This is a genomic window from Ruminococcus sp. AM26-12LB, from assembly GCF_003480785.1.
Taxonomy (GTDB): domain Bacteria; phylum Bacillota; class Clostridia; order Lachnospirales; family Lachnospiraceae; genus Blautia_A; species Blautia_A fusiformis.
This window is the reverse complement of sequence record NZ_QUJX01000020.1, coordinates 1-57671: the sequence shown is the minus strand read 5'-3', so window position 1 is coordinate 57671 and position 57671 is coordinate 1. Positions and strand designations below refer to the sequence as shown.

53 protein-coding genes and 1 pseudogene (1 of these 54 running past the window's edge) are annotated in these 57671 nt (G+C 45.0%); 6 read left to right on the top strand and 48 right to left on the bottom strand.

Annotation, left to right across the window (positions count from 1 at the left end):
• The 3 genes in view from pyk to DW694_RS14475 are tightly spaced (at most 30 nt apart) and all read right to left on the bottom strand, a layout consistent with a single transcriptional unit that may run on beyond the window.
• A protein-coding gene (pyk, locus tag DW694_RS14485; protein WP_114002556.1) for a pyruvate kinase crosses the window boundary here: on the bottom strand, positions 1-873 show its 5' portion. The gene continues 564 nt to the left of window position 1, outside the view; only the first 873 of its 1437 coding nucleotides appear in the window; its start codon is at positions 871-873; its stop codon lies beyond the left edge, outside the window.
• 27 nt (positions 874-900) lie between these two features.
• Positions 901-1791, bottom strand: coding sequence for a hypothetical protein (locus DW694_RS14480; RefSeq protein WP_059085913.1), 891 nt, complete (start codon positions 1789-1791; stop codon positions 901-903).
• A gap of 30 nt (positions 1792-1821) precedes the next feature.
• A complete protein-coding gene (locus DW694_RS14475; protein WP_022426904.1) occupies positions 1822-2763 on the bottom strand; it encodes a magnesium transporter CorA family protein in 942 nt (313 codons plus the stop codon).
• Between the two features lie 226 nt (positions 2764-2989).
• Here DW694_RS14475 and aroC point away from each other — a divergent pair, with 226 nt between their 5' ends.
• Positions 2990-4084 carry a chorismate synthase gene (gene aroC / locus DW694_RS14470; RefSeq protein WP_118753235.1) on the top strand — a complete coding sequence of 365 codons (1095 nt, stop codon included), beginning with the start codon at positions 2990-2992 and terminating at the stop codon, positions 4082-4084.
• A 128-nt stretch (positions 4085-4212) separates the two neighbouring features.
• Here the strand turns inward: aroC and DW694_RS14465 are convergent, their stop codons facing one another.
• The 7 genes from DW694_RS14465 to hemA form a co-directional block, all read right to left on the bottom strand.
• Positions 4213-5295 carry a lactonase family protein gene (locus tag DW694_RS14465; protein ID WP_022426906.1) on the bottom strand — a complete coding sequence of 361 codons (1083 nt, stop codon included), beginning with the start codon at positions 5293-5295 and terminating at the stop codon, positions 4213-4215.
• Between the two features lie 188 nt (positions 5296-5483).
• Complete coding sequence (gene hemL, locus DW694_RS14460; protein WP_015525262.1) at positions 5484-6764, bottom strand: glutamate-1-semialdehyde 2,1-aminomutase; 1281 nt, start codon at positions 6762-6764, stop codon at positions 5484-5486.
• Positions 6764-7747 carry a porphobilinogen synthase gene (hemB, locus tag DW694_RS14455; RefSeq protein ID WP_022426908.1) on the bottom strand — a complete coding sequence of 328 codons (984 nt, stop codon included), beginning with the start codon at positions 7745-7747 and terminating at the stop codon, positions 6764-6766. The genes hemL and hemB overlap by 1 nt, the downstream gene beginning before the upstream one ends.
• A gap of 2 nt (positions 7748-7749) precedes the next feature.
• Positions 7750-9255 carry a uroporphyrinogen-III C-methyltransferase gene (gene cobA, locus DW694_RS14450; RefSeq protein ID WP_118753234.1) on the bottom strand — a complete coding sequence of 502 codons (1506 nt, stop codon included), beginning with the start codon at positions 9253-9255 and terminating at the stop codon, positions 7750-7752.
• A complete protein-coding gene (gene hemC, locus DW694_RS14445; protein ID WP_022426910.1) occupies positions 9252-10145 on the bottom strand; it encodes a hydroxymethylbilane synthase in 894 nt (297 codons plus the stop codon). Before hemC ends, cobA begins: the two co-directional genes overlap by 4 nt.
• The gene (locus tag DW694_RS14440) at positions 10132-10623 is read right to left on the bottom strand and encodes a bifunctional precorrin-2 dehydrogenase/sirohydrochlorin ferrochelatase (RefSeq protein WP_015525267.1); all 492 of its coding nucleotides are present in this window, start codon (positions 10621-10623) and stop codon (positions 10132-10134) included. The genes hemC and DW694_RS14440 overlap by 14 nt, the downstream gene beginning before the upstream one ends.
• On the bottom strand, positions 10613-11842 hold the full coding sequence (hemA, locus tag DW694_RS14435; protein WP_021653027.1) for a glutamyl-tRNA reductase: 1230 nt from the start codon (positions 11840-11842) through the stop codon (positions 10613-10615). Before hemA ends, DW694_RS14440 begins: the two co-directional genes overlap by 11 nt.
• Positions 11843-12043: 201 nt before the next feature.
• On the opposite strand from hemA, the gene DW694_RS14430 reads away from it, so the two are divergent.
• A complete protein-coding gene (locus tag DW694_RS14430; RefSeq protein ID WP_118753233.1) occupies positions 12044-12841 on the top strand; it encodes a sirohydrochlorin cobaltochelatase in 798 nt (265 codons plus the stop codon).
• A gap of 122 nt (positions 12842-12963) precedes the next feature.
• On the opposite strand, the gene DW694_RS14425 is transcribed toward DW694_RS14430, so the two are convergent.
• The 4 genes from DW694_RS14425 to DW694_RS14410 all read right to left on the bottom strand — a co-directional run bounded on the left by DW694_RS14425 (position 12964) and on the right by DW694_RS14410 (position 16208).
• On the bottom strand, positions 12964-14175 hold the full coding sequence (locus tag DW694_RS14425) for an NADP-dependent isocitrate dehydrogenase (RefSeq protein ID WP_118753232.1): 1212 nt from the start codon (positions 14173-14175) through the stop codon (positions 12964-12966).
• Between the two features lie 163 nt (positions 14176-14338).
• Positions 14339-15163 carry a S8 family peptidase gene (locus DW694_RS14420; RefSeq protein ID WP_015525272.1) on the bottom strand — a complete coding sequence of 275 codons (825 nt, stop codon included), beginning with the start codon at positions 15161-15163 and terminating at the stop codon, positions 14339-14341.
• 84 nt (positions 15164-15247) lie between these two features.
• A complete protein-coding gene (locus DW694_RS14415) occupies positions 15248-15439 on the bottom strand; it encodes a hypothetical protein (RefSeq protein ID WP_118753231.1) in 192 nt (63 codons plus the stop codon).
• A 112-nt stretch (positions 15440-15551) separates the two neighbouring features.
• The gene (locus tag DW694_RS14410) at positions 15552-16208 is read right to left on the bottom strand and encodes a hypothetical protein (protein WP_092072007.1); all 657 of its coding nucleotides are present in this window, start codon (positions 16206-16208) and stop codon (positions 15552-15554) included.
• A 128-nt stretch (positions 16209-16336) separates the two neighbouring features.
• Between DW694_RS14410 and DW694_RS17005 the strand changes: the two genes are divergently transcribed.
• On the top strand, positions 16337-16498 hold the full coding sequence (locus tag DW694_RS17005) for a hypothetical protein (RefSeq protein WP_173741167.1): 162 nt from the start codon (positions 16337-16339) through the stop codon (positions 16496-16498).
• Between the two features lie 101 nt (positions 16499-16599).
• Here the strand turns inward: DW694_RS17005 and spoIVA are convergent, their stop codons facing one another.
• The 4 genes from spoIVA to DW694_RS14390 all read right to left on the bottom strand — a co-directional run bounded on the left by spoIVA (position 16600) and on the right by DW694_RS14390 (position 22275).
• On the bottom strand, positions 16600-18069 hold the full coding sequence (gene spoIVA, locus DW694_RS14405) for a stage IV sporulation protein A (protein ID WP_118753230.1): 1470 nt from the start codon (positions 18067-18069) through the stop codon (positions 16600-16602).
• A 145-nt stretch (positions 18070-18214) separates the two neighbouring features.
• Complete coding sequence (locus tag DW694_RS14400; protein ID WP_015525283.1) at positions 18215-19912, bottom strand: [FeFe] hydrogenase, group A; 1698 nt, start codon at positions 19910-19912, stop codon at positions 18215-18217.
• Between the two features lie 15 nt (positions 19913-19927).
• Positions 19928-21799 carry an NADH-quinone oxidoreductase subunit NuoF gene (locus DW694_RS14395; protein ID WP_059085925.1) on the bottom strand — a complete coding sequence of 624 codons (1872 nt, stop codon included), beginning with the start codon at positions 21797-21799 and terminating at the stop codon, positions 19928-19930.
• Positions 21796-22275, bottom strand: coding sequence for an NAD(P)H-dependent oxidoreductase subunit E (locus DW694_RS14390; RefSeq protein ID WP_015525285.1), 480 nt, complete (start codon positions 22273-22275; stop codon positions 21796-21798). The genes DW694_RS14395 and DW694_RS14390 overlap by 4 nt, the downstream gene beginning before the upstream one ends.
• Before the next feature lie 400 nt (positions 22276-22675).
• On the opposite strand from DW694_RS14390, the gene DW694_RS14385 reads away from it, so the two are divergent.
• Entirely contained in the window at positions 22676-24184 is a 1509-nt protein-coding gene (locus DW694_RS14385) for a 4Fe-4S dicluster domain-containing protein (RefSeq protein ID WP_118753229.1), read from the top strand.
• Between the two features lie 437 nt (positions 24185-24621).
• Here DW694_RS14385 and DW694_RS14380 read toward each other — a convergent pair whose 3' ends face one another.
• The 16 genes from DW694_RS14380 to DW694_RS14305 all read right to left on the bottom strand — a co-directional run bounded on the left by DW694_RS14380 (position 24622) and on the right by DW694_RS14305 (position 42414).
• Positions 24622-25383 (bottom strand): glucosaminidase domain-containing protein, encoded by a 762-nt coding sequence (locus tag DW694_RS14380; protein WP_353615831.1) that lies wholly within the window; start codon positions 25381-25383, stop codon positions 24622-24624.
• A 30-nt stretch (positions 25384-25413) separates the two neighbouring features.
• A complete protein-coding gene (locus DW694_RS14375; RefSeq protein ID WP_015525289.1) occupies positions 25414-26265 on the bottom strand; it encodes a bifunctional 5,10-methylenetetrahydrofolate dehydrogenase/5,10-methenyltetrahydrofolate cyclohydrolase in 852 nt (283 codons plus the stop codon).
• A gap of 14 nt (positions 26266-26279) precedes the next feature.
• Complete coding sequence (locus tag DW694_RS14370) at positions 26280-26909, bottom strand: cyclodeaminase/cyclohydrolase family protein (RefSeq protein ID WP_021651423.1); 630 nt, start codon at positions 26907-26909, stop codon at positions 26280-26282.
• Positions 26910-27007: 98 nt separating this feature from the next.
• Positions 27008-28693 carry a formate--tetrahydrofolate ligase gene (locus DW694_RS14365; protein WP_015525292.1) on the bottom strand — a complete coding sequence of 562 codons (1686 nt, stop codon included), beginning with the start codon at positions 28691-28693 and terminating at the stop codon, positions 27008-27010.
• Positions 28694-28791: 98 nt separating this feature from the next.
• Entirely contained in the window at positions 28792-29454 is a 663-nt protein-coding gene (locus tag DW694_RS14360; protein WP_022427073.1) for a DUF3786 domain-containing protein, read from the bottom strand.
• A gap of 27 nt (positions 29455-29481) precedes the next feature.
• A complete protein-coding gene (acsV, locus tag DW694_RS14355; RefSeq protein ID WP_092072018.1) occupies positions 29482-31422 on the bottom strand; it encodes a corrinoid activation/regeneration protein AcsV in 1941 nt (646 codons plus the stop codon).
• Positions 31423-31570: 148 nt separating this feature from the next.
• Positions 31571-32356 (bottom strand): carbon monoxide dehydrogenase/acetyl-CoA synthase methytransferase subunit, encoded by a 786-nt coding sequence (acsE, locus tag DW694_RS14350; RefSeq protein ID WP_015525295.1) that lies wholly within the window; start codon positions 32354-32356, stop codon positions 31571-31573.
• Positions 32357-32466: 110 nt separating this feature from the next.
• Positions 32467-33813 carry an acetyl-CoA decarbonylase/synthase complex subunit gamma gene (gene acsC / locus DW694_RS14345; RefSeq protein ID WP_118753227.1) on the bottom strand — a complete coding sequence of 449 codons (1347 nt, stop codon included), beginning with the start codon at positions 33811-33813 and terminating at the stop codon, positions 32467-32469.
• A 21-nt stretch (positions 33814-33834) separates the two neighbouring features.
• On the bottom strand, positions 33835-34776 hold the full coding sequence (gene acsD / locus DW694_RS14340) for an acetyl-CoA decarbonylase/synthase complex subunit delta (RefSeq protein ID WP_015525297.1): 942 nt from the start codon (positions 34774-34776) through the stop codon (positions 33835-33837).
• 173 nt (positions 34777-34949) lie between these two features.
• Positions 34950-37079: an acetyl-CoA decarbonylase/synthase complex subunit alpha/beta gene (gene acsB, locus DW694_RS14335; protein WP_092072021.1), complete on the bottom strand. Its 2130-nt coding sequence runs from the start codon at positions 37077-37079 to the stop codon at positions 34950-34952.
• Positions 37080-37096: 17 nt separating this feature from the next.
• Positions 37097-37870 carry a carbon monoxide dehydrogenase accessory protein CooC gene (locus tag DW694_RS14330; protein ID WP_015525298.1) on the bottom strand — a complete coding sequence of 258 codons (774 nt, stop codon included), beginning with the start codon at positions 37868-37870 and terminating at the stop codon, positions 37097-37099.
• A gap of 44 nt (positions 37871-37914) precedes the next feature.
• Positions 37915-39807, bottom strand: a complete 1893-nt coding sequence (gene cooS, locus DW694_RS14325) for an anaerobic carbon-monoxide dehydrogenase catalytic subunit (protein ID WP_021975846.1) — start codon at positions 39805-39807, stop codon at positions 37915-37917.
• A 117-nt stretch (positions 39808-39924) separates the two neighbouring features.
• Positions 39925-40695, bottom strand: a complete 771-nt coding sequence (locus tag DW694_RS14320) for an AAA family ATPase (protein WP_021975845.1) — start codon at positions 40693-40695, stop codon at positions 39925-39927.
• A 112-nt stretch (positions 40696-40807) separates the two neighbouring features.
• Entirely contained in the window at positions 40808-41740 is a 933-nt protein-coding gene (locus DW694_RS14315) for a methylenetetrahydrofolate reductase (RefSeq protein ID WP_118753226.1), read from the bottom strand.
• Positions 41741-41774: 34 nt separating this feature from the next.
• Positions 41775-41957 (bottom strand): CooT family nickel-binding protein, encoded by a 183-nt coding sequence (locus DW694_RS14310; RefSeq protein ID WP_015525304.1) that lies wholly within the window; start codon positions 41955-41957, stop codon positions 41775-41777.
• 64 nt (positions 41958-42021) lie between these two features.
• On the bottom strand, positions 42022-42414 hold the full coding sequence (locus DW694_RS14305) for a hypothetical protein (protein WP_015525305.1): 393 nt from the start codon (positions 42412-42414) through the stop codon (positions 42022-42024).
• A gap of 346 nt (positions 42415-42760) precedes the next feature.
• On the opposite strand from DW694_RS14305, the gene DW694_RS14300 reads away from it, so the two are divergent.
• The gene (locus DW694_RS14300; RefSeq protein WP_022426672.1) at positions 42761-43588 is read left to right on the top strand and encodes an aldo/keto reductase; all 828 of its coding nucleotides are present in this window, start codon (positions 42761-42763) and stop codon (positions 43586-43588) included.
• A 154-nt stretch (positions 43589-43742) separates the two neighbouring features.
• Here the strand turns inward: DW694_RS14300 and DW694_RS14295 are convergent, their stop codons facing one another.
• Genes DW694_RS14295 through DW694_RS14280 form a run of 4 tightly spaced genes read right to left on the bottom strand, consistent with a single transcriptional unit; the run spans position 43743 to position 48097 of the window.
• Positions 43743-44759 (bottom strand): NAD(P)H-dependent glycerol-3-phosphate dehydrogenase, encoded by a 1017-nt coding sequence (locus tag DW694_RS14295; RefSeq protein WP_059085933.1) that lies wholly within the window; start codon positions 44757-44759, stop codon positions 43743-43745.
• 12 nt (positions 44760-44771) lie between these two features.
• Positions 44772-45419, bottom strand: coding sequence for a glycerol-3-phosphate 1-O-acyltransferase PlsY (gene plsY, locus DW694_RS14290; protein ID WP_118753225.1), 648 nt, complete (start codon positions 45417-45419; stop codon positions 44772-44774).
• A gap of 4 nt (positions 45420-45423) precedes the next feature.
• Positions 45424-46749 carry a ribosome biogenesis GTPase Der gene (der, locus tag DW694_RS14285; RefSeq protein ID WP_015525309.1) on the bottom strand — a complete coding sequence of 442 codons (1326 nt, stop codon included), beginning with the start codon at positions 46747-46749 and terminating at the stop codon, positions 45424-45426.
• Positions 46712-48097, bottom strand: a complete 1386-nt coding sequence (locus DW694_RS14280; RefSeq protein WP_118753224.1) for a DUF512 domain-containing protein — start codon at positions 48095-48097, stop codon at positions 46712-46714. Before DW694_RS14280 ends, der begins: the two co-directional genes overlap by 38 nt.
• Positions 48098-48241: 144 nt before the next feature.
• Here DW694_RS14280 and DW694_RS14275 point away from each other — a divergent pair, with 144 nt between their 5' ends.
• A complete protein-coding gene (locus DW694_RS14275; protein ID WP_015525311.1) occupies positions 48242-49414 on the top strand; it encodes a ribose-phosphate pyrophosphokinase in 1173 nt (390 codons plus the stop codon).
• Here DW694_RS14275 and pgeF read toward each other — a convergent pair.
• The 10 genes and pseudogenes from pgeF to DW694_RS14225 form a co-directional block, all read right to left on the bottom strand.
• The gene (gene pgeF, locus DW694_RS14270) at positions 49401-50213 is read right to left on the bottom strand and encodes a peptidoglycan editing factor PgeF (protein WP_330383064.1); all 813 of its coding nucleotides are present in this window, start codon (positions 50211-50213) and stop codon (positions 49401-49403) included. The two genes, DW694_RS14275 and pgeF, sit on opposite strands and share 14 nt — an antisense overlap.
• Positions 50214-50264: 51 nt before the next feature.
• Positions 50265-50624 (bottom strand): YraN family protein, encoded by a 360-nt coding sequence (locus DW694_RS14265; protein ID WP_044960433.1) that lies wholly within the window; start codon positions 50622-50624, stop codon positions 50265-50267.
• 45 nt (positions 50625-50669) lie between these two features.
• Positions 50670-51425 carry a ribonuclease HII gene (locus DW694_RS14260; protein ID WP_118753223.1) on the bottom strand — a complete coding sequence of 252 codons (756 nt, stop codon included), beginning with the start codon at positions 51423-51425 and terminating at the stop codon, positions 50670-50672.
• Positions 51425-52282 carry a ribosome biogenesis GTPase YlqF gene (gene ylqF, locus DW694_RS14255; RefSeq protein WP_015525314.1) on the bottom strand — a complete coding sequence of 286 codons (858 nt, stop codon included), beginning with the start codon at positions 52280-52282 and terminating at the stop codon, positions 51425-51427. The genes DW694_RS14260 and ylqF overlap by 1 nt, the downstream gene beginning before the upstream one ends.
• Before the next feature lie 42 nt (positions 52283-52324).
• Positions 52325-52933, bottom strand: coding sequence for a signal peptidase I (lepB, locus tag DW694_RS14250; RefSeq protein ID WP_015525315.1), 609 nt, complete (start codon positions 52931-52933; stop codon positions 52325-52327).
• 96 nt (positions 52934-53029) lie between these two features.
• On the bottom strand, positions 53030-53377 hold the full coding sequence (gene rplS / locus DW694_RS14245) for a 50S ribosomal protein L19 (protein WP_015525316.1): 348 nt from the start codon (positions 53375-53377) through the stop codon (positions 53030-53032).
• A 138-nt stretch (positions 53378-53515) separates the two neighbouring features.
• On the bottom strand, positions 53516-54391 hold the full coding sequence (locus tag DW694_RS14240; RefSeq protein WP_118753222.1) for a methionyl aminopeptidase: 876 nt from the start codon (positions 54389-54391) through the stop codon (positions 53516-53518).
• Positions 54392-54587: 196 nt separating this feature from the next.
• Positions 54588-55742 carry a transposase gene (locus DW694_RS14235; RefSeq protein WP_353615830.1) on the bottom strand — a complete coding sequence of 385 codons (1155 nt, stop codon included), beginning with the start codon at positions 55740-55742 and terminating at the stop codon, positions 54588-54590.
• Positions 55681-56213, bottom strand: a pseudogene (locus DW694_RS14230) (IS607 family transposase). Before DW694_RS14230 ends, DW694_RS14235 begins: the two are co-directional and overlap by 62 nt.
• 404 nt (positions 56214-56617) lie before the next feature.
• Positions 56618-57316, bottom strand: a complete 699-nt coding sequence (locus DW694_RS14225) for an energy-coupled thiamine transporter ThiT (RefSeq protein ID WP_022427325.1) — start codon at positions 57314-57316, stop codon at positions 56618-56620.
• Positions 57317-57671 lie beyond the last annotated feature (355 nt).

Genomic DNA, 57671 nt, shown 5'->3' with positions numbered 1-57671 from the left:
ACGTGTAGGACGCGGATTACGGATCATGGAATCAAGCATCTGTGTTGCTGTAATAACCGGTGTATAATGTTCGTTACACTTACGGATGATCTCCTTCTGGATGTGAGGTACCTGGCTTGCAGGAATCTCCACACCAAGATCTCCTCTGGCAACCATGATACCGTCAGATGCTTCAATGATGGAATCAATATTCTCAACACCCTCTGCATTCTCGATCTTCGCGATAATACCGATATCCTTTCCACCATTATCATTCAGAAGCTTACGGATCTCACGGATCACCTCTGCGGAACGGACAAAAGATGCCGCGATGAAATCAAATTTCTGCTCGATACCAAAGATAATGTCCTTCTTATCCTGCTCTGTGATTCCCGGAAGATTTACTTTTACATAGGGAACATTTACACCCTTCTTCTCTCCCAGCTCACCACCGTTTAAGATATCACAGACAATATCGGTTTCCTTGATCGCCTTAACCTCCAACTCGATCAGACCATCATCAATGAGGATCCTGTTTCCCGGTTTTACATCCTTGTAAAGTGTCTCATATGTGATAGCAACCTTTGTGCTGTCGCCTTCAAAATCGCCAATTCCAAGTACAAACTGTTTTCCCGCTTCCAGCTTAACCTTCTGTCCGTCCTTTAAAAGTCTGGTACGGATCTCCGGTCCCTTTGTGTCAAGAAGCATGGCAATAGGCATATCAAGCTCCTCACGAAGCTCCTTGATCATATCCACACGGCCCTTCTGCTCCTCGTGGTCTCCGTGAGAAAAGTTGAATCTGGCAATATCCATTCCATTCTCCATAAGAGCCTTCAGAGTTTCCCTGTTATTACTGGCAGGTCCAAGTGTACAGATAATCTTAGTTTTTTTCATAATAATGTTCTCCTTCGTTTGTGCGTTTTACTGTACGTGTTTATGTGTAAATAAATGATCCTGACAATATTCATAATTTCCGTTGCACTTTGAGCAGAAACGAAACTCCAGGTTTGGGTCATCCTTTTCGGTACGTCCGCAGATCGCACATTTATGCTTGGCGATCCCATTCGGACCGGACCCTGTTCTGGAAGGAGCCACAGCCTTCTTAAACTGCTGCCTCCTGTGGATCTCCTTCGGATTGTATCGGTTCATATCACGGGTACTGAAATAAAAGATCACAAAGTTTAAAAGTGATGCTACGATCGGTACTACACCTACCCAAAGCCCGACTCGAAGATAAGATACGATATCCCACGCAATGAACAGTCCGTATACAAAGGCCATCCATTTCATCCTGATCGGGATCACAAACATAAGAAGCAGCTGAAGATCCGGATATGTGACTGCATAGGCAAGGAAAATAGAAAGACTGATATAATATGTGGTAAAAATATTTCCGCCAAGAGAATAGGCGATCCCGTTCATCACCACATAACCACCTGTAAATACATGTAAAAGCACTGCTGCGATCACAGTAAACAAAACACCTGAAAAAATATACAATGTGTACCGGAAAGTTCCCCAGGTACGTTCCAGTGAAGTACCAATCGGATAATAGAAAAAAAAGATTGCGAGAAGGAACATCACAAGATTGCCGGTTCCTCCCACACTGGACGGCGGATAGATCACCCATGTCACCAGTCTCCAGATCTGTCCCTTCATGACCATGGACATATCAAGACTCAGCATGTTCAAAACTCCCGGAGCAAACATAGCCAGAAAATACCCCAACACATAACATCCGATGATGTAAACAGTCAGATTCGGAACCCCGAATCTTCCGAATTTACGTTCCAGTTTGTCGATAAATTTCATTAAAATCTCCTTTCAGAAAACTTTTGAAAATCAGAAAAATCGCTTCTTGGAAAGAATGATCGCTGCCACAACACTGATTGCCACAGAAATCAGGATAATGATCAGAAATCCCAATGGGCTCCTTGATAAGGGCATACCGGAACCAGCCACATTCATTCCGTAAGCACTGAACACAATAGTCGGAATACTCATGACAATGGTAATGATCGCCAGTACCTTCATAACGATATTCATATTATTGGAGATGATCGATGCAAAAGCATCCATAGTTCCGTTCAGGATACCGCTGTACACATTGGCCATTTCGATTGCCTGCTTATTCTCAGTGATGACATCCTCCAGAAGATCGGTGTCCTCCGGATATTTCTTGATGCTGTCTATCTTCAGAAGCTTCTCCAGCACAACCTCATTGGACCGGAGTGACGTAATAAAATAAGTCAGGGATTTCTGCAGCTCCAGAAGCTCGATCAGCTCCTCATTTCTTGTGGAAAGATGCAGTTTTTCTTCCACCTGCTCACTTTTTTTGTCAATGATACGCAGATAACGCAGGTACATGCTCGCATTTCTATAAAGGATCTGAAAGATAAAACGGGTCTTCATATAGGTAAAAAAGCTCCGGACTCTTCCCTCCATAAATCTGGTAAGAACCGGTGTGTCCTCCAGACAGATGGTAAAGATCATAGACCCCGTCACAATGATGCCAAGCGGTATTGTCCCATACCAGTCCTTGTCATTACGTTCCTCGATCATAGGAACATCAACCAGGATCAGTGTATAATTATCCTCAACTTCGATACGTGACCGTTCTTCCTCATCCAAAGGGGATCGTAAATCGTCAACCTCTATATCAAACTTCTCGGAAAATTCAAAAATCTCTGTTGCCGTCGGATTCGTCAGCGCAATCCAGCAGCCTTCCTCCGGTTCCTGTATCTGGTGGATGGCTCCGTCTATTGTCTTGTAAATCCTTACCACGATTCCCACTTCCCTTCTCTTGCTTTTCTTTTGCCAGGGCAAAATTCTTTTTTATTATAAATAGTCAAAATAGCTTTGTCAATTCATACCTTTTCTTTTTAAAAGAGCTTTTAAATAATTTCACATGATCTTTACATAAAAATTCATTCTGCCTTCCACGTTCTTTACATTTTTTCCGGCTTCCTATATAATGATTCCAGAATTCCAACGAAAGGAAGTTATACAAATGAGTCAGTCATCATTCGGAAAAAAATTCGTGGTTACCACCTGGGGAGAATCTCACGGCAAGGCTATCGGTGCCGTTCTCGACGGCTGTCCCGCAGGTCTTTCTCTCTGCGAAGAAGATATCCAGGTTTTTCTTGACCGGAGAAAGCCCGGTCAGAGCCGTTATACAACTGCCCGTAAGGAAGGAGATCTGGTGGAAATCCTTTCCGGAGTTTTTGAAGGAAAGACTACCGGTACTCCAATTTCTCTTCTGATCCGCAATACAGATCAGCGTTCCAGAGATTACGGAAATATCGCATACTCCTATCGTCCCGGTCACGCAGACTTTACCTTTGACCAGAAATACGGATTCCGTGATTACCGTGGAGGTGGACGCTCCTCCGGAAGAGAAACCGCCGGACGTGTGGCAGCCGGTGCCATTGCCATCAAGCTGTTAAACGAACTTGGCATTACATTTACTACCTACGCAAGATCCATCGGTCCTGTAGAGATCTGGTCCTTCTCAGAAGAAGAGATCCGAAATAATGCACTCTGCATGCCAGATGCCGACGCAGCCGCAAAGGCATCTGCCTATCTCGAACAATGTCTGAACAGTCAGGACAGTGCCGGCGGTGTGATCGAATGCCGCATCAAAAACGTTCCTGCCGGTCTGGGCGATACGGTTTTTGACAAGCTGGATGCTACCCTCGCTCATGCGATCATGTCCATCGGTGCTGTAAAAGCTGTTGAGATCGGTGACGGCATCAATGTGACACGTCTTACCGGTTCCGAAGACAACGACGGTTTTGTACAGAAAGACGGCATTATTTCCAAAACCTCCAACCACGCAGGTGGTATTATGGGTGGTATGAGTGATGGCAGCGATATCATTCTCCGTGCACATATCAAACCAACTCCTTCCATCAGTCAGTCTCAGTCTACTGTGACTAACACCGGAGAAAACCTGGAGCTTGAGATCAAAGGCCGGCATGATCCGGTGATCGTACCGCGTGCAGTAGTCGTTGTGGAAGCTATGGCAGCACTTACCATTACAGATGCACTTTTTAACAATATGAGTGCACGGATGGATCGTATCCACGAATTTTATCAGCGGTAATTTCACATTTTGACCTGTCAGATAAAAAATTATAAATGCGCAAAAAAACAGACTCAGGGAAAGTTCCTACTCGTCCCTGAGTCTGTTTTTGTCTGTCTGTGCAAGACTTACTTTGATCAATCCTGTTCTTAATCTAACTGCTCCCATGTATCCGGTACCGGCCAGATATGGATACAGTTCGGTGTCTCGATCTTTCTTGGTTTTTCGTTCATCATGATGATATTCTTTTCATAATCCACAGTGAAAACGGTAATACTGTTGCTGGCATGATTGGCAACAGCAATATGCTTGTTATCCGGGAAGATCATAAGATCCTTCGGGTAATCACCACTGATCGGAAGTGTAAATTTCTTGGTCAGAAGGCCTGTTTCCTGGTCTACTGCATACATAGTCACAGTATTTTCCCCTGCTGTTGTACAGAAAAGATATTTACCGTCCGCAGAAAGAGACATACCGGAAGCTGCGTTATGGAGCGCATCATTGGAATCCTCTTTTCCAAGAGTGGTAATGCTCTGAAGCAGCTGGAACTCCGGGTTCTTACCGCTTCCGTCATAGCTGTATACCTTCACCTCATTGCTGAGCTCAAAAAGAAGATATGCAAATCTTCCGTCATCACTGAAGCGGATGATACGAGGGCCGCTCTCTCTCGGGCAGCGAAGAATGTCAACCAGCTCCAGTTTGTCTTTCTTCTTATTGATACGATAGATCTTAACCTGATCGATACCATTATCTACCGCACAGAGATACTTATTATCCGGTGTCGGACGTACACAATTAACATGCGGACGGAAGTTACGCTCTGCCACGCTTCCAAGTCCCTTGTGGAAAACGCCGTCCATAACACTTCCCAGACGGCCGTCTTTATGTGTATGTACAACCGTTACCTTACCATCATGGTACCCTGCCACATAAAGATATCTTCCGTCCACATCTGTTGCAAGATAGCAGCCTCGCATTCCGTTGATATCCACACTGTTGAGGCGGGTAAGATCACCGTTCTTGTCTCTTTCAAATACAGCTACACCCTCATCCTCAATGGAATACAGATATTTACCGTTTTTTGATACTGCCAGATGAGAAGCATTGCTAACTTCCACTTCGCTTCGTTCTGTGAGTGTTCCTTTTTCTACATCTACATCGTATACCTGAATTCCCTTACTGGTTCCATGGGTATATGTTCCCACGTAAGCCACGTACTTCTTTTTTCCCATAAGTTCTGGCCTCCTGCTTTTTACATTGGTTACGTATTTTTGTGTTTATTTTATCACAAAGCTTCTGCAAGAACAAGTTACCATCCTGTTATCTTTTGTGCAATTTTTTATGCAAAGCTACCGTTCACTATGGCGTTCACACATAATCCACGCAAATGGATCGGCTCCTGCGCATCCATTACGCCTCTTTACAGATCTCCCAAAGCGCCTCTCATTGCTTCCAGAGTTTCATCAATTACTTCATCTGTATGCGCTGTGGAAAGGAACATCGCCTCAAACTGGGAAGGTGCAAGATGAATGCCTCGTTTCAGCATTCCCTTGAAATATTTTGCAAAAAGCTCCAGGTTGGATGTTTTTGCAGAAACATAGTCTTTTACCTCCTGGTCTGTAAAGAAAATACTTGCCAGAGAAGAATCATAGTTTACCTGATATGGAAGACCTTTTTCCTCCACGATCTTCTTCAAGCCGCCGTAAAGCTTCTCACCTTTGGCAGCCAGATCTTTGTAGATTTCCTGATGCTCATAGAGATATTTCAGCTGTGTGAAACCTGCAGCCATGGCAACCGGGTTTCCGCTTAAGGTACCTGCCTGGTATACAGGACCACACGGTGAGATCAGATCCATGATCTCCTTACGTCCGCCATAAGCGCCTACCGGCATTCCTGCGCCGATTATTTTCCCGTAAGTGACAAGATCCGGACGGATACCAAAATACTCTGCTGCTCCGCCAAAGGCAAGTCGGAAGCCTGTGATCACTTCATCAAAGATCAGCAGACAATTGTGCTCATCGCAAAGCTCACGAAGCCGCTTTAAGAAGCCTGGTTTCGGAGGAACCACACCCATGTTTGCTCCTACTGCCTCCACGATCACGGCTGCCACATTTCCCTCTTCCTGTTTGAGAAGTGCTTCCACACTGGCGGCATCATTGTAGGTAGCCGTCATGGTATCCTGTGTACAGCCCTTCGGAACACCGGCGCTATCCGGAATACCACTTGCCATGACACCGGAACCGGCACTTACCAGAAGGCAGTCACTGTGTCCGTGATAGCAACCTGCAAATTTGATGATCTTGTCTTTTCCGGTAAAACCTCTTGCTGCACGGATGGCACTCATAACAGCTTCTGTTCCTGAGTTTACCATACGGATCATATCTACATGTGGAATATGTTCACAGATAAATTCTGCGATCTCTACTTCGATTCCTGTAGCACAGCCAAAGCTCAGGCCATTTTCGCAGGCCTTGATCACACTCTCGCGGATCTCCGGGAAATTATGTCCCAGGATCATCGGGCCCCAGGAATCAATGTAATCCACATAACGGTTTCCATCTACATCATAGATGTAGCATTTATCTGCTTTTTCAATAAAACGAGGTGCCTCACCGATGGCTCCGTAAGATCTTACCGGGCTGTTTACGCCTCCCGGGATTCTTTTTACCGCACGCTCAAATAACTGTTCTGATCTTGTCATCAGCCGATCCTCCCTTCATCCATAAGTCTTGCCAGAAGCTCCGCATAATAGGTAAGATAGATCTGCGCACCGGAACGGAATGCTCCTGTAGCCATCTCACCCACGATCCTTTCTTCGTCGATCCAGCCGTTTGCAGCTGCTGCTTTTACCATTGCATACTCACCACTGACACTGTATGCGGCAACCGGAACGTTTGTGATCTCCTTTACCTGCCAGATCATGTCCTGGTATGCAAGAGCCGGTTTTACCATGATGATATCTGCACCCTCTTCCACATCTGCAAGTGCCTCTTTCAGCCCTTCTCTGCTGTTGTGAGGATCCATCTGGTAGCTTTTTCTGTCCCCAAAAGACGGAGCAGAATCTGCTGCCTCACGGAACGGGCCATAAAATGCAGAAGCATATTTTACTGCATAGGACATGATCGGTGTTGTATAATGTCCGGCCTTGTCCAGACACTGACGGATCGCTGCAACACGACCATCCATCATATCAGACGGAGCAACCATATCTGCACCTGCCTCCACGTGGGAAAGTGCTGTTTTTGCGAGAAGCTCCAGCGTCTTATCATTGTCCACATCATGACCGCAGAGAACGCCGCAATGGCCATGAGAAGTGTACTCACACATGCATACATCTGTTACATAATAAAGCTCCGGAAATTTCTCTTTTGCAATGCGAAGAGCTCTCTGAACGATTCCCTCCGGATCATAGGCACCGCTGCCCACTTCATCCTTATGGTCAGGAATACCAAAAAACATCACACTTCCTACACCGGCTTTGGAAAGCTGCTCCAGTTTATACGGAAGACGGTCCAGGCTGTAACGGTACTGCCCGGTCATGGACGGAATTTCTTCTTCCTTATTTTCTCCTTCCATTACGAACATAGGATACATAAGAGAAGATTTATCCATTCTTGTCTCACGTACCATCTTACGAAGGTTTTCGCTACCTCTTAATCTTCTTGGTCTTTTTGTCAGTTCCATGATCATTCGCTCCTTTTCATATCCTCCACCAGCTTGACAAGACTGTCAATGGTGGCTTTTTCTGACATATATGCTTTCATTCCAAAGCTCTCAGCAGCCGCCTTCGTCTGTCTGCCGATGCAGGCCGCCTTAACCTTTGAATAATCCAGTCCTTTTGTTCCCTCTACAAATCCCTTCACAGTGGAGGCACTTGTAAACACCGCACAGCTGATCTGTCCTGTTTCAAATTCCTTCTTCTCATCGATGAGCTGGCTCTTTTCGTAAAGAGTCTGATAGGTCGGAACATCCTCGACCACAGCGCCTGCCTGTGCAAGAAATGCGGTGAGCTTTTCATTACCCTTTTCTGCCCGCGGGATAAGTATCTTTTCTCCACCGGAAAGAAGCTCTGAAAGTTCCTTTCCAAGAGTATCCCCGTCATATACCGACGGCACAAAATCTGCCAGCAGACCTCTTTCCTTCAGGGCCTTTTTTGTTCCTTCCCCGATCACGGCCAGACGGGCATTTCCCATGGCACGGATATCTTTTCCATGGCGGATCAGTTCTTCAAAAAATACCCTTACACCTGTAGGGCTGGTAAATACAAGCCACTGATATTCCTCCAGGTGATCCAGCGCTTTATAGAGACGGCTCTGGTCTTCCATGGGGACAGTACGGATCGCCGGAAGCTCCAGAACCTCCGCGCCTTTTTCACGAAGCTTGTCCGCAGTTCTGGAAACAAGCTCTTTCGGTCTTGTGACAAGGACCTTCCATCCTGAAAGCGGCAGTTCTTCATACCAGCCAAACTTCTCTGCCAGTGTACATACCTTACCCACCACAATGATCGCCGGTGTCTCGATCCCCTGGCGTTTCACCTCTTCTTCTAGGGTAGAAACTGTTGCTACGATCCGTTTCTGACCTGCTGTAGTTCCCTTCTGCAGGATCGCCGCAGGCATGTCCTTTTCCATTCCTGCACCTATCAGACCCTCGCAGATATCCGGAAGTGCGGACACGCCCATCAAAAATACAAGCGTTCCCTTTGTATCAACAAGTGCCCGGAAGTCTATATCATATTCTTCTCCGGCCCTCTTATGTCCTGTAATGATGTGGACTGAAGAACAGAAATCCCTGTGTGTTACCGGAACCCCGTTATATGCCGGTACTGCAATGGAGGAAGTAACACCCGGAACAACCTCATAAGGGATCCCATTCTCCCGAAGAAGCTCCAGCTCCTCTCCTCCTCTTCCAAAGAGGAATGGATCTCCGCCTTTCAGGCGCACCACACGAAGACCCCGCTGTGCCTCCTCAAGAAGTACCTGATTGATATTTTCCTGACGCATGATATGGTGACTGGCACGTTTGCCTACATTGATCAGCCTGGCATTTTCCGGGATTCTTGACAGAACTCCCTGACCTACCAGACTGTCATAGACGACCACATCTGCCTGTTCCAGCACTTTGAGGCCTTTTAATGTAAAAAGGCCGATATCGCCAGGACCCGCTCCTACCAGCCATACTTTTCCTGTTTTCATCTGTTTTCTCCTTTTTTCCGAAGAGTTTCTGCCAGTTCCCTGCCTAAGCTTTCCGCATCTGCCTTATTGCCACGCAGTGTTCCTGTTACATAGGAACCGTCTTTTTCATTATAATAAAGCCCTCTGAGATAGATCTCATCCCCGAGAATTTCCGCATGGGCAGCCACCGGAGAAGAGCACCCTCCATCCAGGAGCTTTACAAAAGCACGCTCCGCACTTCCCGCGGTCCAGGCATCCTTATCACAGTAGCCCTCCAGGAAATCATAAGCTTCCCCTTTTCTTCCCTGTACAGCAAGGATTCCCTGACCAGCAGCCGGAATGATCTCATCTGCTGTAAAATACCGGTTAATCCTGGATTCCAGTCCAAGTCTCTTAAGGCCGGCAGCAGCCAGGATCAATGCACTGTACTGTCCTTCATCCAGCTTCCGGAGCCTTGTCTGAAGATTTCCGCGGATACTTCTGACATCCATATCCGGATACAGTTTTTTAAGCTGTAAAGTTCTCCTTAAGCTGGAGCATCCAAGGGGCTTGCTTTTATCAAGTTCAGAAGCTCCCTCAGGAAGAACCAGTACGTCTCTCGGATCTTCTCTTTTGGAAAAAGCCAGAAGCGGCAGCTCCTCCGGAACCTCCATAGGCATATCTTTCAGGCTGTGTACAGAAAGAATACTTCTTCCATCTATCAGTGCTTTATCCAGCTCCTTTACAAAAAGCCCTTTTCCGCCAACCTTATCCAGTGTACGGTCCAGAATGATATCCCCGGTAGTTTTCATAGTGAGGATTTCCACTTCCAGATCCGGATTTTTTTCTTTTATGTAGTCACGGACCATTTCGCTCTGCAGCACTGCAAGCTTACTCTCTCTGCTGCCGATCACGATCTTATCTCTCTTCATCTTCATCCTGCTCTCCCAATACTTTTTCCAGCGCATTCTGGATCTCTTCCCTTACACGCTTTGCTTTTTTGTGATCCAGTCCGCTGGCTGTAACTCCAACTACCATTTCATCCCGCATATATACGCCTGGGAAATAAAAATCACAGGCTTCCCGGTCGGAGGCTACATTAACATAAATGCCCTCCTCCTTACAGACACGATGGATCTCATCATTCAGCTTCCAGTCATTGGTGGCTGCGATCACCATATATGCATTGGCAAAATCAGAACGTTTCACGGGACGGATATACAGAGTCACGGTTCCTGCTTTCCCGAGATCCATAAGCTCCTGGGTCACTTTTGTAGCCACTACCGTGATATTTCTTGTAAATTTCAGAAGAGTTTTTATTCTTCTGGTAGCAATATTACCACCACCTGCCACAACGATATTTTTATCGGACAAGTCTATAAACATGGGGAAATAAGGTTTATTCTTCATAAAGTTTCTCCAGTCCTTCCACACATTCCAGAAAAGCATCCTGGTTCAGACTGTCCCGAAGCCCGAAGATCAGCTTGTTCACAACCTTTCCGGCTGCAGTATCCACTGCTTTTTTCAGGTTTTCTCTGTCTGAATCCTCCATAGGAGTTTTCCGGAAGATTTTTTCGATCCTCAGGTTCAAATCTTCCACAGCATCCGCTTTGATCTCCTGGATGCGCGGGATGATATCACGACCTTCCAGCCACTGGAAAAATTCGTTCATCTGGGCCTTCACAATGGCTCCTGCTGCTTCTAGGTTATCTGCAAGTTCCTTCGGTGTCTCGCCGGTTCGGAAGCTATCCATATCATAAAGTGTGATGTTATCTTTTTTTCGGATCTCCGGATCAATATCTCTTGGAACTGCCAGATCGATAAGGATCATAGGTCGTTCCACACGTACATCCTCAAACAATTCTTCCGTCAGTGTATAATTGGGGCTTGCTGTTGCGCTGACCACCAGGTCACACTCCGGCAGATAATCCATTCTCTCACCATAATTGATCCTGCTGCATCCAACAGGAATGCTCACAACACCACTTCTGTACTGACGGATCGTAACCGTCACATCCGCTCCTGCTTCACGCAGTGTCTGGGCAGCCATCTTCCCCATCTCACCGTTTCCGATCACCATACAGACTTTATTGCGAACATGATAACCGCCCTCTTCCAGAAAACGGATGGCCTGATGGATCACAGAAGGATTTCCATGGGAAAACGGCACTTCCGTTTTGATCTTCTTGCCTGCAGTTACCGCCATACGGAAAAGCACCTCCAGAACACTGTCTGTGGTAAACTCATCCCTTGACATACTCAACGCATCTTTTACCTGGGTCAGGATCTGATCTTCCCCCAGGATCTGGGATTTCAGTCCGCTGGTAAGATAAAACAGGTGTTCCACCGCCTCTTCGTTTTCTCTGCTGGTAAAATACTTCTGGTATTGTTCTCCCTGCACACCTTTCAACGAGCAGAGCCACTGATACAGGTCCGGCTTCTCCTCATCTGCAGTACTTACCCACAGTTCCAGCCGGTTACAGGTCGACAGAATAATACACCCGCAGATCCCAGCTTCTTCTTTCAGCCTGCGCAGCGCCTCTCCGGTATTTTTACGGGTAAAAGCAAACTGCGCTCTGACATCTACAGGTGCCATATTATGATCGATTCCAATCATGAATATACTCATGTCCTACGTTTCTCCTTTGTTTCCACAATCTTTTATAATGATAAACATTTCCGTAAGGAAAGTCAACTACGATTGACAATGTCAGCCCTCCCTTTTATAATATCTTATGGTAGAAATTGCGGATCATCTTTATATTCCAGCGGAGAAATATAAAGAGTTTATCATAATCACCATAATTATCAGGATGGAGGAAATCCCCGTATGAACTCAGCTTCAAAAAAAGCGATCCTAGTAGTAAGTTTCGGCACAAGCTATGAAAACACCCGTAAGCTTACCATCGAGGCCATCGAGCACGATATTGCCGATGCATTCCCGGCCTGTCCCACCTACCGTGCATGGACAAGCAAAATGATCATTGCCAAACTGAAAAAGCGGGACGGTCTTACGATCCACACGGTAAAGGAGGCTCTGGAACAGATGCTTCTGGATGGTATCACCGATGTGATCGTACAGCCGACTCATGTGATCAACGGTATCGAAAATGATCAGATGAAAGCCGATGCGCTTTCTTTTCGTGACCGTTTTTCCAGTATTGTTTTCGGAAATCCTCTTCTCACAACAGAAGAAGATAACCAGGCGATCGTCCGGGTAGTTGCAGATGAATTCCGGGACATGGATCCGGACACTGCACTTGTACTGATGGGACATGGAACAGAACACTACGCAAACACGGTTTACGCTGCTTTGGATTACCGTTTTAAAGATACCGGACATAAAAATATTTTTCTTGGAACTGTAGAAGCCTATCCAGCCCTGGACTCCCTTCTCCGGGCTGCCGACAGCTTTCATCCGAAAAAGATCGTGCTGGCGCCTTTCATGATCGTAGCCGGCGACCATGCACAGAACGATCTGGCCGGTGCAGATCCGGACTCCTGGATGAACCGTCTTTCTTCCGAAGGATATGAAGTCACCCCTGTACTGAAGGGACTTGGAGAATATCCCCAGGTCAGGCAGATCCTTGTGGAACATGTACGGCAGGCCATGAACGCTTCGGTCTGACAGAGATCAGATGATCCATATATATCCCTCATAAAAAAACTGCACCGTGATCCATCCCAGGATCTTCCGGTGCAGTTTTTTATTTTTTATGAAATTACTTGAAATTATGAAATTCCTGTTATTTATGCCATCAGTTCATCCAGTTTTGTCTTTACAGCAAGGATAAACTCTTTGCTGTTCAATACCTGTACCTCTTTCAGGGAAGTGATCAGTGCAAGATCCTTGGTCATCTTTCCGCTTTCAATGGTATCCAGTGTTGCTTTTTCCAGTTTTCCTGCAAAATCAGCAAGTGCTTCATTTCCGTCCAGCTCGCCTCTCTTGCGGAGAGCTCCTGTCCATGCAAAGATCGTTGCAACAGAGTTTGTGGATGTTTCTTTTCCCTCAAGATGACGATAATAGTGTCTCTGAACTGTTCCGTGGGCAGCCTCATACTCAAAATATCCCTTCGGGGATACCAGTACAGAGGTCATCATGGCAAGAGAGCCAAATGCGGAAGATACCATGTCGCTCATAACATCTCCGTCATAGTTCTTGCATGCCCAGATAAAACCGCCATCTGCCTTCATAACACGGGCTACGATATCATCGATCAGACTGTAGAAATAGGTCAGGCCGGCTTTCTCAAATTTATCCTTAAACTCTGCATCAAAGATCTGCTGGAAAATCTCTTTAAATCTTCCATCGTATGTTTTGGAAATGGTATCCTTGCTTCCGAACCATACATCCTGCTTTGTGTCCAGTGCATAATTAAAGCAGCTTCTCGCAAAGCTCTTTACGGAATCATCAAGATTATGCATGCCACGGAGAACACCTGCTCCATCAAAATGCTGGATCAGCTCCTTACGCTCTTCTCCGTCTTCGCCCTCAAATACAAGATATGCATCTCCCGGCTTGTCAATATAAAATTCTGTATTCTTATAGATATCTCCATATGCATGACGTGCAAGTGTGATCGGTTTCACCCAATTCTTTACACATGGCTCGATTCCCTTTACAACGATCGGCGCACGGAATACAGTTCCATCAAGAATAGCACGGATCGTTCCGTTTGGACTCTTGTACATTTTTTTCAGGTCATACTCTTCCATTCTGGCTGCGTTTGGCGTGATTGTGGCACATTTTACGGCTACTCCGTATTTCTTGGTTGCTTCTGCTGCATCAATGGTAACCTGATCATCTGTCTCATTTCTGTGCTCAAGACCAAGATCATAATATTCTGTATTCAGTTCCAGATACGGTGTGAGAAGTTCATCCTTGATGATCTGCCACAGGATACGTGTCATCTCGTCTCCGTCCATCTCAACTAAAGGTGTCTGCATTTTGATTTTTTCCATATTATTTTCTCCTTTTGAGGTTTATTCTCCTGTTCGGATTCCAGGTGCTCTTTCCTTTAGAATCTTTCTTCAGCACTTTTACTGTACATTGTACTCATATTTTCCGGTTCCGTCAACGCTTTTGTGCTTTACCACACTATGTTTATAAGAATTGTATAATAATTCAGCCTGCCAACAGTTTTTCACAGTTAAATTTTCCCCATCCCTGCTGATTTCTGGGAAGTCCCATATCTTCTGCATTTTCTCTTAACAACATCTTTACCTCTACATTAGAAAGCCGGGGATCTTTTTCCAGAAGGCAGGCGATCCCTCCTGACACCAGAGGCGTCGACATGGAGGTTCCGCTTTTGAGCCCATATGAGTACGGCAGTCCCGGTGCACAGGCAATGACCTGGCTTCCCGGCGCTACCAGATCCGGTTTGCACACACAATCAAAAGTAGGGCCTCTTCCGGAAACTGCCTTTCTGCCATTCAGCATATCACTGGAGCCTACGGTAATGATTTTCCGGCTGCTTCCCGGTGCTGTTACCGTGCCGGCCCCCGGTCCCTGATTTCCTGCTGCAGCTACCACCACAAATCCCAGATCCCAAAGTTTTTCCACTCCTTCAAGAAGATCTGTCTGTTCCTTATGATCCCGGGATGTTGTTCCCACTGAAATATTAACGATACGGATATGATAAATGCTTCCAAACTCCATGATCCACCGAAATGCCCGCATCACATCCTCCCTGCTTCCGTTCCCGAAACGATCCAGAACCTTCAGAGCAGCGATACTGCAGCCAGGTGCAGCCCCTTTATATTTTCCACCTGATGCAGTTCCGTCCCCTGCAAGGATCCCGCTGACATGAGTCCCATGTCCGTTATCATCATATGGGCTGCGTCTGACTCCTGTAAAATCACGAAACACGGAAATACGGCTGCCAAAATCTATATGAGGAAAAATACCGGTATCCAGAACCGCCACGCCTATCCCTTTTCCTGTATACATCCTTTTATACCTTTCCAAAGCTCTCCCGTCGGACAGCTGACCTTTCTTTAGCTTATTCTGCGGCCATCTTTCCCGCTACTCGTTTTATATAAAAAGACCCCGGGATCTTACATCTGAATCCCCGGGATCTTTGCTACCTGTAAGAATTTCGATCTGATTTCCGTCTGCTGCAAGAAGTGAACGGTCCAGATATAAGCAAAAACCGCTACTGTCCGTTTTTCCATCTTCTGTGGAAACATCCATCGGAAATGCTTCATAAATCTTATCATGGTTCAATCTTATATAAATCCTGCTGTCTGTATCCAGATATTTTTCTTCAATACAGCCTGTGATCTTTTCCAGATTTCCCTGGATCTCGCACTGAACTGCTCTGGCACCGGCAGGAACCTTATTTGCTGATCACGTCCAGTACGATTTCCTTCCCTTTTTTGTCTTTGTATGTATTGACCCAGAATCTTGTGTATTCCAACAGATATTCCTGTCCGTCACCATAACAGCCATCTGTCTTTCTGGTACGAAGAGGTCTGCCAAGGACTTTCCGCAGTGCTGCAGAACTCTTTTCTCTTACAAATGCTTTCCTTATTCTTGAAGATGTTCTAGCATCGTATACACCAGTTTTTGTATTAAAAGCATAAAATCCGGCTCTGGACTGTCCATATGCGGAATAATAAACGCCTTTTACCATCTGTGCATACCGGTTAAATCCATAGTATTTCCCGCCGATCTTTTTTACAAGGAGATAGTTCTCCCCGAAGAATGTTCCACCTTTATAAGCCTTTCCGGTGTTGGAAAAATAGTATCTGTATGTCATTTTTTTGCCGGTAGTCTTATTAGCGACAGTCACGGTTTTCCATGTATTCTTTACTTTTTTTCCCTTCACATAATAGTAGTATTGTCCGCCCTCTTTTTTCCAGCCATTTTTAACAGCTGCTTTTGCGGTTGTTGTGGTTGCTGTTGTTGCTGCCTGCGCACACACTGTGCCAAATGTCAGGCAAAACAGCATTGTGATCATGAGAACAAGCTGTGCGAATCTTCTCTTTTTCATGGTTTCTTTTCCTCCTGTTTTAAAAATCTCCATACCCGGTGATAATTATATTTTCTTGCAATATAATGTATAAAATACATTATCTCCTCCAATACTTAACATATCTGAAAAATAAAGGAGGTTTTTCTATGCTTCTCTTTTTTCTTGTATTCTTCGGACTCCAGATCTTTGTTCTTTTCTGCTGTGCCGCTGCAGGAAATGACGCCGCTTCCCAGGAACTATCTGACCTGGAACAGCTTCAGTTTATCGCAGAATGGAAAAAACAACATCAAAAAAAGGACGTCTGCTGAAGAACGTCCTTTTTTACTGTAAAGAGGATACAAACAGGATATTCGCATTCCGCTTTGTTACATGCTCATGAACAAAATTGCTTTGCAATTCTATTCTCCATTCATATGATGATACACACCAGTCCGCCTTTGCTGTCATTTACGATCTTCTTCATAGTATCCTGAAGCTTCACCTGACTTTCTTCGCTGATCATGGCCAGCTTGTTCCGGATTCCGTCTTCCACCAGCTGCTGGATGGATTTTCCGAAAATATTGGTCTCCCAGATACTTTCCCCTCGCTCCGGGCTTTCTCTGATATACTTTATCAGATCCTCCGCCTGCTGTTCTGTACCAACGATCGGAGCGATCTCCGTTTCGATTTCCGCCCGGATCATATGAATGGACGGACTTTTTGACCGGATCTTTACTCCGAATTTATTTCCCTGACGGATCACCTCAGGTTCCTCAATAGTGATCTCGGAAAGCTCAGGCACCACAACCCCATACCCTGTTCCTTTTACCGCTTCCAGGGCAGCCTGGACTTTTACAAATTGTTCCTTCATACCGGCAAGCTCTTTTATGGTCTGGATCAGTTCATATTCGCTTTCCATGGATATCCCGCTCATTTCACTGAGCATCTGATAATAATAAATGTCTTTTACTGCGATCCGGATACGGACTTTTCCATCGGAAAGACTGACCTGCTCAAGCAATGTATCTTCCACATATGGACTTTCCAGATATACTGATTCTCTGCTTACATCACGCACATGAGTAAGTTTGGTCATCTTTTCCCGAATCTCATTTAACAGAGCCGCCTTTACCTCATGTTCCGGAGAAAGCATCTCCACCCATCTGGGAACAAAAAGCTCTATCTCACTGACCGGGAATTCATAAAGGATCTTCTCCAGGATTCTGGTCACATCCTCTTTTCGAAGCTGTTCACAGTTGACTGCCAGAACGGATACTCCAAATTTCTCTTCCAGATGTTTTACAGTTTTTCCGGTTTCCTCACTGTAGGGAGTCTGGGAGTTTACCAGGATCAGAAAGGGTTTTCCCTGGACTTTCAGTTCTTTTATGGTCTGTTCCTCTGCCGGGATAAAATTTTCTCTGGGAATCTCCCCGAAACTTCCGTCTGTTGTGACTACAATCCCAATGGTGGAATGCTGGCTGATCACTTTTTCCGTTCCAATGCGGGCTGCATCATGGAACGGGATTGCTTTTTCCTGCCATGGTGTTTTGACCATCCGTTCCCTGCCTTCTTCCACATTTCCGGATGCATCCTTTACCAGAAAGCCTACACAGTCAATGAGTTTTACCCGGATTTTCTGGTTTTCCCCTATGGATACTTCCACTGCTTCTTTTGGAATAAATTTGGGTTCTACGGTGGTGATCATTTTTCCGGCACCGCTTAATGGCAGTTCATCCTGAAGTTCTGCTCTTTTTCCCTCGCTGATCGATGGCAGTGCTATCAGCTCCATAAATCTCCGGATAAATGTGGATTTTCCTGTACGGACCGGGCCCACAACCCCTATGTAGATATCCCCGCCCGTCCGTGCCTGGATATCACGGTAAACCTGAAAGTTTTCCATATAAAAAAGCCTCCCTGCATATACTGGCCTGTAAGTTCCGGGAAACATCTTAAAAAAGACAGTTCCCGCATACCACAGTATATGCCCGGAAGGCTTCTTATATGCTGCTGTTCACCGGGAACAGCAGCTCTTTGTATTCCTCATATCAGTCTTTGATATAGAACTCATTGTGAAGCAGATGATGCTCTTTGCCTTTGAGGAGTCCCTCATAAAGCTCCAGAACCAGTGGGTTCTCATCGGATTTCTTGATGATCATGGTATTGTCTGCATTGTACAAACCTCTTGCTCTGGCTGCCTTGGTTCTGTCACCGGATCTGGTCGGCTGACCTCCACCCATGATACATCCACGGCGACATGCCATAACCTCGATCAGATGATAGTTTGCCTCGCCGTTCTTTACACGTTCCATAACGGTTCTTGCATTTGCAAGGCCACTGGCTACGCATACATTGATATCCATTCCCTTGTACGGTACGGTAAATTCCTTGATTCCCTCTTCACCACGGACACCACACTCTGCGATCTCATGCATGGCTTCCTTACTGTGATCCGGGCTCAGTCTTCGAAGAACTGCCTCGGTAACACCACCGGTAACACCGAAGATAACGCCACCGCCGGAACCAAATCCAAACGGCATATCGCATGCTTCCGGATCCAGTGTTGCAAAATCAAGACCAAAGTTATCGATCATGCGGAGAAGCTCTGTGGTTGTGATAACGATATCGGTATCCTGCTCGCCATCGGTAAAGCTGTTCGGGCGGATTGCCTCTGCCTTCTTGGCTGTACATGGCATAATGGAAACCATAACGGTCTTCTTGCCTGCTGCATGCTCCGGATCACGGAAATATTCCTTAATAACCGCAGACATCATTCCCTGTGGGGAACGGCAGGTAGAGATATTCGGAACATATTCTTTATATTGATCAGTGATAAACTTCACCCATGCAGGACAGCAGGAAGTCAGAAGCGGAAGATTCTCACCCTTCTCCACTCTGTTTAGGAACTCCTTGGTCTCTTCCATAATAGTAAGATCGGCGCTGAATGTGGTATCGTATACTTCATCAAAGCCCATTCTGTGGAGTGCGTTGACGATCTTGCCCATAACGCTCCTGCCCTTTGTGAGGCCGTAGTGATCACCAACTGCTACACGGACTGCCGGCGCAATCTGGGCAACCACACGGGTATCCTTGTCCGCAAGTGCATCCCAAACCTCATCCATATGTGTACGAATGGAGATGGCTCCTGTCGGACAGTAAACACGGCACTGACCACAGTTTACACACTGTGTCTCAGCAATCTTTTTATTGAATGCAGGCATGACCATGGCCTCTGTTCCACGGAATGCGAATCCAAGAGCTCCGATTCCCTGAAGTTCCTCGCAGGCACGTACACAGTTGCCGCAGAGGATACATTTGTTCGGATCACGGATGATGGACGGTGAACTGTCATCGATCTCATGCTGTTCTCTTGTATTTTCAAAACGGATATCCCGCACGCCAAGGCGATGTGCCAGCTCCTGCAGGATACATTCGCCGCTCTTTACACAGGTTGTACAGTCACGGCAATGTGCTGCAAGAAGCAACTCCACGATCAGTTTACGATATTTCTTAATACGGCCGGAGTTGGTATAGATAACCATTCCGTCTCTCGGCTGCTCAGAACAGGAGGCAAATGTTTTGCCTCTGTCATCCTCAACTGTACAGAGACGACAGGCACCAAAGGTGGAAACCTCTGAATGATAGCACAGTGTGGGGATATTGATACCGGCATTCCTGATGACTGTCAGGACATTTTTTTCGTCGGTGAATTCTACTTTTCTTCCGTCAATTGTCATTGTACCCATAAGATATCCTCCCTTCTATGCTTCCACATAAATCGCATCAAAGTTACAGTTATCCTTACAGGATCCGCATTTGATACATACGTCGTTGTTGATTACATGTGGATGCTTGATCTTTCCTGAAATCGCACCAGCCGGACAGTTCTTTGCACACTTGCCGCAGCCGATACAGAACTCAGGATTGATATGGAATTGACGGAGCGCCGTGCAGACCTTCGCACGACATTTCTTATCTACGATATGCTCTACATATTCGTCACGGAAACGCTTCAGAGTACTGATGACCGGAAGCGGTGCACTCTTACCGAGTCCGCACAGAGCCATGCTCTGAACCATGTTTGCAAGCTCTTCCAGCTCATCCAGATCGGAAAGCTCACCCTTACCTGCGACGATTCTCTCCAGGATCTCAAGCATACGTTTGGTACCCTCACGGCAGGGAACACATTTACCACAGCTCTCACGCTGTGTAAAGCTCATAAAGAAACGCGCAACCTCTACCATACAGGTATTCTCATCCATAACAACCAGTCCGCCGGAGCCCATGATGGCATCCAGCTTCTTAACAGAATCAAAATCAAGCGGATGATCGATCTGATCGTCGATCAGACATCCACCGGAAGGACCGCCGATCTGTACACCCTTAAATGCAGCACCGCTCTTAAGACCGCCGCCGATGTCATAAATGATATGACGGAGGCTTGTTCCCATTGGAACCTCGATAAGACCGGTGTTCTCAATGGAACCGGTAAGTGAGAAAGTCTTTGTTCCAGGGCTTCCCTCTGTACCGATGGTGTGGAACCAGTCAGCACCCTGAAGGATGATCTTCGGTACGTTGGCGTAGGTCTCTACGTTATTGAGGACGGTAGGCTTACCCCACAGACCCTGCTCAACCGTTCTCGGAGGTTTTACTCGAGGCATACCTCTGTTGCCTTCGATAGAAGCAGTCAGGGCAGAACCTTCACCACATACGAACGCTCCGGCACCGCGATTGATATGTAAGTGGAAATTAATACCGGAACCAAGGATATTATCACCAAGAAGGCCATAGGACTCTGCCTGCTCAATAGCCATTCGAAGTCTCTGTACAGAAAGAGGATACTCGGCACGCACATAAATATAACCATCTTCTGCACCTACTGCATAGGCAGCGATCACCATACCCTCGATCATCTTGTAAGGATCACCTTCCATTACGGAACCATCCATAAATGCTCCCGGGTCACCCTCATCACCGTTACATACTACATAACGGACTTTTTCCGGCTGGCGTGCAACCTGTGACCATTTCTTGCCTGCAGGGAAGCCTGCACCGCCACGGCCGCGGAGACCAGACTTCGAGATCTCGTCGATAACACCCTGTGGGGTCATCTCAAAGAAAGCCTTCGCCATAGCGGAAAATCCGCCTACGGAAATATATTCATCAATGGACTCTGCATCGATCTTGCCACAGTTCTCAAGAACGATCCTTGTCTGCTGGTTCAGGAACGGAATGTCACTGGGATGTGGACAGGCCTCATCATTATGACGATAAAACAGACGCTCAACAGGCAGTCCGCAGATCACGGTCTTCTCTACGATCTCGCGACAGTCGTCTACCTGAACATGTACATACTGATAATCATAGGGCTCAATTCTCATAAGAGGACCAAGTTCACATAAGCCCTGGCATCCGGTCTTAACGATTCCTACATGAGGAACATCCTTCTGCATCTCAACCGCAACACCCTCGATTCCCTCACAGAGTCTTGACATTTCTTCATAAATCTTCTGAGCACCGGAAGCAATACATCCGGTACCGGAACAGACGAGAACACGGCAGGTATAGCCATCAAGATTCTTCTTAACCTCAGCCTGTTTGTTTTTCAGATCTTCCATACTGGTTATACTCATACGCTCTCACCTCTCAATTCATTTAAAAGCTCAACAGCCTTCTCAGGAGTCATCTTCGGGTGAACTTCATCATTTACAGTCAGTGTCGGTGCAAGTCCGCAGGCACCAAGACAGGAAACTGTCTCAACGGTAAACATCATATCATCTGTAGTATGCTTCTTATGACTCAGTCCAAGTTCCTTCAGCATTGCTTCCTTTACAGGCATGGACTTACGTACATGACAGGCAGTACCGTCACATACCTTGATGATGTACTTGCCCTTCGGCTCAAAGGAAAAGTTTTCATAGAAAGTAGCTACACTGTACGCCTTCGCTTCTTTTACACCAATCTGTTCCGCAACATAAGTAAGAAGCTCTCCCGGAAGATAACGGTACTCAGCCTGGATATCCTGCATGATCGGAATCAGTGATGCAGCTTTCCGGCCGTAGTGCTCGATGATCTCGTCCGTTTTTCTGTAATACGTCTGGTCTAACATTCGGTTCCCTCCTTGTTTCTCATAGATTTTCCACTTGATCAACCTGTTCCACTACAGGTTAATGCTTTAACACTCTGTCAGTGCCGCGCATTTATGCAAATCATTATTTTGCACTATTTCATGCCTTTAATTATAACTTATATGGTCATTTTTCACAAGCGGTTTTTTTGCTTTTTTCAGAATATATCGAAATGTTTACAGTGACTTACTGATTTTGTATCTATTTTCCATAAAATATGTTCAATTTTTAACAGTCTTGATAATAAAGATACAAATCTGCTCTTTGTTTCTGCCCCAAAACATTAAAGCCGGTTATTGATTTTATTTCTCAATTACTTTAAGATAGATAAAAAGTGCGTGGAAAACATTTAATTAATTTATTTTGTAAAGGAGAACATCTATGCGAAATCTTGACACACCAGTAAAACAGATCCGGCGAAAGATTTTTACCGAAATTGCTAAGATCGGATTTGAATCCACGGACGAATCAATGATCCATGATATCGAATCCATTCCCTACAATATTGTAGAGGAACGCGCGAAATACCGCGAAAGCATCTATCGTGAAAGAGCTGTTGCAAGCGAACGTGTCCGTCTGGCCATGGGACTTTCCCTCCGCCCGGAAAATCGTTCCGTCCACCTTACCGATGGCGTGAAGGCCAGCAACATTGACGAGAAATATTATGAACCACCTCTTATGCAGGTGATCCCTTCCGCATGTTCCGCATGCGAATCCAACAAATACGAAGTCAGCAACATGTGCCGCGGCTGTGTCGCACATCCCTGTTTACTCACCTGCCCCAAAGGCGCCATTTCCATGGTAAACGGAAAATCCTTCATCGACCAGGACAAATGTATCCATTGCGGAAGATGCAAAGCTGTCTGTCCTTACGATGCCATCGCCCATAAAGAACGCCCCTGCGAACGTGCCTGCGGTGTAAAAGCCATCGAGAGCGATGAACAGGGACGCGCCTCCATCAACCAGGATAAATGCGTATCCTGCGGCATGTGCATGGTCAGCTGTCCATTCGGAGCTATCTCCGACAAATCCCAGATCTTCCAGCTGTCCCACGCCCTTCGAGAAGGAACTGAGATCATTGCAGAAATCGCCCCCGCCTACATCAATCAGTTCGGCGAAGACGTCACCCCGGGCCAATTCCGCTCCGCTCTCAAACAGCTGGGCTTCTCAAACATTTATGAGGTAGCACTGGGCGCAGACATCGGCTGCATCTCTGAAGCACACCACTACGCCAAAGAAGTAGCAACCGGCCACCTCCCGTTCCTCCTCACCTCCTGCTGCCCATCCTGGTCAGTCATGGCAAAAAAATACTTCCCGGCTATGATCGACAACATCTCGCAGGAACTGACCCCGATGGTGGCAACTGCCCGCATTGTAAAAAAAGAACACCCCAGCGCAAAAGTAGTCTTCATCGGACCATGCGCCTCCAAAAAACTGGAAGCCATGCGACATTCCGTAAGAAGTGATGTGGATTTCGTTATCACCTTCGAAGAACTCTGGGGCCTGTTCGACGCCAAAAGCATCACCCCATCCACCTGCGAAGAGCTCCCGGAAGAAACCCAGGCCGCAACCGCAGCAGGACGAGGCTACGCCATCGCCGGCGGCGTAGCCGGAGCCATCGAAAACTGTCTGAAGGAATACTATCCCGATGTACCAGTCCACATCGAACACGCAGAAAGCCTTGCCGAATGTAAAAAAGTCCTCACTCTGGCAAAGGCCGGAAAACTCAAAAACTGCATGATCGAAGGAATGGCCTGCCCCGGAGGCTGCATCGGCGGTGCAGGAACCAATGCCGGCTTCGCAAAAACCTCCAAAGCACTCAAAAAATACGTAGACAGCTCAGAACCAAAACTCCCCTCACAGGAACTGGAAAACCTGGAGTTGAACTAAATACCTCAAAATATTCCACTATATAATTCCCAAAATATTTCAATTTGATTGAATAAAAAATGGAGATGCAACCTAGATCTTTAATCTTCAAGGTTACATCTCCATTATTTTATCAACCAGGACAGGGCAAAGCCCGCCTCCATCCCTCATCCACATCCTATCGTTTAGCCAGACAACTTACCCCAACCAACGCACAGGCCCGGAAGGGAGTGCGGTACTGTCTGCGGACGACTCTGCAGGAGGTGTGCTGGATCTTAGGCGGCGGGACTTCTGCGTTATTTTTCAAAAGCCAGCTGTCTGAGCGGCAAAAAGCCGCGAGTTCTGGCTTTTGGAAAATGGTTTTAGCAGAATCCCGGCGCCTTAGATCCAGCCGCCGACGAAGCCCGGCCGCGGACAGAACCGCACTCCCTTCCGGGCCGTCCCGTTCGCCACCACCACTACTTCTCCACCGTCTCCGTACTCTCAGGCCAGGTATACTCTTCCCCCTTCAGCTCCGCCAGAAGACTCCTAAGCTTATATCCATAGCTTCTCCCGGCGGCCCAACCGCCGCCGTAAGGATTCTCCTGAATCCCAAGCCATTCCACATAAGGTGCACTCTCCCGGGTCACATACTGAAAACGGTTATCCACACAAGCCTGGTTCAACTCCTCCGAAGAAGCATAAGCCTTCAGATGCTGCACCTGCGCCCGGATCCCCGTCCTTACATCAGGAAAAGAATTACCGGCAACACTACCACCGGTGGTTCCCAGCCCCGAAAAATTAAACTGCCCTGCACTGGCATCCCCACCAAACTGAAGCCATCCGGTCTCAAGCATCGCCTGCTCAAAAACAACCTCCCCACGGACGCCCTCCGCATCCGCTTCCTCTATCACAATCGTGCAAAACGTATCAATATCCGGTGCACCACCCTCCGTCAGGATGCCGGAAGGATACTCCACATTCTGCGCCTCATACTGCACTACCATATCCTCCGCATCCACTGTGGTACACCCCATGATCGTATAATATCCATAAGTATTATCTGTGGAATCATCCACAAAACCCTCTGTATCACTCTCTCCAGATGACTGAGGCTTCGAAATCTGACCCTCCATAGAATGATCCGCTTCCTCTGCCAAAACACCTGCAGGCGTTCCGAACACCAGAACGCCTGCAAGTACCATCATCCGTAAACAAAAACTATTTCGGAATCTGTACATATATAAATGATCAACCCTTTATTACTGTTATTACTGCGCTTTTCTCATTGCAGCTTCAACCACATGACCTACAAGAACAGAAGTTGTAACACTTCCTACTCCGCCAGGAACCGGTGTGATCGCATCAACGATTGGCTCAACTGCCGCATAATCAACATCACCACAAAGCTTGCCCTCTGCATTGACATTGATACCAACATCAATAATAGTCTGTCCCTCTCTGACATAATCAGCGCCGACAACACCAGCACGACCAGCTGCAACGATGACGATATCCGCCTCTTTTGCAACAGACGGCATATCAACGGTTCTTGTATGGCAGATCGTTACTGTCGCATTTTTCTTAACAAGCATCATGGCAGCCGGTTTACCAACTACAAGACTTCTTCCGATAACAACCGCTTTTTTGCCTGTGCAGTCGATTCCATAGTGATCAAGGATCTCCATGCATGCCTGCGGTGTACATGGCGGGAATCCGATCTTCTTGCCTGTAAATACACCAGACATGGAAAGATCTGTCATACAGTCAACATCCTTCTCTGCTGCAAGTGCATTCTCGATCACTGCCTGATCCAGATGTTTTGGCAGCGGACGGAACAGAAGAACTCCATGGATCTTGTCATCTTTGTTTACTTTATCGATGGTTGCAAGAAGCTCATCCTGGGAAACATCCTCCGGAAGAAGAATTTTCTCACATGCAACACCAAGAGTCTCACAGCGCTTTGTAGCACCTCTCTCATAGGAAATATCGCTTGGATTCTCACCAACACGGATAATGCAAAGTGTAGGATCTACACCTTTTGCCTGAAGCTCTGCAACGTTCGCTTTGATCTTTTCATTGAGAGCCGCTGTTACTTCTTTACCTAATAACTGCTTTGCCATTTGTCTGGTTCCTCCTATTTCAGTCTTCCGAGAACACTGTCAAATGTCTCGTCTGCGATCTTTGTATATTTCTCAAGCATAGCGTCTGCTTTTTTGTTTAATTCCTCTGCATACGCACGGTCAGCCATAGATTTTGTGTTAATGTACACATTCAGGCTTGCTCCCTTAAGAGCTGCTTTGCAGAATGCAGCACCTACACCAGCATCACTGATTGCAAGCTTAGAACCTTTTGCTCCGAACTCAACGATAAGTTCAATAGCCTCGCAGCATTTCTCCATGATCTCCATAGGAACAGAGCATGCTTCCTTGAGGGCAGCTTCCATTACTCGAGCCTTCTCAGCCTTCTCTTCTTCTGTCTCTCTCGGCATTCCGTAAGCCTTGGAAAGAGGCTCAAAAACTTCCGCATCTCTCTCGATCAGATGAAGGAAATCTTTCTGAAGCTGATCACATTTCTTTTTCAGCTCCCACATTTCATCTTCTACATCTGCATATTTTTTCTTACCGACAGTAAGGCTTCCAACCATGTTTCCAAGAGCTGTACCAACAGCAGCTACAAGGGCAGATGCACCGCCGCCGCCTGGAACCGGTGCCTTGGAGCTTAATACCTCGACAAATTCAGTACATGTACTGGTAGAAAATCCCATAGGACTCTCCTCCTTATATTCTTATTTTAGCACTCTTTAGAGCCCATTGGGGGCTTTATAAAAAGCCCCCTCCGGTTGTTTTTGATCTTATGTTCCGATTAGAAGAGACCTGTGATCTTACCTGTCTCATCTACATCGATCTTGGTTGCTGCCGGAACTTTCGGGAGACCTGGCATAGTCATGATCTCACCTGTCAGAGCAACGATGAATCCTGCACCTGCGGAAATCTTCAGGTTACGTACTGTTACCTCAAAGTCTGTCGGTGCACCAAGTTTTGTCTGATCATCAGTCAGACTGTACTGTGTCTTAGCAACACAGATCGGGCAGTTGCCAAATCCAAGTGCTTCCAGCTGTTTTGCCTGTTTCTGAGCATTTGCTGTAAGAACAACTTTCTTACCACCGTAAACTTTCTGTACGATGTTATTCAGTTTATCCTCGATGGATCCCTCAAGCTCATAAGCATATGTGAAGTCATTCGGCTCCTCAACAAGACGGATTACTTCCTCAGCAAGCTTCATGCCGCCTTCGCCGCCTTTTGCCCATACCTCGGAAAGTGCAACGTTAACGCCAAGCTCTTTACATTTTGCCTCAACCAGGTCAAGCTCTGCCTTGGTATCGGTCGGGAATGCATTGATAGCAACTACACATGGAAGTTTGTATACATTCTTGATATTGCTTACATGTTTCAGAAGGTTTGGAAGACCTTTCTCAAGAGCCTCAAGGTTCTCGTTGTTCAGATCTGCCTTCGGAACACCACCGTTGTATTTCAGTGCACGAACAGTAGCTACGATAACAACTGCGCTTGGATGAAGGCCTGCCATACGACACTTGATGTCAAGGAATTTCTCTGCACCAAGGTCAGCACCGAATCCAGCCTCTGTGATAGCATAATCTGCAAGTTTCATAGCCATCTTTGTAGCTGTTACGGAGTTACATCCATGAGCGATGTTTGCGAATGGTCCGCCGTGTACGATTGCAGGAACATGCTCCAGTGTCTGTACAAGATTTGGTTTCAGGGCATCTTTCAGAAGTGCTGTCATAGCACCCTCTGCATGAAGATCACCAGCTGTTACCGGTTTCTGCTCGGAAACTTTACCATAGGTATATCCGATGATGATTCTGGAAAGTCTCTCTTTCAGGTCTTTGATGTCACTTGCGAGGCAAAGAACTGCCATGATCTCAGATGCAACTGTGATGTCGTATCCGTCTTCACGAGGCATACCGTTTGTTCTTCCGCCAAGACCATCTACTACATTACGAAGCTGACGGTCGTTCATGTCCACGCAACGTCTCCATGTGATCTTTCTCGGGTCAATGTTCAGGTCATTGCCCTGGAAGATATGGTTGTCGATCATTGCTGCAAGAAGGTTGTTTGCCGCACCGATCGCATGGAAGTCACCAGTAAAGTGAAGGTTGATATCCTCCATCGGAACTACCTGTGCATAACCGCCGCCTGCTGCACCACCTTTTACACCGAATACCGGTCCGAGGGATGGCTCACGAAGAGCTACCATTACTTTTTTGCCCATTTTCTGCATTGCATCTGCAAGACCAACGGTTGTTGTTGTTTTTCCCTCTCCTGCAGGTGTCGGGTTGATAGCTGTTACGAGGATCAGCTTACCATCTTTCTTGTCACTCTCTTTTAACAGATTGTAATCAATTTTTGCTTTGTACTTACCGTACTGCTCCAGATATTTGTCGTCAATACCTGCCTTCTCTGCAATCTGTGTAATTGGAAGCATTTCGCACTCCTGTGCAATTTCGATGTCACTTTTAAATCCCATAATGTTACCTCCCTTTAGGTATTTTTACAGTTTTTAATCCCTTAAAACTGCATCTCTATAAAAACAGGTCCCATCCTGTTCTTAACTATTTTTCATTTTTAAAGACATTTCAGAAATGCCTTTAAAGACCCAATGATAACGTCTCCCATAACGGCCATATCCTCAGCCGCAAAGGAAACCGGAAAATTATCGGAAAACAAGATCTGTGAGGACGGCGGGAACTCATCATCGCCCTCCCAGAGGATCATCTGAACTACATATCCCGGAAAGATCTCCACCTGGTATGCAATATCTCCATGATCCACGGGAACCGCATGGATATGTTCCATGATCTCCTTGAAATCCTTAAGTCTGTTTCCGTATGTGAAAGCCAGGCGTTTGATGCACCTGCCATCAAACTGACGGAGATAAACCTCTCCCCAGGGCATTTCCCTGTATGTTTTAAACCTTCCGCTTCCCTGAGATACATTCCCGTTCAGCAGAAAACGGATAGCAAGGATCTTTGCATAATGCATTTCCTCAAGAGGATAAAATCCCGCATCATCTTCCTCATGAGTTACCTGAAAATCCGGCCAGGAAATATAATAAACGCTTCCCAGGAATTTCAGAGTCAGTTCTTTCTTCTCTTCGTCATAAGGAAGTGAAAGACGTCCGGCAATTTCTGCCGGGTCCGCCTTAGCGAACTCCTCTGTATAATGCTCCCAGGGCATTCTTTCTTTGCTGTCTTTTTCATAATTCAAGTCATTTATACTAAAAGCCATGTTTTACCTCTGCTGTTTTAGTCTGCTTTATCTCTTCTGCTGTTCTTCCATAACAGACGGAAACAGATTTGTGTCCGTATGCGGAATAAAGCATGCACCTACAAACTCATCCATATAGGTAGGAACTGTAGAAAGCTCCAGGTAAGTCATATTTGAAGCCAGTTCATAGGTTTTCTTCTCTGCTGATGTGGAATGAAGCATCAGATAAGCACCTGTAAGAGAAGAGTTTCCAATGTAATGGAACTTCTCAAGAGGAATATCCGGGAACATTCCGATATGCACTGCATTGGCCATATTGATTCCGCTTCCGATTCCACCGGCAACATATACATCGTCGATCATGGAAACATCGAAGTCAAGAGAATTCAACATGGTACGGATTGCTGAGAAAATAGCGCCTTTGGCACGAATAAAGTTATCAATATCCACTTCTGTGATCTCAACATCCTTGGCAGAACCGGCTTCCTCTTCAAACGCGATCACATAGCTTCCCATGCCATAGTGATCGTGACGGATTCTTTTGCCCTCACGGACAAATTTTCCCTTCGGATTGATGATTCCTGTCATAAAAAGTTCACTGATCACATCAATGATACCGGAACCGCAAAGTCCTACCGGTTTGGTTCCAGGTTCACCTACAACCTTATATGTCGGCTCCATAGTTTCTTTATCAATGGTACATGCCTCAATAGCACCGTCTGTAGCACGCATACCGCAGCTGATATCTCCACCCTCAAAGGCAGGACCTGCGGAACATGCACAGCTCATCATAAAATCAGAATTACCGAATACAAGCTCTCCGTTAGTACCAAGGTCGATAAACAGAGAAAATTCCGGTCTGTTCCAGATCATACTTACCAGTGTACCGGCAGTGATATCTCCACCTACATAGCTTCCGATATTCGGAGCCATGATAATATGTGCATCCGGATTGATCTCAATCCCCACATCCGATGCAAACAAGGAATTTGTTTTGAAAAACGTAGGAATATACGGTTCCATACGAAGCGGATCCGCATTGATCCCTGCAAACAGATGATTCATGGTCGTATTGGAAGCAACACACATCCGGTAGATCTGTTCCTCCGGGAAATGAATGCTTCTGCACATCTCATGGATCATCGGGTTAATGGTCTCTTTGATCACTGCATCCTGAAGTTTCTTCTTTCCGCCAGGTTTCTGAGATTCGATGATACGGTTGATAACATCCGCACCAAAACGGATCTGTCCGTTTCCGGAAGAACTCTTGGCCAGGATCTCTCCTGTTTCCATATTGATCAGGACTGCAGAAACGGTTGTGGTACCGATATCTACAGCAAGACCACCGATCACAACATCTTTCTTACTGTCAAAAATATCATAAACATACATGTCATTTGGTGCTGTACGAACCACGCACTTCACAGAAAATTTACTCTCACGAAGTACATCTGGAAGCTTCTTAAGCACCGCATACGGAATTCTGACACGCTTCAGGTTCATAAACTTCTGAAGTGCACGGGTCAGTCTTTCATTATCCGGCATGGTATCATCCAGTGATGGAATATCCATCTGAAGTTCCACAACATCAAGACTGTTTGTAAGTTCTATGCCAGCCATCTCAACTTCATGCTTGGCATTTTCAAAAATAGCGATTTCTTCTTTTGAGCTCAAATCAGCCACTTTCATTCGGCTCTTATATGCGGATGCAATATCCGGAACAAGAACCTCCACATCTGCACTGATCTTGCTCATACAGGCCAGACGCCAGCCTGCGCCATATTCTTCATCCGAAATATGAAGAGTTTTCTTTGAGTCCAGTTCTCCGCTTTTTAACTGTACCCGACATTTTCCACAGGCTCCGTTTCCGGAACACGGTGCATCGATAGCCACATTGGCACTACGAGCAACCTCCAGTAAATTATCCCCCGCATTGGCAAATGCTTCTACCGTACTGCCATTTTCAAAAGCAAAAGTCACCTTAAACATTCGGCAACCACCTTTCTCGCCTCGTAAAAGTTATTCGTCTTCCACCTGTGGCGTTGGGAGTTAGACTAAACTATATTAGTAAAAAAGAGGCTGAAGGCCGAAGCCCCCAGCCTCTGAAACAGCGCTCCTGTTTTGTTCACACGCCAAATTAGATCTCAAGGTAAGAATCTGCGTAAAGTGTGTTACCCTTGAATACGTCACAGGATTTGATTGTCTCCATAAGACGAAGGTCGTTAGGGTTAACGATTGCAGATGTAAGACCATTCATCATAGCCATAGCTACAAGAGCAGAGTCCATGATCGGACGGATATGTTTTGGCATACCGTTACTGTTGTTGGAAAGACCGCCAGTGGAGTTCAGACCCATCTCGGAGAACATCTTGATTGCCTCAAGAACTTCCATCTGTTTGTCCTGCATTCCTTTTACAACAAGGAAAAGCGGATCAAACCAGAGATCCTCTGCTTCCATACCAAGGCCAAGACCTCTCTCAAGCATGTTCTGGCAGTGCATCATACGCTCGTCATTGTCTGATGCAACCATACCGGAAGAGCAAAGTGCGATACAGATCGCATCGTTAGCTGCTGCAAGGTCGATATTGGAAATTCTGTCTCCAGCATCTGCAGAGTTTACGATCGGTTTTCCTTTGCTTCTGTTGTATACGGAAATACCAGCCTCAATAGCTTTCTGGTTTGTAGTATCCAGAGCAAGCGGAACATTGTCAAACTCAGACTGAAGGAGCTGTACTGCCCATTTCATAAGGTCCTCGCCATCGTTCTCAGCAGGTCCGATATTTACGTCAAGATATGTAGCGCCTGCATCAAGCTGCTGTTTTGCTCTTTTGATGATCGGCTCAGGATCTCTCTCAGTAAATGCTTTATTTACTGCCGGTGCTGTTGTTGAAAGTCTCTCCCCAATTGTTACAAATTTTGCCATACTCGTGTTCTCCTTTACATATTAGTAGGATATGGCTGTGCAGCAAACCTGCACAGCCGTTTATAACTGTCGGCGCTATTACCGGACAGCTGATTTCTTAAACCTTAAGTTTATGCATCAAGGTCTTTTAAGAATTTCACAAGCTGTACTGCTTCTCTTGGTCCTACGATGATCTCCCATCCAGGAAGCTTAGCCTCAAGATCGCCCTTAAGAACTGCTACTTTACCAGGAATAACCAGTCTTCTGCATTTAACCTTCGGCTCAACATTCTCTTTGATGTACTCGGAGATGCTGTTTCCGGAGAATTTACCTGCTGCCCAGGATGTAAGTACGGAAAGTCCGCCTGCATCATTGATCACCAGGTTAAGCGGAACACCGGAACGCTCCAGCTCGCCAGATACTACGAAATATGTAAGAGCAAAGTCTACTGTTGTTACAACGAGAGAATTCTCGTCTGCTCCGTTCAGAGGATAAATACCCGGCTCTACCTTCATTGGCTTCTGAGGATCTGTAAATACATTCTGACGAAGTCCGAACAGCGGAAGTGCCTCTGCATATGTCATCTGCTCCATAACGATGATAGAACCATATTTCATAGTAAACATGGAAGCAAGTGCTGCCTGTAAATGTTTGTCACCCTTCGCAAGTTTAACAAGGTTAACGATAGAAGGATAACCAAATGTTCTGTCCTGATTCTTAAGAGCTGCACGACGAACCTGTACAGTATTTGCAAAGGTCTCTTTGATGTCAGCTCCTGTTGTATCAAGTACGAGATTCTTGTTGCCAAGTTTCTCAATAGCTGCTGTAGTATCATATAACTCATTGATGTCCTTACCGGATACACCGAGAACTACGCCTGCATCTGTAGCAACCTTGCTCATTGCCTCGTAGTTGGAAGCGTTTGCTCCGTTAAGAACCGGTTTGCTGTCCTTACATACTTCAAGGGCAGCTTTTGCGATCTCAGGATCTGTACAGCCAAGGATCAGTGTTTTTCCAAGACCTTTAGCCTTCTCTACAAGTGCTGTAAATTTTGCAGCATCTGCATTCTCATCGCAGTTTACATAAACAAGCTCTACATGCATTCTCTCACCGATACGATCATAATCAACGTGTGGGATCTCTGCAAGTTTTGCTTCTACTTCTTCATCACTCATGCATGTGCAAAGTGATACGGCATATCTTGTTTTGCTTACAAATGTCTTCTCATGTCTGAAAAGAACAGTCTCGCCACCAAGTGTAAACTCTCCATCGCCTGTTCCGATCTTGATAGTTTTCATTGGCGGTGCAGTTGCCTCAGAAAGAGATGCTAATGCATCCTCTGACATATGAGGACACTGCTCAATTTTCATAGCGCCCTGTGCAACTTTCATAGAGAAAGCCATACATGTAGGGCATCCACATTCCTTACAGTTTTTCTTTGGTGTTAATTTAAAGATCTGAATACCATTCAGTGCCATAGCTCTTTATCCTCCTATTTATTACGCAAGTGCTTTGATCAGCTTGGAAATTGTCTTAACAGATTCCGGATGTCTTAAGATAACTGCATCAGAACCAGCTGCAAGATCAGCTGCTGCTGTCTCAACTTCCATGTCGATTCCACGCTCGTCCTGTGGTCCCCATGCCGGCATGTCTGCTTCAGAAGCCATTGCCTCTTTAACATTCCATGTCTCAGCGGATACAGGTGTAATAATAGGCATCTGCAACATGTTATCATTCTGCCCTAAAGCGGCACCTTTGATACGGTCCATAGTAGATACTACGTACTCATATCCATAACCAACTGCTGCACTACCGATATTCATAACGATCTTCTTAGCATCTACACCAAGCTGTGTAGTAACAACGTTAAGCTGTTTAGCAAGGTTGATATCAACGGCAGACTCAGCGCCTACGATCTGATTGTAAGCAAGACCTGCTGCTGCACCGATTGCTTTGTAGTTCTCCTCTTTCTCGGAAAGGATCAGTGCATTTCTGCCCTGAAGAGCCTCTGCAACCTTCGGAAGGAGCTCTGCATCCTTCTCAACATTCTTGCAGCCCTCTACAACCAGTGGACAGTCAACTGCATCTGCAACTTCTTTAACAACTGCAATCAGCTCATCGATAGATTTGTTAACACCGTTCGGGTCGCCGCCCTCAAGAATAAGTGCAACAAAGTCAGCACCCTCCATAGCTGCAGCTTTCTTAGCAATGTCAGCCATTGTAGTAGCGCCTTCATAGTAAGCTTTGATACCTTCAGATACGCCCTCAAGACCCATATCAGAGATCTCTACACCGATCTTCGGGCAGTTCTCTGACTCTGCGTCAAAGGAATAAAATGGGAATGTACAATCCCCACCAATTGTCACAGTCTTATCTCCGCTTCCGATTGTGACAGCATTAATCTTTGCATTGAACTTTTGTGGTTTCTGATTAAACGGCATTTTTCGTTAGCCTCCTTAAAAATAATAATTAAAAAACTACAGAGCTTTTTATATTATACTACATAGCACCAGTTATTGGCAAGATGCAGCACTATATTTCTGTTAAAAAATCAACAAACTTTTTAACAGTTTACAGGAGAAAGGATGTCCGCACATCCTTTCTCCCGGATAAATTACATCATCGGATCAAGTCCGAGAGCCGGATGACCTTTTTCTGTAAGGAATGCAACCAGTGTCTCCGGATCTTCTGCGATCGTCTCATCACCGATCATGTCTGTAAAGTTATCGATTCCGTAAAGCTCTTTTGCAGTCTTATTAAGTCTGTCAGCTACGAATTCTTTCAGCTCTTTCGGCATCCATACGATACGCTCGATACCGCCCTCAGCCTTCATGAACTTCTTGGAGGAAATGAAATGTTTACCATGTCCCATGAATCCAGGTGTCTGAACTCCACCACCTGTCATGGATGCCATCTCAGGGAATGTCATTCCAAGTGGTGTCATGCCTGCATACTCACGGTTAGCAATAACAACACCGTTGGAGAATGGCTCGATACCACAGATACACTCGAAGCATCCGCAGGAAGTCATCGGATCCTGCATGATGGAGTACAGTGTAACGTGCTCCAGAGCACCCTGGGAGAATTTCTGAACTGCCTCATCAACGTCCTCATAAGAACCAAGATTCTCATCGATCGGACGCTCTTTTGTGATGATCTGGCAAGGACCAGCCGGGTCAAGCTGATGTGTAGCTTTTGCATCCAGCCATGAAACCGCACCGCAAAGACCAAGTCTCTCAGGTGTTACTACACATACGTGGCTTGGTGCGAATGCCTGGCAAAGGATACAGCTGTAATATACGTCAACAGACTCATCTGTCAGAGTATCAAGACGCTCATCACGTTTGTCAAAGATCGGAATTGCAACCTCATGACGGATTCTTGTACACTCAGCAGGATCTGTATAGATAACAACCTCACATTTATCAACAACTGCATCGAACTCATTCTTAACAGATGCATAAAGAACTTCACCGATATGTTTGATTCTGAATCCTGCATTAAATGCGTCAATGCTGATACGGATACGCTGCATATCACGCTGTCCTGTATGGTATACACCCTCGATACAGTTGATGTAGTTGTGGAATTTACGCTCGATAACCGGCTCAAAGTCAGACTGCATATTCTTACCTGCAACTTTAACAACATATGCAATGCTGTTCTTGCTGCCGAATTCCATCTCATCTACTTCAGGTCCGATTACTGTGATCTTGTGATCCTCGATCTCAGAAGCATCGCAGGTCTGTACAAGCTCTGCACAGTCTACACGGGAGCCATCGAACTCAACCTGCATATCTTTACGACGGATGATCTCACCCTCGAATGCAGATGCAAAAGCAACCGGAATATCGATATTTGTGATCTTGATCTTAATATCACGCGCCTCAAGAGAAGTAGCGTTAAATTTGCTTACGTCCTCCTGAACGATAAGGCTCTTCGGTACACGGAAGATATTCTCTGTCTCATTTGTAACAACCGGGAATCCAAGTGCGATAGCGCCTGCACCGCATGCTACGATCACATCATCCAGAGGTTTGAATGCGTTAACAAATGCCGGTACACGATCCATTGTGTATTTCATAAGTGTTCCTGCATCTCCAGGTGTTACGTTACCGAAGATCAGAGCTGCACGGATCGCAACGGAAACTACATGAACAACAGATGTAACATCTTTTCCAAGAGGAATAACACGAACGTTGGCACCTGTCTTCATTCCGGCTTCTGCAACCTGATCAATGATTCCGCCAACAAGTGTTACCAGGATACCCTGTGCCTGATAGCTCTTTACAAGAGCAACACCCTCTTCTGTAGTAGGAGCAGCACCAAGGATAACAGCAACACCTGGGATATCGCCTGTTACAAGCGGTACACCGAGCTCACGGATAACAGCATCACCAAGATGTCCATAGCATGGCTCTTCGTAAGGAGTTGCTCCGTCGATATATTTCAGAACCTCGATGAACTCTGCGCAGAGTGCTGTAGCAACACCGGACATGAATGCATCGTTCAGTCTTTTCTCTCTTGTCATAAGTGTTTTTACAACGCCAAGAGCTTCTTTTAATTCTTTTAATGTTGTAACTTTTGTTCCTGTTACAGCATAGTAGCAAGGAAGGCTGTAAGCGGTATTCGGGAAGCTGACAGCTTTGTCTTCGCCATACTGAGCGATCGCGCCGTCAATAGCACCCTCTGTTAAACCATATACAGCATCGTTTCCGCCGAATACTCTATCAAATAAAGTCACTGTAATACCTCCTATTTTTACAGAATTGAATTCTGATCAATTTTGTCTTTGATTTTTCTGATTTCAGCTGTTACAGTTTCACTGAAATCGTAGGGAGATTTTCCCTGACGATCAGCATCTATAACTTCTGTATTGTAGTGGATCATTCCAAGCAGATCCTCTGCCGGGATCTTACTCCGGATAAATTCCTCATCCTCCGGATTTCTTACCTTATTGGCCACGACCTTAACCTGAGAAACTCCCAGATCCTTTGCAAGACGTTTAACATTCTTATATGTCTGTACACTTCTTGCCCCTGGTTCGATCACTACAATAAATTCATCCATGCTCTCCGTGGTGCCCCGGCCCAGATGTTCCAGGCCGGCCTCCATATCCATGATCACCACATCATCTCTGTGGATCACAAGGTTATTGATCACTCTTTTAAGCATCACATGTTCAGGACAGACGCATCCGCCTCCACCTGTTTCCACAGTTCCAAGGACAAGCAGCTTTACGCCATTACAGGTTTTTCCATAAGTATCCGGAATATCGTCTACCTTTGGGTTCAGTTTATAAAACTGATTCTGGCTGTTGGCTCCGGTGCGTTCTTCTATGAGCTTACGCATTTTTGAGATTGGAACAATAGAATCCAAGGTTTCCTCGTCAAATCCAAGGGCAAGACCCAGGTTCGCATCCGGATCCACATCCGCCGCAAGGACTTTTTTTCCCTCATCTGCGTATAGTCTTGCAAGTGTTGCTGCGAAAGTTGTCTTTCCTACTCCGCCTTTACCGGTTACTGCTATTTTCATTTTACGTCTTCCACCTTTTATAACATTTTAAAGATCGCAACGGATTAGATTCCTAATGCTGTTCTCTTCTCTTCAATTCTCTCGATCATAAGATCAACTAATTTCTCGATGTCTGTCTCTACTGTGTAAGCAGCACCTGTCCATTTTCTTGTTCCCTCTGTAAGAAGCTCGCACATTTCTGAAGAACCGGAAACATATGGATCAACGCCAAGGAATGTATCAATACCAGTACCAACTACGTAGTTACCGATGGATACAGCTTTTTCAGACATCCACTCAGGAGCACATCCTACTACAGGAAGCTGATTGATCTGAAGTCCTGCATCTTTTGCAAGTTCAGCAGCCAGGATCATCATACGGGAGATATCTACGCAGGATCCCATATGAAGTACTGGTGGGATATCAGCCAGCTCACAGACACGTTTCAGACCTGCACCGCAGAGATCTCTTGCGGATTTGTCCATCAGACCAGCTTTAGCAGCTGCCTGTGCGGAACATCCGGAAGCGATGATAATGATATCATTTGCGATACACTTCTTCATCAGTTCGATATGTGCATAGTCAGGACGGATCTTAGGATTGTTACATCCAACCATAGCAACAGCACCACGGATAACACCGGAAGTGATGCACTCAAGTAATGGTTTGGTTGTTCCTGTTACGTCAACCTGAGAGTTTGTAACACCATCAAGAACTTTGACGATTGCTTCTACTGAGTAGCCAACAGTAGCTTTCTGTTTCAGCTGCGGGATATGTACAAGCTCAGGTTTTCTGTTCTTGAAGTTATCGATAGCCATCTTAACGATTGCTTTTGCATTTTCTCCTGCTGTCTCAGCGTTGAATCTGATAAATTCAGAATCCGGCATCTGAGCGATCGGAGAAGTTGTAACAAATTTAGTATGGAAACATTTGCTCAGAGGTCCTAATGCAGGGAAGATACACTGAACATCAACTACGATCGCCTCGCAGGCACCTGTCAGTACTACGTTCTCCTGCTGCAGGAAGTTACCAGCCATCGGAACACCACGACGCATAGCTACCTCGTTAGAAGTACAGCACACACCGGAAACGGTGATTCCTTTTGCTCCTACAGATTTTGCATAATCGATCATTTCTTTGCTGTCTGCATACTCACAGATCATCTCAGAAAGACTCGGATCATGTCCGTGTACAACAATGTTTACGTTCTCTTCAACCATTACTCCAAGGTTAGCCTCTGTATCAAGTGGCTTCGGAGTTCCGAATAATACATCAGAGAACTCTGTTCCCATCATGGAACCGCCCCATCCATCAGCCATACCGCAGCGAATAGACTGTTTTACAAGTGCCTCCGGAAGAGATGAACATCCCATATGAGACATATGCAGGGAGCTTGCAACCTCACGGTCGATAGCACGTGGTGCGATTTCGTTCTCGATCAGTTTTTCTTTCTGTCCTGCAGGCATTCTGTCAAGGAATCTCTGATATCCGAACGGTTTACCATATTCCATAAGACCGATCTCAGCCATCTCATGAGCCAGATCATAGATATCCTTGCCTTCTGTTTCCACACCCCACTCTTTAGCGATGCGAAGCAGTTTCTCAGGATCTTTTACCTGATAATTTCCGCCCTCTTTTGCACAGTACAGTGTATGGCAGATCTCACGACCATGATCGGAGTGAGTAGCTGCACCACCGGCTGTAAATTTAAGGAAGTTTCTTCCTACGATACCATGAGCATCACATCCGCAGATTCCTCTTGGAGCCTTCGGTGTAATACGACACGGTCCCATTGCACAGATACGGCAGCAGATACCCTGCTCACCGAATTTACAGTGCGGAGTCTGGTTCTTTGCACGGATCTGCCATGCATCTGCTCCTACCTTTGCACCTGTCTCGAGAAGACGGGCTGTAGCGGCTTCAAATTCCTCCACTGTAGTTAATTTGAATTCACTCATTATAGACCTCCTTTAATAGCACATCTATTTTTATTTTTCTTTTTATAATAAGCCCAGGGCAGGAACCCATCCCCACCCATGGGTTATTTTCTTTTTTAAAAAAAGGTTTATATTTCGTTATAAACCTAATTTATCAAAAATTTCAAAAGCTGCTTTTCTCATCGGATTATCCTCAGGAAGAGTAACGGTTGGTTTACCATCGCAGTCATATTCATAAACTGCCTCATCCTGTGGCACCACACCGATCAGATCGAGTCCCTGATTCCGGATTTCCTCAAGGATTCCTGAATTCAGTTCTGCTTTTGGCGCGCGATTGATAATAAGACCTACTCTGGAAGGCTTCATATCGCATTCCTTAATAAGTTCTGCGATCCTGCCAACTGCCTGAACGCCTCTTCTGGAGCAGTCACTTACAAGAATTGCTGTCTCCATGCTCGGAAGGATTCCTCTGCTGATATGTTCCATTCCAGCTTCGTTATCCACAACAATATACGGATAATTTTTCTGGTATTTGGCAAGCTGTGCCTGAAGCAGACCATTTACAAAGCAATAGCAGCCTTTTCCCTGGGTTCTTCCCATTACAAGAAGATCATAATCATCTTCCTCTGCAAGAGCATCCTCAAAACGTACCTCCGCATAATCTGCCTTGGACATTCCTTTGGGGATCGGGCTTTTCTCTGTCATCTCAGCATGTGCGATCTCCTCGCGGACATCGCCAAGAGTCGTATCTACTTCTACGCCAAGAACCTCATTCAGATTTGAATTGGCATCTGCATCTACAGCCAGTACAGGTCCTTTTTTCTTTTCGCAGAGATACTGGATCAGCATTCCGCATAATGTAGTTTTTCCAACGCCGCCTTTTCCGGCGACTGCAATAACATGTGCCATAAAACGGGCACCTCCTGATTTTATATCTGTTATGCCGGCGCATAAGGGAGGTGCCTGATACTGTTCTGACACCTCCGCATCGTGCCGGAATTCTTATTTATTTCGTTGATGATTAGATAAGTGTACGAAGTCCGGATCTGTCAATGATCTCGGATACATCTTTCCATTTGTTTAATGCATAAAGATGGATACCGTCAACACCAAGAGCGCGATACTCATCGATCTGTCTGATGGTGTATTCGATTCCTTCTTCTTTGAATCGTTTAACCTTGTCCTCATAGAACATGTCAAATGGTTTACCATCAGCATCTTTAGCGTTAAACGGATTCGGGAACAGCCAGTTTCTGGAGATCAGCCTGCAAAGCTCACTGTCCATTACACAGCCGTTACGTGAAAGAGCCATATTAATGGTAGCTGCCTGATCCAGGATCGGCATTACACCAACATCTACAGGCATTGTCACTCCAGCCTCGCGGATAGCGTCCAACCAATATTTAAACTGTTCCATATCCCAGCAAAGCTGGGTCATGATATAATCAGCACCATTGTCCTGTTTCTGTCTCAAAACAGCAATATCAGCATCCAAGCTTCTGCATGCGATATGGCCTTCCGGTGAACCGGCTACTGCGATCTCAAACTTATCGCCAAATTCATTACGGACAAATTTAACAAGGTCTGTCGCATAATTGAAGTCTCCGCAGGTCGTTGTCTCACCAAGCGGAATATCTCCGCGAAGCGCCAGCATATGGTCAACGCCATCTGCCAGATACCGTTCCAACTGCTGTCTGATTCCTTCTTTTGTGTTCTTGATCACTGTGAAGTGTGTTACAGGAATAGTTCCTGCATTCCTGATCATCTGGCATACTTCCCTGTTGGCTCCGACATTTCCGCCGCCGGCACCGTATGTACAGGAAATATACTCCGGTCTATACTTCATGAGATGTTCAATGGTTCCCGGCAGATTTGCCATGCCTTTTTCTGTCTTTGGCGGAAAAAGTTCAAAGGAAAGCAACATTTTTTCTCTCATTGCTTCAGATAATTTCATCGATCGTCCCTCCACATCTTACGTTTTAATCATATCAGTTACACTGCAGTTTCACGATGCTGTTTGCAAGATCCACCATAAGGATACTGCCTTCTACCACGCGCTCATCTCCCATGATATCTCGAAGGATCAATTTATTTCCGTCCACATCGATCCGGCTTACATTCTTAAAGATCACAGAATTATCTTCTTCCTTATATACTGTTGCAAGACACATAATCATTCCTCCAAATAAGTGGCATCATTTAACCACTATGCTGTCAAAACTATTCTGTCGGTTTTTATTTCAACTCTTCCTTAACAAGTGTAAGGGCAAGTCCAAGTCTCATATTGCCTTTCTGAAAATCTGCAACTGCCTCTTTGATCGTCTTCGCAGCTGCATCCATGTTAAGCTTCTTAAGATTGTCAGCCATCTGATCAAGTTCTGCGGCATGATGCTCATTATGCTGCAGCATGTAGGTAAGAAGTGCTACAGTCTCATTCTTGCAGTCACCGCTCTCGCAGGAACCGCAGTGTCCATCACCGTGTGTATGACAATGGTTATCTCCTTCCGCATGGCTGTGTGTATGGCTGTGAGTCACACCGTCCTCATGGGTGTGCTCATGTGTATGTTCATGGCTGTCTGCATGTCCATGCTGAACAAGATTGCCATTCTCATCTTTGATTAAATGCATAAATACCCCTTTCCTGTATCCGCCGGGCGGACACTCTCATGACAAGAATTTATCAATTAAATTTATTATACATCTTTTCACTGTTATTATCAAGAAAATAATTATAAAATATAGCCAAAATTATATGCTGTTTTTCCTATTTTTCCAAAAACTTTGACAGTAAATTAACTCGATTGTTTCATTTTTAACGAAGTTAGTCTCTTCAAACCACAACTTATTACCCAGTCTGCGCGTCTGTCCAACTCTAAGCTTTATCACTTTTGTAATATAATTGATGTGATTCTTTCATATTTTTGTGCTATAATAGCAAAAGCATGGAAAGCAGAACATACAAGGAGGAATTATTTTGAAAGAAACTGTTTTTCTGAACAACGACAGAGAAATGCCTCTTCTGGGGCTTGGCGTATACAAGTTGCCCGATGACGTACAGGCCGAAGCAGCAGTCACTTCTGCTATTTCCGCCGGCTACCGCATGATCGATACCGCTTCTGTTTATAAAAATGAAGAAAGCGTTGGACGTGCCATTGCCAAATGCGGAGTTCCCAGAAAGGATCTTTTCATCACCAGCAAAATCTGGAACAATGCGCAGCGTCTCGGCGATGTCCAGGGAGCTTTTTCCCGTAGTCTCGACCGTCTGAAAGTCAGTTATGTAGATCTCTATCTGATACACTGGCCGGTTCCCGGCTGCTATTTGAGCACCTGGAAAGAGCTGGAATCCATTCTGGAATCTGGACGTGCTTTAAGTATCGGCGTCAGTAATTTTGATATCCGGCATCTGGAAGAACTTCGTAAGATATCCGGGGTTATTCCTGCTGTAAACCAGATTGAGTGCCATCCTTTGTGTTACCCTGCTGAACTGATCGAATACTGCAAGGCTTTCGGTATTCAGGTACAGGCTTATGCTCCTCTGGCAAGAGGTGCATATTTTGATAATGATGTAATGTGTGTTCTGGGGACCAAATATGCCAGGACTCCTGCACAGATCGGGCTTCGCTGGGCAATACAGAAGGGAATTTCTGTCATTCCGAAATCCATCAACCCGGAACGAATCCGCAGCAATGGAAACATCTTTGACTTCAATATCGAGGATGAAGATATGGCGATCATCGATACACTGAACGAAGATCTGCATACTTCTCATGTTCCAGAAGATCTCCGTGATATTCAGTTTTAATTTCCATAATAATGCAAAAAAGATATCTGTCAGAGCATAAGTGATCTTCTGGCAGATATCTTTTTATTTTTTCTTTTCAGTTGATACGGCGATCCTGTTATTCCCAGCTTAGCATTTCACATATCTGAAACCCGGAAATATTTAACTGATCCGCTCACGCATTTTCCCACGGGAGCATGGGCGTTTCCACTTTTTTATCACGCAGCATCAGGTCCATTACTGCTTCCGCTGCTGATTTTCCTTCAAACAGTACGCGGTTCACTTCCGTTATGATAGGCATCTCCACCTCATATTTCTCCGCAAGCTCTCTTGCAGCTCTTGCAGAATAAACGCCTTCCACAACCATCTGCACTTCTTTCATAGCTTCTTCCATCGTATATCCCTGGCCGATCAGATATCCGGCCTTTCGATTACGGCTATGCTTACTTGCACAAGTCACGATCAGGTCGCCGATCCCGGACAGGCCGTAAAAGGTTTCCATCTGCGCCCCCATTTTTTTACCAAGTCTTCCTATTTCCGTGATTCCCCTGGTGATCAGTGCCGCCTTGGTATTATCTCCATATCCAAGGCCGTCGGCAGTACCTGCTGCCAGTGCGATCACATTTTTCAGTGCTCCGCCAAGTTCCACCCCAAGGATATCCGGTGTTGTATACACGCGGAACACAGGGCTCATAAAAATACTCTGAAGGTATTCCGCAGTTTCCTGTGTATGTGCGCTGATCACGCAGGTTGTAGGAAGTCCGCGTCCTACTTCTTCCGCATGGCTTGGACCGGAAAGTACAGCTACATTACCCTGCGGGATTTCTTCTTCGATCACCTCGCTGAGTGTTTTCAGTGTCTTTTCCTCAATACCTTTTGCAACATTGACGATCTTCTGGTCCCTGCATACAAACGATGCCATCTTGTGTGCAGTACTCCGGATATACGGGGAAGCTACTGCCAGAACTGTTACATCCACATCCTTAAGCGCACGCTCCAGATCTGTCAGGACATCGATTTCATCCGGAAGCCGCACCCCCGGAAGCCTGTCAGGATTTTCTCTTTTTTCCCGGAGTTTCCGGGCATTCTCCGGTCTTGCTGACCAAAGAAGGACTTCATGGCCATTATTATGCAACAGGAGTGCCAGGGCTAATCCCCAGCTCCCCGAACCCAGTACGCTGATTTTTGCCATAAATCTTACCTCTTATTTTTTATTCTTACTGCTTAAAAACACCTTATTCTCTGTTCCATGAAACAATCTTACAATGTTTGCCCTGTGTCTGTAGAACGCCATTGCTGTAAGAACTACCATCACGATATAAAGCTCAACAGTATGCGCCTGATCCATCCCATATTTTCCCATATGTCCAAAAACCAGGACCAGGATAAAAGCCACCGCATATGCACTGAGAGAGCAAAGCGATACATAATGAGTTGTAAAGAACAGTGCAAAAAAGACAACTGCACATACAATAAATATCCGCCAGTCAAAAGCAATGATCATGCCTACAGAAGCAGCAATTCCCTTTCCACCGCGAAATTCCATAGAAATCGGAAAATTGTGGCCAAGGATACATCCCAATGCTGCATAAAGGGTAAGGAGCGGAAGGATACTATTCATGGAATTTCCATAAACCATTCTCACGATCACAATAGCCAGTACACACTTCAGGCAGTCTCCCAGCAGGGTGATCGCTCCCGCTTTCTTTCCAAAGGTCCGGAAGGCATTCGTAGTACCCGCATTCCCGCTGCCATGATCTCTGATATCTGTCTTGTGGACTTTTCCAATAATATAGCCTGTCTGAAAAAGCCCGCATACATAACCGATAACAAGACAAATAATACGTTCCATACTTTTATTCCTTTTCCCCGCGTTCGCGGATGATAAATTTCAGGGAAGTTCCGGAAAATCCAAATGCATCCCTGATCTTGTTCTCCAGATATCTTACATAGGAAAAATGCATCAGTTCCTTGTCATTGACAAAGATAACAAATGTCGGCGGTTTTACCGCAACCTGTGTCATATAGAAGATCTTCAGTCTTCTTCCTCTGTCAGACGGCGGCTGCTGAAGAGCGACTGCCTCAGAAAGGATCTCATTAAGAACACCTGTCTGGATACGAAGTGTCTGATTTTCGATAACTGTATCGATATTTTCGAAAAGCTTTGGAAGTCTCTGACCTGTTTTTGCAGAGATAAAGATGATCTGTGCATATGGCATAAAGGAAAGGATCTGACGGATCTTTTCCGTATGCTTGTAGATGGTCTTGTCATTTTTCTCAATGGCATCCCATTTATTTACCGCTACGATGATACCCTTTCCTCTGTCATGAGCGATTCCTGCGATCTTAGCATCCTGCTCGGTAACGCCCTCGGAGGCATCGATCACAACTACAACCACATCTGCACGCTCTACAGCTGTCACAGTACGGATAACACTATAGCGCTCGATCTCTTCTTTTACCTTACCCTTGCGTCGAAGTCCTGCAGTATCGATAAAAATATAATCTTTTTTGTTCCAGGTAACCTTTGTGTCAATAGCATCACGTGTGGTTCCTGCAATATTGGATACGATCACACGCTCCTCTCCAAGAAGCTTGTTGATCAGAGAAGATTTTCCCACGTTCGGCTTTCCTACAATGGCGATCTTCGGAATATCATCCTGATCTTCCTCTTCACTCTTATCCGGGAACTCTTTGATCACCTCATCCAGCATATCTCCAAGGCCTTGTCTGTTAGCTGCGGAAATCGGGATCGGTTCTCCGATTCCAAGATTGTAAAACTCATATACGTCCATCATATATTTCTGGTGGCTGTCTACCTTGTTAACTACAAGACGTACCGGCTTGCCGCTGCGGCGGAGCATATCTGCCACCTTGGCATCGGAATCCACAAGACCCTGGCGGACATCTGTGATAAAAATGATCACGTCTGCCGTATCAATGGCGATCTGTGCCTGCTCTCTCATTCTGGAGAGGATGATATCGCTGCTGTCCGGCTCGATTCCGCCTGTATCGATCAGAGTAAATGTCCTGTCAAGCCATGTGACATCTGCATAAATCCTGTCACGGGTTACTCCTGGTGTATCCTTTACTATGGAAATATTGTCACCTGCCAGAGCGTTAAACAGAGTGGATTTGCCTACATTAGGCCTTCCCACTATCGCTACTACTGGTTTGCTCATAAATCTGTCTCCTTCTTGTTTGTTTATGTTCCGGAGGGTTGATCACAGCTTTCACCAGATCACGTCCTCCTGTGTCTACGATTACAATTTCTGTGTTCAGTGCTTCCGAAAGCTCTTCCAGCGTCATGTCATCCAGAAAAATCTCCTCATCACCTTTCAGCATGCTGCATGGGATCAGAAGCTTCTCTCCAAGGTCAAGACCGGAAAGCTGCTCTTTCAGATCCTGCCCTGTGATCAAACCGGACACTGTGATCTTTTCACCGAAAAAACGATTCTCGATGGTTGTGACCGAAATCTGCACATTGGGATATTTCTTCTGGATTTCTTTTATATAGCGTGCGATAAAAGGCGCTGCCAGTTTTCCTGTGGCGATCCTGCCTGTCACCTTACGGTCGTCACCGGAAAGCCCCTCCAGCGTTTCTTTTACTTCCGTTTCCAGAAGTCTGAGCATTCCCACGCCATTCTCAAGCTGCAGATATCCATCATATTCATCCTCACAGGGAAGCTCCCTGTCTGCCAGAATATACCATTCATCTGAAGCATGGATAAAATGGATCCCGTATTTCTCCATCATGATCTTCTGCCAGCGTTCGATCTGCCCCAGGACTTTTTCAGCATCTTCCTTATTAAAAGGCTCCAGAGGATAGAGACCTTTTCTGTATTTGGTAAGTCCTACCGGTACAACAGAAACGCTCTGAAGGACCGGCGCATAAGCGGAAAGCTTTTCAAGGCTGTATTCCAGCTCGTCTCCGTCATTGACACCCTTACACAGTACAATCTGTCCATTCATGGTGATTCCTGCATTGTACAGCATATCCACCTTATCCAGAGCCTTTCCTGCAAAACGGTTATGCAGCATTTTACACCGGAGTTCCGGATTCATTGCCTGAAACGAAATGTTGATCGGTTCCAAATGATAGCGGATCACACGCTCAATATCCTTCTCGCTCATATTGGTAAGCGTAACATAATTTCCCTGAAGAAAGGAAAGCCTAGAATCATCATCCTTAAAATACAGCGTCTCACGCATACCTGGCGGCATCTGGTCAATAAAACAGAACATACACTTATTTGAACAGGAGCGATAGTCATCCATCAGTCCTCCGTTCTCAAATTCTATTCCAAGGTCTTCCTCATATTCCTTCTCTACCTCCAGCTCCCACTCTTCGCCATCAGGCTTCTCTACCAGAAGCACCACGAGCTCTTCATTCATGAGATACCGGTAATCGAAGACATCTTCCACAGGCTGTCCGTTTACAGACACAAGTCTGTCTCCCGGCTCCAGCCCCAGCTCCTCGGCAATACTGTCGGGCAGCACCCTGGAAATCATATGCTTTCTTACTTTCATCATTATCTCCCTTTTCTATCCCGTATATAATAACAACTTTGCTCTTAAAAATCAACACTTTGAGAAAACACCTTGACTGACACGTGGGTCTGATGTTATAAATAGACTGAGAATTTTTAATGACATACACTTAGGAGGAATATTATGCCAAACATAGAATTGCTGGAAAAGTCTATGCCTGTTGCCCCGATCCGAATCGCCGCACTTGCCGGATGCCGCGAACTGGCCGAGGAGGTTGACAAAAAGCTGGTTAAATTCCGTAAAGAACTTGTAGCCGCCAAGAAATCCACCATCATCCCACAGGGATATGCAGAAAAATCTTTCCTTGTAGACTGCGAATGCCCACGTTTCGGAACCGGTGAGGGTAAGGGTTACATCAAGGAATCTGTCCGCGGAACAGACCTTTATATCATGGTAGATGTGACCAATTACAGCCTTACTTACAGCGTATGCGGTCATGAGAACCATATGTCTCCGGATGACCATTACCAGGATCTGAAGAGAATCATTTCCGCAGCCACCGGTAAAGCACACCGCATCAACGTTATCATGCCATTCCTTTACGAGGGACGTCAGCACAGACGCACCAAGAGAGAATCTCTTGACTGTGCACTTGCACTTCGCGAGTTAAGTGCCATGGGTGTTTCCAACATCATTACTTTTGATGCTCATGACCCACGTGTACAGAACTCTATTCCGCTGAAGGGCTTTGATAACTTTTTCCCCACATACCAGTTCCTGAAAGCACTGGTCAAAAATGTCCCTGATTTCAAGCTTGACAATGATCATCTCATGATCATCAGCCCGGATGAAGGTGCCATGTCCCGTGCTGTATACTTCTCCAATATCCTTGGAGTCGATATGGGTATGTTCTACAAACGCCGTGATTACTCCACCGTTGTCAACGGAAAGAACCCGATCGTTGCTCACGAATTCCTCGGAGATTCCGTAGAGGGCAAAGATGTTGTCATCATCGACGATATGATCTCTTCCGGAGAAAGCATGCTGGATGTTGCCCGTCAGCTCAAAGAGCGTAAAGCCGGACGTGTATTCGTCTGCACAACCTACGGTCTGTTTACAGATGGCGTAGCCAAATTTGATGAATATTACGAAAAAGGCTGGCTGGACAGAGTCATCACAACCAACCTTAACTATCGTATTCCTGAGCTTCTTGACCGTCCATACTATATCGAAGCAAACATGAGCAAATATCTTGCAAGTATCATCGATATCATCAATCATGATGTATCTGTCGAGAAGGTTCGTTCCAGCAACGAAAAGATCATGGATCTCATGAAAAAAGTCAACGAACAGTAATAAATGCTCCCAGGTTTCCACGTTTCCCGTGAGAAGCCCTGTGTGAGTAAAGAAAGAGCGGATTACAGCAGGTGCAGATGCCCGGCATTGAGATCCGCTCTTCTTTTATGCCTGCATCCAGAAAGATCCTTCGGTTCGCCTCCCACAGATTCAGCTGGTATTTCCCATCTGGTTTTCTGTAAAAAAGCACATCCCAGTATTTTTCTTCAAACGCCTCTCTAAACTGATCGATCACATCTTCACTAACTTCATAGCAATCCTGACAGATAGAAGGACCAATGGCTGCATAAAGCTCTGAAGGATCTGTCTGAAATTCCTCAGTCATCTTCTCCACCGTCACTTTTCCGATCTTTCCTACAGTACCTCTCCAGCCGGAATGAGATAATCCCACAGCTCTATGTACCGGATCTATAAAGAAAAGTGGTACACAGTCCGCATAAAACGTTGCCAGCACCAGTCCCGGCACATTGGTGATCATTCCATCCACATCTGTATAAGGTCTTGGTTTTGTGATCCCATTTCCTCTGTCTTCTTCCGTGACCACACGTACATTGGTGGTGTGTGTCTGATCAGAGGTTACGATATCTTCCATGGAAAATCCCATAGCAGCAGAAAGTCTGCGGTAATTTTCCCGCACCGCAGACTCTTCATCCCCTCTTGTGAAGCTTAAGTTCATAGATTCATAAATCCCCTGGCTTACTCCTCCCAGGCGGGTACTGAAGCCATGTACGATCCCGGGAAATTTCTCAAAAGCAGGATATGTAAGCCAGGTAACCTTGTTCTTCTGATTTACATTCATTAGCTGTTTATCTTTATACCATTTTATTTTCATCTTATGTGACCAGTCCTTTCAACTGCAAAAATCAAAAGCATTTTTTATCCAGTGGATGTTCTCTCCATCAATTCCTACTACGTCAAAACGGCAGGGAGGCAGCTCCCGGTATCCATGTGCAATCAGATAAAACATTGCCACTTTGCTGATGATCCTCTGTTTTTCTCTCCCTACCGCTGAAAAAGGACTTCCACTCTTTCCGTTCTTTCTGTATTTCACTTCAATAAACACCAGATATCTTCCATCCTGCGCAACAAGATCGATCTCACCACTTCGGCAGCGAAAATTTCTTTCCTTGATCTGCAGCCCCTTTTCTTGCAGGAACGCTGCAGCAATTCCTTCATAATAGCTGCCCTTCTGTCTTCTATTTTCCTTCAGATAAACAAAACCTTTCTGTTTTTGATGTCGGTATCTTAAGTATTTTTATACAAAATGTGTGATAAACGTTTTTCTATGTATCGGACTTGGTCCATATTTCTTCAGTGCTTCAATATGCGCTGCAGAACCATATCCTTTATTGGAGGCAAATCCGTATTCCGGAAGAATCTTATCATATTCTTCCATCATCCGGTCTCTGGTCACTTTGGCAACAATACTTGCTGCCGCAATGGATACACTTTTTGCATCACCTTTGATGATGGGTACCTGCGGAATCTGGATTTCCGGTATGGTAACCGCATCGTTCAAAAGCAGCTGTGGCTGTACAGAAAGCCTGCTCACTGCCTGGCGCATTGCCTCATAGGTTGCCTGCAGGATATTGATCTCATCAATCCTCTCCGGACTTGCCATTCCAATTCCAACAGAAACTGCTCCCTTCAGGATCACATCGTACAATTCTTCTCTCTTCTTAGCTGTAAGCTTTTTAGAATCATTCAGCCATAAAATATCGCAGTCTTTCGGAAGGATCACCGCACAGGCGACTACCGGTCCGGCAAGAGGGCCTCTTCCCACCTCATCGATCCCGCAAAGATATCCAAGATGCTCATATTCATGTTCATATTTCTTCATGCTCTCTGTACGTACACGCTCATCCTCCAGAGCCTGAAGCTTTTTGTGATACTGTTGGATCAGTTTCTGTACACCGCTTCTCTCATCATTTTCATAATGACGAAAAAGGGCGTTATATTCGCCCTCCTTCGCTGACGCAAAACGCGCCTTGATATCTTTCATTGTTTCCATTACGCTTCCTCCGGTCCTTTTGGAAACTCCAGAGTCACTTTTCCCAGTTTTCCGGAACGAAATTCTTCCAGCAAAAGGCGGGATGCTTTCTCATAATCAAGCTCTTCGCCCTTTTTCAGACATCCTCTTGCTTTCGCAACTGCAGTAAGGATATCCAGCGGTTTCAGCTCTTCTTCTACATTGTATCTCTCTCTGATCGCTGCCGGATAAAACTCCTGCAGATATCCGATCAGACCCAGGGCAAGTTCTTCGATGTTCAGAATATCGTCCTTGATCGAACCGATATAGGCAAGACGCATTCCAACTTCCTGATCTTCAAATTTCGGCCAGAGAATTCCAGGGGTATCCAGAAGCTCCACACTTTTATTCAGACGTATCCACTGTTTTCCTTTTGTAACTCCTGGTTTATTACCAGTCTTGGCACAGGCTTTTCCTGCAAAGGTATTGATAAATGTTGATTTTCCAACATTAGGGATTCCTGCAACCATCGCACGTACCGGACGGTTTTTGATTCCTCGTCTCCGGTCTCTCTCTGTCTTTTCCTTACATGCCTCTGTGATTGCCGCAGAAACGGCCTTCATAGATCCCTTATTGCGGGAATCAATACTTACCGCATAGATTCCTTTTTCTTTGAAATATTCCATCCAGGCACGGTTCTGTCTCTCATCGGCAAGATCTGCTTTGTTGAGAAGGATCATACGCGCCTTGTTTTTTCCCAGCTCATCAATATCCGGATTTCGGCTGGAAAGAGGAACTCTTGCATCTACAAGCTCAATGATCAGATCGATCAGCTTGATATCTTCCTGCATCTGACGCTTCGCCTTCGTCATATGGCCTGGATACCACTGTACGTTCATAATTCACCTCATTTATCTATACTTTAATCTGTTTACTTTGATCTATTTTATAAAACCTATTTTATTTTTCGGAGAAACTGTAAACCAAACTTTCCCGACAATGTACTTCTTACTGATATTTCCGATATCGCTGAAGCGGCTGTCCTCACTGTTATTGCGATTATCACCAAGGACAAAATATTCCCCGCTTTCCAGAGTTATAGCACTATTTGCAAGTCCTCCATCTGTCATATCCTGATAAGCTCCGTTTTCTTCATAAACCTTGCCGTTGATATAGATCTTCCCGTCTTTAACCTGAACAGTCTCCCCGGGAAGGCCGATCACACGTCGGATATGCAGGGCTGCCGAGTCACTGGCGCTTGTTTTAAAAACGATCACATCTCCACGTTTTGGTGAACTGACCTTATATAAAGCCCTGTTTACAAAAAACTTTTCACTTACAGAATACGTGGGTTCCATGGCACTTTCTTGCAATGTCACAGTCTGAAATGCAGAAATTGCAACCAGCACAGCAAAAACCAGGGTCACAATAATTTCAAACACCCATTTCACGATTCCTCTTGTCCTGTCATCACGAAGCTTCTCCCTTGCTTCGGAAACAGCTCTGTTTTCCTTCAGATTTTCGATATTAATCTTCTTATTTAATCCCATATTCTATCCCCTGTATGTGTTTTTACACGCATACGCACTGATGTAAAAAGAGGGACAATAGCAAATGTTATTGTCCCTGCCTCTTTACTTATGAAATTATTTTACAAGCTCTTTAACCTTAGCTGCTTTACCTACACGATCTCTCAGGTAGTTCAGTTTCGCACGGCGTACTTTACCATGACGGATAACCTCAACCTTAACTACATGTGGGGAATGAAGCGGCCATGTTTTCTCAACACCAACACCGTTGGAGCTCTTTCTTACTGTGAAAGTCTCTCTTGTGCTTCCACCCTGTCTCTTAAGTACTGTACCCTCGAAGATCTGAACACGCTCACGTGTTCCCTCTTTGATCAGTGCGTGTACTCTTACTGTGTCTCCTACGCGGAACTGCGGTACTTCAGCTTTCAGCTGAGCGGACTCAATGTTCTTAATAATTTCGTTCATTTCTTTCTCTCCTTAATTATACTGGATGTTCTTAATACACATATGGTAACAGAGGACCATCTTTTTTCACAACATATGTGATTATACACTAGATAACTTCTCATTGCAAGGACTTTTTTTCCGGATTTTCGATGGCTTTTACCAGCAAAGGACCTCATGTCCTGTTTCTGTGACAAGGACCATGATCTCCCACTGTGCCGATGGCAGACCATCCTCTGTCCTCACTGTCCAGTCATCGATCTCATCTGTATAGATTTCATCAGATCCCATATTGACCATTGGTTCAATAGTAAAGATCATTCCGGGTACCATGAGTACACCTGAATCTTCCTTAGATGTGTAGCTTACCCATGGATCTTCATGAAACTCAAGACCTACACCATGTCCGCCAATTTCTTTCACAACTGTATAGCTGTTTTCCACTGCATGTTTGTGTACAGCACTTCCCATATTTCCGATCGGTGTCCATGGTTTTACCTGTTCAAGGCCAAGCTCTATGCATTCTTTTGTCACACGGACAAGCTTCTCCTTCTCCGGACTTACCTGTCCAATACAGAACATACGGGAGGAATCAGAAAAATATCCCTGATAAATGGTGGATACATCTACATTGACAATATCACCTTCTTTTAAGACAATTTCTTCATCCGGGATTCCGTGGCATACTACCTCGTTGATAGATGTACATACGCTTTTTGGAAAACCTTCATAATTAAGTGGTGCCGGAATTCCGCCATGACGTACTGTTTCTTCATGTACCCAGTCATCAATCTGCTGTGTCGTCACGCCTGGTCCGATATGCTCTGCAACATAATCAAGAACTGCAACATTGATCTTGCAGCTCTCTTTGATCTTCTCGATCTGTGCAGGTGTCTTGATCAGATCATGGTCAAGAACTGCATACCCCTTCTTTTTCATGAGTTCCATTTTTTCATCAAATGCTTCATGACATTTTTTATATTTTTTTCCGCTTCCACACCAGCAGGGATCATTTCGTTCAATTTTTTTAGACATCTTTTTCTTCTGCCACTCAAAATATGTGTAAATATACTCACATCGAGATAACGTAGACTCTCACGAGTTCTACTTACTGCTTCACCGTGTATGTTTTTGATTGACCGAAATCATATCTACTCACAAGTTCTTGTACACTCCGCAGTCGTAAATTCCCGAAAATAGCCTTCGGTACATACTTACGTTTGCGTTTTAGTTATGCAACTTCGTAAGTTATTGCATCTCTCAAATTAAGTGCAGCATTGAGATCTCTGTCTTCGACATAACCGCAACTGCATTTGAATATTCTATCTGAAAGCTTTAAATCTTTTTTGATAGCGCCACAGCAGTGACAGGTTTTAGATGATGGATACCATCTATCTACTATTCGAAGTTCGATCCCATTTTCATTGCATTTGATTTGCAGCTTTGTTCTAAATTCATAAAACTTTTGTGATGCAACTGCTTTTGAAAGATGTCGATTCTTCATCATACCATTTACATTTAAGTCCTCGATCGTTATATAAGATGGCTTGGTTTTCACTATCTCAGCGATTGTCTTGTTAATGTAATCAGTACGGATATTATCTATCTTATGATGAAGTTTCTGTACCTTGAGTTTTTGTTTTTGTATATTCGCCCTTTGAGTGACTTCTCCTTTCTTTAGATTTTCATACTTACGGGAGAGACATCTCTGTTCCCGAATAAGTTGTTTCTCAAGCTTTTTCAGTCTTGCTGACTTGTTGATGTTCTTATAAGTCTTACCATTAGAAACAATGGCAAAATCCTTTAATCCCAAGTCTATGCCAATTCCTGCATTGGAATTATCAGCAATCTTGTTATCAGAAATTTCTACAAGAACTGAAACATAGTATCTGTCAGCTTTCATTGAGACCGTGCCACTTTTAACCACATATCCGTCTTTAGCTGTTGGAATATATCCTTTTTCTTTGATACGGACCCAACCAAGTGACGGAATATTGATTCTATGCCTTTCGCAACGACAATCCTTTGGATTATTCTTTACAAAATACATCTTTACATCAGATCTGCCTTTCTTTTTGAACTTAGGAAAAGCACTCTCGTGATTGAAAAATCTTGTAAAAGCAGTTTGTCCATTATTTACTGACTGTGTTACTGCTTTTGAATAAGCTTCCTTGATCCACGAATACTCCGGATGCTCAGAAAGATATTCATTGTTAAGCCAGACTCTAAACCTGTTACTGCTCATAAACTTTTCACCGTTGTTGTAAAGTTCTTTATTATGGGCAAGATAGAAATTATAAATAAATCTACAAGTTCCTATCGTCTTATGAATCTTGACTTTCTGTTCCTCTGACGGATTTATTTCCGTCTTGAAGCTCTTTAGCAATTTCCACATCCCTTTCTATTTGTTTTTTATACTTACGAAGTCCGTACAACCTGCAAGAGAACACATGGAGTATTGAAACAATATCCTGCACGAGGTTTTGATTTTTTGTTCCATCACTTCATCTAATAATTCGTTCCACTTTTTACGATTGTAATTAAGGCCACTTCCATAATCTTCAATACACTGGTCTACAATAATACCTTTGGCATTACAAAACTGTCGTAAAAATGCAACCTGGTTTTGTAAATCATCTTTTTGATTTCTTGTAGATACCCTGGCATAAATAACTACCTGACGTTGGTCATCTTCAGTACTTATTCCTTTGAATTGCAGATATTGGTCATAAGTGTAATAACGTCTATCAGTTGGAGTTCGGTTTGCCTTTAGAGTTCCGTCTCTATCCCAACGCTGTAATGTTTTTACAGATACACCTAACAGTTCAGCAAAATCTTTTGGCTTGTAATTTGTGATATTTGATGTGTTCATAATAATTTACTCTTTTGAGTACTTTTAAACACATTTGATCACATTAGTCAACAAATTTGATTACTTAAGATATTCTCCTTTTCGCAACTGTATGGCTGCTTTTTCTTTTGTATTTTATATGTTCAGATATGTTATATCTGTCTGAAATATTTTAACCGAATCAAAGAAGTCTCCTATGTGGTTGCGAAAAGCAATAAACTGTAGGTGGGGACTTGCCTTCATCCGTTTGAATGGGAAATTATTCCGCCTGATTATCATAGCACAACTTTCTTTAGGTGAAAAGTATTCTTTGTGTTTTTGGTTTGTTTTATATAACTTTTTGTGATTTTTCAATAAAAAAAGATCGTAGTAGCTTGAACGATCTATTTTTATTTATGTGTCTGTATTAATTATTTTTCGGTGGCTGCAGATTGTCGGTTTCCACCAGTTGCCATTATTCGCATTCGCCCAAGTGCACGGGATACTGCCGGAATAGAAATTACTACGATCGTCAGTACACCTTCCAGAAGAATATAACTGTAATTGTAAATAATCGGATACAAAGCTGTCAGAGACTTCGGAAAATTATCCGGCATATAATCCATCCAATAAAGATATCCGCCAAGTGCATGGAATGCCCCTCTTGCCAGAATTGCTAGTATGTATGCTTTAAGAAGACCATGTTTTCTGGATTTTGTAAATAATCCGGAAAGCCCCATGGCTCCAAATGCCAGAATGTAATCACAGCATACCTGAAAAAATGAAAGGACATATGGCTCCTGGAGGAACTGAAAAATCCCATATACAAGACCGGTAAGAATTCCTACCTTAATGCCATACCAGTAACCGATCAGAACAATAAACAACATACTGAACAAGGTCACAGATCCGCCAAATGGCAGTTTAAATATCTTAATGTAGGAAGTTACATATGCAAGTGCCAATGCTACTGCACAGGTAACCAGCTGCTGTGTGGTAAATTTTAATGCAGATGTGTTTTTCTGAAGTAATACTGCTACCAGAATTATCAAAATCAGGACTGCAATAACAGATACGGCATATCCTGCCGTTGTGAGACCGCCTTCGGCAGTCACAAGAAAATTAAACATACTCTTTTCTTTCCTCCTTACGATTAAATTGCCCAAATCAAGTTCAAAGGTCAAAGCCTGCACCTCCTCACAGCCTGGTCAGGCTCCTTTGGTCTTACCTATTGTAGCATATGGAAAAAGAGATGTAAATGGTGGGAGATGTATGATTATATATAATAAAAACAGGAGAAAAATCCATGTACTGATTTTTCTCCTGCTTTCCTCTTTCCCTTTGTACCTTAAAAACTACATACATGCTTTGTTGATGGTTAATCAAACTTTTTGAATCAAATTTAACCTGCGTACCGATACTACAGCGGGGGGGTATCCCCGCTTCCTCGGCTTTTTGGTCAAGCCCTCACCCGATTAGTAACAG

What these genes read in the sequence shown, in the direction of transcription:
- DW694_RS14240 (WP_118753222.1), bottom strand. Translation starts at nt 54,391, where the DNA reads ATGTCTAAAAAAATTGAACGAAATGATCCCTGCTGGTGTGGAAGCGGA.
- DW694_RS14360 (WP_022427073.1), bottom strand. Translation starts at nt 29,454, where the DNA reads ATGGCTTTTAGTATAAATGACTTGAATTATGAAAAAGACAGCAAAGAA.
- DW694_RS14410 (WP_092072007.1), bottom strand. Translation starts at nt 16,208, where the DNA reads ATGAAAAAGAGAAGATTCGCACAGCTTGTTCTCATGATCACAATGCTG.
- acsE (WP_015525295.1), bottom strand. Translation starts at nt 32,356, where the DNA reads ATGGCAAAATTTGTAACAATTGGGGAGAGACTTTCAACAACAGCACCG.
- DW694_RS14430 (WP_118753233.1), top strand. Translation starts at nt 12,044, where the DNA reads ATGAACTCAGCTTCAAAAAAAGCGATCCTAGTAGTAAGTTTCGGCACA.
- DW694_RS14225 (WP_022427325.1), bottom strand. Translation starts at nt 57,316, where the DNA reads ATGTTTAATTTTCTTGTGACTGCCGAAGGCGGTCTCACAACGGCAGGA.
- DW694_RS14315 (WP_118753226.1), bottom strand. Translation starts at nt 41,740, where the DNA reads ATGAAATTATCTGAAGCAATGAGAGAAAAAATGTTGCTTTCCTTTGAA.
- hemB (WP_022426908.1), bottom strand. Translation starts at nt 7,747, where the DNA reads ATGGAACTGACAAAAAGACCAAGAAGATTAAGAGGTAGCGAAAACCTT.
- DW694_RS14320 (WP_021975845.1), bottom strand. Translation starts at nt 40,695, where the DNA reads ATGGCACATGTTATTGCAGTCGCCGGAAAAGGCGGCGTTGGAAAAACT.
- DW694_RS14305 (WP_015525305.1), bottom strand. Translation starts at nt 42,414, where the DNA reads ATGCATTTAATCAAAGATGAGAATGGCAATCTTGTTCAGCATGGACAT.
- DW694_RS14375 (WP_015525289.1), bottom strand. Translation starts at nt 26,265, where the DNA reads ATGGCAAAGCAGTTATTAGGTAAAGAAGTAACAGCGGCTCTCAATGAA.
- DW694_RS14380 (WP_353615831.1), bottom strand. Translation starts at nt 25,383, where the DNA reads ATGTACAGATTCCGAAATAGTTTTTGTTTACGGATGATGGTACTTGCA.
- DW694_RS14275 (WP_015525311.1), top strand. Translation starts at nt 48,242, where the DNA reads ATGCCAAACATAGAATTGCTGGAAAAGTCTATGCCTGTTGCCCCGATC.
- DW694_RS17005 (WP_173741167.1), top strand. Translation starts at nt 16,337, where the DNA reads ATGCTTCTCTTTTTTCTTGTATTCTTCGGACTCCAGATCTTTGTTCTT.
- hemA (WP_021653027.1), bottom strand. Translation starts at nt 11,842, where the DNA reads ATGAGTATATTCATGATTGGAATCGATCATAATATGGCACCTGTAGAT.
- acsV (WP_092072018.1), bottom strand. Translation starts at nt 31,422, where the DNA reads ATGTTTAAGGTGACTTTTGCTTTTGAAAATGGCAGTACGGTAGAAGCA.
- DW694_RS14295 (WP_059085933.1), bottom strand. Translation starts at nt 44,759, where the DNA reads ATGGCAAAAATCAGCGTACTGGGTTCGGGGAGCTGGGGATTAGCCCTG.
- DW694_RS14260 (WP_118753223.1), bottom strand. Translation starts at nt 51,425, where the DNA reads ATGGAAACAATGAAAGATATCAAGGCGCGTTTTGCGTCAGCGAAGGAG.
- DW694_RS14365 (WP_015525292.1), bottom strand. Translation starts at nt 28,693, where the DNA reads ATGGGATTTAAAAGTGACATCGAAATTGCACAGGAGTGCGAAATGCTT.
- DW694_RS14310 (WP_015525304.1), bottom strand. Translation starts at nt 41,957, where the DNA reads ATGTGTCTTGCAACAGTATATAAGGAAGAAGATAATTCTGTGATCTTT.
- DW694_RS14465 (WP_022426906.1), bottom strand. Translation starts at nt 5,295, where the DNA reads ATGGGAAAAAAGAAGTACGTGGCTTACGTGGGAACATATACCCATGGA.
- hemC (WP_022426910.1), bottom strand. Translation starts at nt 10,145, where the DNA reads ATGAAGAGAGATAAGATCGTGATCGGCAGCAGAGAGAGTAAGCTTGCA.
- DW694_RS14420 (WP_015525272.1), bottom strand. Translation starts at nt 15,163, where the DNA reads ATGTATACAGGAAAAGGGATAGGCGTGGCGGTTCTGGATACCGGTATT.
- DW694_RS14385 (WP_118753229.1), top strand. Translation starts at nt 22,676, where the DNA reads ATGCGAAATCTTGACACACCAGTAAAACAGATCCGGCGAAAGATTTTT.
- DW694_RS14370 (WP_021651423.1), bottom strand. Translation starts at nt 26,909, where the DNA reads ATGGGATTTTCTACCAGTACATGTACTGAATTTGTCGAGGTATTAAGC.
- spoIVA (WP_118753230.1), bottom strand. Translation starts at nt 18,069, where the DNA reads ATGGAAAACTTTCAGGTTTACCGTGATATCCAGGCACGGACGGGCGGG.
- DW694_RS14440 (WP_015525267.1), bottom strand. Translation starts at nt 10,623, where the DNA reads ATGAAGAATAAACCTTATTTCCCCATGTTTATAGACTTGTCCGATAAA.
- acsC (WP_118753227.1), bottom strand. Translation starts at nt 33,813, where the DNA reads ATGGCACTGAATGGTATTCAGATCTTTAAATTAACACCAAAGAAAAAC.
- pgeF (WP_330383064.1), bottom strand. Translation starts at nt 50,213, where the DNA reads ATGAATGTAAATCAGAAGAACAAGGTTACCTGGCTTACATATCCTGCT.
- der (WP_015525309.1), bottom strand. Translation starts at nt 46,749, where the DNA reads ATGAGCAAACCAGTAGTAGCGATAGTGGGAAGGCCTAATGTAGGCAAA.
- DW694_RS14330 (WP_015525298.1), bottom strand. Translation starts at nt 37,870, where the DNA reads ATGAAAATAGCAGTAACCGGTAAAGGCGGAGTAGGAAAGACAACTTTC.
- DW694_RS14395 (WP_059085925.1), bottom strand. Translation starts at nt 21,799, where the DNA reads ATGAGTATAACCAGTATGGAAGATCTGAAAAACAAACAGGCTGAGGTT.
- cooS (WP_021975846.1), bottom strand. Translation starts at nt 39,807, where the DNA reads ATGAGTGAATTCAAATTAACTACAGTGGAGGAATTTGAAGCCGCTACA.
- rplS (WP_015525316.1), bottom strand. Translation starts at nt 53,377, where the DNA reads ATGAACGAAATTATTAAGAACATTGAGTCCGCTCAGCTGAAAGCTGAA.
- hemL (WP_015525262.1), bottom strand. Translation starts at nt 6,764, where the DNA reads ATGACAAGATCAGAACAGTTATTTGAGCGTGCGGTAAAAAGAATCCCG.
- plsY (WP_118753225.1), bottom strand. Translation starts at nt 45,419, where the DNA reads ATGGAACGTATTATTTGTCTTGTTATCGGTTATGTATGCGGGCTTTTT.
- DW694_RS14390 (WP_015525285.1), bottom strand. Translation starts at nt 22,275, where the DNA reads ATGTTAGACCAGACGTATTACAGAAAAACGGACGAGATCATCGAGCAC.
- acsD (WP_015525297.1), bottom strand. Translation starts at nt 34,776, where the DNA reads ATGCCGTTTAATCAGAAACCACAAAAGTTCAATGCAAAGATTAATGCT.
- DW694_RS14280 (WP_118753224.1), bottom strand. Translation starts at nt 48,097, where the DNA reads ATGAAAGTAAGAAAGCATATGATTTCCAGGGTGCTGCCCGACAGTATT.
- DW694_RS14480 (WP_059085913.1), bottom strand. Translation starts at nt 1,791, where the DNA reads ATGAAATTTATCGACAAACTGGAACGTAAATTCGGAAGATTCGGGGTT.
- DW694_RS14400 (WP_015525283.1), bottom strand. Translation starts at nt 19,912, where the DNA reads ATGGGTACAATGACAATTGACGGAAGAAAAGTAGAATTCACCGACGAA.
- cobA (WP_118753234.1), bottom strand. Translation starts at nt 9,255, where the DNA reads ATGAAAACAGGAAAAGTATGGCTGGTAGGAGCGGGTCCTGGCGATATC.
- DW694_RS14425 (WP_118753232.1), bottom strand. Translation starts at nt 14,175, where the DNA reads ATGGAAAAAATCAAAATGCAGACACCTTTAGTTGAGATGGACGGAGAC.
- lepB (WP_015525315.1), bottom strand. Translation starts at nt 52,933, where the DNA reads ATGGGATTAAATAAGAAGATTAATATCGAAAATCTGAAGGAAAACAGA.
- aroC (WP_118753235.1), top strand. Translation starts at nt 2,990, where the DNA reads ATGAGTCAGTCATCATTCGGAAAAAAATTCGTGGTTACCACCTGGGGA.
- ylqF (WP_015525314.1), bottom strand. Translation starts at nt 52,282, where the DNA reads ATGAACGTACAGTGGTATCCAGGCCATATGACGAAGGCGAAGCGTCAG.